We start from the raw sequence: 57,671 nt of genomic DNA, 5'->3' as shown, positions 1-57,671 counted from the left end.
CGCCGACTCGGCCAACGGCCTGGACGACTCGCTGGGCAACGGCCCGTCCACCAGCAACAAGGTTTCCCCGGGCGACCTGCAAAAGATCATCGATGCGGCCAAGCAATTGGGCCTGACCCCGGGCACGTTCGGTGGCCCGACCGGGCTGACCTACGACGACAAGCGCTACCTCGGCAAGATCGACTGGAACATCACCAACAATCACCGCGCCAGCTTCACCTTCCAGCGCACCAAGGAGCTGCTGCCCGCGGTGGGCGGCAACAGCCCGAGCAGCGTGGGCCTGACCAGCTATACCTATACCAAGACGATCACCACCAACAACTATGTCGCCCATCTGTTCGACGACTGGTCCGACAGCTTCTCCACCGAAGCCAAGGTCGGCTTCCAGAAGTTCGTCCAGGACACCGCTGCGCCCTGGCAGCAGCCGGCGGTGAACGTGAACCTGTCGCCGACCGGCAAGGGCCCGTCGGTGAACCTGGGCGAGGAGCGCTTCCGCCACTACAACCACATCGATACCAAGAAGTTCAGCGTGTTCCTGGCCGGCACCTATTACGCCGGCGACCACGCGATCAAGGGCGGCATCGATTACCAGAGCAACAAGATCAACAACCTGTTCGGGCAGACCGAATTCGGCCAGTACAACTTCTGGGGCATCGACAACTTCGCCGCCGGCAACTACAACTCGTACATCCTGTTCCACCCGGCGCCCGGCTACACGCTCAACGACATCGCCGGCAAGTGGACGTACAGCCAGTACAGCCCGTTCCTGCAGGACACCTGGCAGGTCAACGAGCAGCTGTCGGTGCAATACGGCGTGCGCGTGGACATCCCGCATTCCAGCGCGCCGCCGGTCTACAACGCCGCGTTCGAACAGGCTTTCGGCTACCCGAACAACTACACGGTGGGCTCGCGCAACCGCGTGGTCGAGCCGCGCCTGTCCTTCAACTACCTGTTCGACAGCAGCTACAAGACCCAGCTGCGCGGCGGCGTCGGCCTGTTCCAGACCTCGCCGCCCACGGTGTGGATGACCAACCCGTACCAGAACAACGGCATCACCCTGCTCTCCTACAACACGTTCGATCCCTCGCAGGCGGCGTTCAGTCCGGATCCGTTCAACCAGAACATCCCGGCCGGCGGCGGCGCCGGCTCGATCGATACGATCGCCAGGGACTTCCGCCTGCCGACCGTGTGGAAAGCCAGCCTGGCGCTGGACCGCGAGCTGCCGTGGTGGGGGCTGACCGCGTCGGCCGAGTACCAGCACATCCAGGTACGCGACGGCATCCTCTACCAGGCGCTGAACTTCGGCGCACCCACCGGCGTGCTGCCGGACGGCCGCGAGCAGTTCTGGAAGACGCCGGGCGAGGCGCCGGTCTCGAAAGACGCGCTGGCCAACCAGAACCGCGCCTTCAGCACGCAGTCGACCCTGCTCACCAATACCCACAAGGGCAAGTCGGACAGCCTCACCCTGGCACTGAACAAGCCCTTCTCGGCGAGCTGGTTCGGCAACCTCAGCCTGACCTTCAACCACGCCACCGACGTCGACCCGGGCACCGACACGATCGCCTACAACGGCTACCAGCGCGTCGCCCGGCTGAACCCGAACTCCGACGTCGTGGCCACCTCCAACTACAACGTGGCCAAGGCGCTGAAGGCCTCGCTGACCTGGCAGCATGCGTTCTTCGGCGACTACCAGACGCAGGTGTCGGCGTTCTACAGCGGCCACACCGGCACGCCGTACACCTGGGTGTTCAGCAACGACGCCAACGGCGACAGCGTCTCCGGCTGGGATCCGGCCTACATCCCGGCGATCAACGACCCGAAGGTCGCCTACGCCGCCGGCACCAGCCAGCAGCTGATCGACCAGTTCCAGGCCTTCCTCTCCAGCGAGAAATACCTGAACGCCCATCGCGGGCAGATCGCCAACCGCAACGGCGCCCGCACCGCCTGGGTGAACGAGCTGGACATGAGCTTCTCGCAGGAGCTGCCCGGCATCTTCAAGGGCAACAAGGGCGAATTGCGCCTGGACGTGTACAACTTCCTCAACCTGCTCAACAAGGACTGGGGCCAGGTGCGCAACACCGGCATCTACCCGACCCGCAACCTCGCCAGCTACGCCGGCGTCAACGCGCAGGGCCAGTACGTGTATACGCTGCCGAAAGACAAGAATGGCAACTACCAGCCGCAGCAGCTGCAGGTCTACGACGGCGGCTTCTACGACCCCAGCCGCGTGGTATCGCGCTGGTCGGCGATGCTGACGCTGCGTTACACGTTCTGAGCGACCCGCCACACGCAGCACGAACCGCCGGCGCCTCGATGGCGCCGGCTTTTTATGCGGACCGCGGCGGAGCCGTGCCGCCTCCGGCGTAACCGACGGCCTATTGACTACAGATGTAGTCAAGGCGTACGTTGACTACATCTGTAGTCATTCGGGTCCCGGCCATGCGCAAACCCACCATCGGCGACCAGGAACTGGCGCTGCTGCAGCACATCGACGAATGCGGCACCGCCTCGGTCGGCGAAGTCGCGGCGAGCTTCGGCGAGCCGCGCGGGCTCGCCCGCTCCACCGTGTTGACCATGATGGAGCGCCTGCGCGGCAAGGGCTATCTCAAGCGCCGCCAGCTCAAGGGCATGTTCCGCTACAGCACCGCCACCGGCCCGGGCGAAGTGATGCGCAGCGCCGTGGGCAGCTTCGTCGAGAAGACGCTGAGCGGCTCGGTGTCGCCGTTCGTGGCCTGGCTGTCGGAGCGTGCCGAAGTCTCCGACACCGAACTGGCCGAGCTCGAGGCGCTGGTGACCCAGCTGCAATCGCGGCGCAAGGAGTCGTGAGATGGACGCACTCAACCATTTTTCGGACACCCTGCTGACGCGACTGGTCTGGACGTCCATCCAGGCCGCGCTGCTGATCGGCGCCGTCTGCCTGGCCGGCCGTCTGTGGCCGCGCCTGTCGGCGGCGATGCGCTGCATGCTGTGGTGGCTGGTCGGCGCCCAGCTGCTGCTCGGCCTGCTGTGGCACGCGCCGCTGGAACTTCCGCTGCTGTCGCCCGCACCGCTGGAAGTCCCCGCGCCGGTCACGCCGCCCGTGGCGTTCTTCGCCTCGCCGGCGACCGCCGACGCCGCGCTGCCGTCGATCGCTTCACCGGCCACGCCGGCGCCGTCCTGGCGCACCGGCATCGCCCTGTGGTGGCTGGCCGCCGTGCTGTTGCAGGCGCTGATCGCGCTGCGGCAAGGGCGGCAGGCACGCCGCGTGCTGCGCGAATCGCAGGCCTTGCGCGATGCCTCACTGCAAGCGCTGTGTACGCGGCAGGCGCGGCAACTCGGCTTGCACCGCTGTCCACGGCTGCGCGTCTCGAACGCGATCGTCTCGCCGCAGGTGACCGGCCTGTGGCGACCCACCGTGCTGCTGCCGACCGGCCACGCGCTCAGCGCCGACGAAGCGGCGATGGCGATCGCGCACGAGCTGGCCCACCTGCGCCGCGGCGACCTGTGGCTGGCGTGGGTACCGGCGCTCGCGCAGTGCCTGTTCTGCTTCCACCCGCTGGTGCGCTGGGCCATGCGCGAATACGCACTCAACCGCGAATCGGCCTGCGATGCGCAGGTCCTGCGGCAGGACCACGCCGCGCCACAGGACTACGGCCGCCTGCTGCTGCGCCTGGGCGTGGCGCAACCGATGCACGCCGGCCTCGCCGGCGCTTCCCCGTCGTTCCACAATCTCAAGAGGCGACTGACCATGCTGCAACAAACCGTGAACCAGCCGTCGTCGCGCGCACGCGGCTGGCTGCTCGTCGCACTGATCGCCCTCGTCGGCGTGCTGCCCTATCGTGTGACGGCGGCCGGCGCGGACAACACCCCCCCCACGCCGGCTTCCGCGCAGGCAAGCCTGCTGCCGCTGCCGCCGCCAGCCCCATCTACCCCTCCGGCCTTGCCAACCCCGCCGCTGCCCGCTCCTCCAGCCTTGCCAACCCCGCCGCTGCCCGCTCCTCCAGCCTTGCCAACCCCGCCTCCGCCGGCTCCTCCAGCCACACTACCCCCACCGCCGCCGCTGCCACCCGCCCCGCCGCACGACATCAGTGGTCTGCGCGTCCACCACGCCAACGTCGCCATCCATACCGACGCCAGCGAAGGCTTCGCGCTGTTCGACGGCGATGCGGCCATCGTCAACGGCAGCGACGTCGACCTTGCCGCCGCGAAGCGCCTGCAGCGGGACGGCAAGTCCACGCTGTGGTTTCGCCGTGGCGACAAGGCCTGGCTGATCGACGACCCGGCCTACGTGCAGCGCGCCAAGGCCGCCTACGCGCCGGTCGACGCCCTGGCCAGGCAGCAAGGCGAACTGGGCGGCCAGCAAGGCGCGCTCGGCGGCAAACAGGGAGCCTTGGGCGCGCAGCAGGGCGCGCTGGGCGCCAGGCAGGGGCAGCTCGCCGGCCAGCGCGCCATGCTGGCCAGCCGGCAAGCCACGCTCGCCGCGCAATCCAGCCAGCATGAACGCTCCGCGGAAACGCAGGCGAACCGCGCCAAGCTGGAAGCCAGCGAGCAGGAACTCGATCAGCAGCAGGAAAAGCTCAGTCAGCAACAGTCGGCACTGGGCCGGCAGCAGGCCGAACTGGGCAAGCAGCAGGAAGCGCTTGGCGCGCAACAGGAAGCACTGGGCAAGCGCCAGCAACAGGCCACCAGCCAAGCCAGTCAGCAGATCCGCAAACTGCTCGACGAAGCGAGCGCCAAGGGCGTCGCCAAGCCGACGAGCCTGCGCTGACCGGAACCTCGGAGCCTCACCCTCTGACCTCCAGCAAGACCGAACGCATCGCCTTGCTCCCTCCCCTGCTCGCAGGGGAGGCCGGGGTGGGGTCGCTCTTCATCAAGCCCAGGATCAAGAGCGTCACCCCCTCCTGCCCTCCCCCTGCTGCGCAGGGGGAGGAACCGGACGTGTTGCTTCTACTTCCATCCCGCAAGCGAAGAGGAACACAGACAGCGGTATCTCACATAACTCACAACCACTCAGCGCCAGGGCCACGCCTTCAGCTGGTACTCGTGCGGCGGCGTATTGCCGGCCAGGTACTGCACGAAGTAGTCCCAGCGTCGGCGGGTGGCGTACGGGGTCGCCTCGGCGTAGCCGTGGTGGACGTTCGGGATCAGCAGCAGGTCGAAATCCTTGTTCGCCTTGATCAGCGCATCAGCTACCAGCAGGGTCTGGTAGGGCGGCACGTTGTCGTCCATCGTGCCGTGCACCAGCATCAACCGACCCTTCAGGTTCTTCGCGAAGCTCTGGTTGGCCTGGGCGTCGTAGTTGGTCTTGCCGTCCTTGTTGGTCACCAGCAGGCCCTGCCACTTCTCGGCCCAGTCGTCCTCGTAGTTGCGGTTGTCGTGGTTGCCGCTTTCGGCCCAGCCGACCTTGAAGAAGTCCGGGTAGTGGAACATCGCGGCCGCGGTGGCGTTGCCGCCGCCGGAGTGGCCCCAGATGCCCACGCGGTCGAGGTCGATCCATGGATACTGCTTGCCGAGTTCCTTCAGGCCGGCCACCTGGTCGGGCAGGGTGTTGTCCTCGACGTGCTCGAAGTAGGCGTCGTGGAACGCCTTGGAGCGCCACGGCGTGCCCATGCCGTCGATCGCCACCACGATGAAGCCCAGCTCGGCCATCGCCTGGTGGTCGGCGCGCGCGGCAGAGAAGCTGCGCCCGCGCACCGAACCGGTCTGCGGGCCCGGGTAGATGTAGTCGATGATCGGGTATTTCTTCGAGGGATCGAAGTGGGTCGGCTTGAACATCATGCCGTACAGGTCGGTCTTGCCGTCGCGCCCCTTCACCGTGAACGGGATCGGCGGCACCCAGCCGGCGGCCTTCAGGCGCGCGATGTCCGCGGTGGCCACGCTCGCCACCTTGCGGCCATCATCGGAAGCGCGCAGCACGGTGACCGGCGGCGTGGTCGGGGTGGAATACGCATCGACGAAGGCCCTGCCGTCCGGCGACAGCGTGACGGTGTGGTCGGCCGCTTCCGGCGTCAGCAGCACCGGCTTGCCGCCGTCCAGGCTGACCTTGAAGAACTGCTGGTAGTAGGGATTCACGCCCGCCGTGCGCCCGACGCCGCGGAACCACACGGTGCGCGTCTTCGGATCGACCTTCAGCAGCTCGGTGACGTTGCCCTCGCCCTTGGTGATCGCGCGCTTGAGCTTGCCGCTGGTGAGGTCGTACAGATACAGGTTGCCCCAGTTGTTGCGCTCGCTGAACCAGATCGCCTCGTTGGTCTCCGGCAGGTAGCGCCAGTTGACCGCGCCGTTGCCGCTCTCGTAGTACGTCGGCACCACTTCCTCGAACACCGTGCGCACCTTGCCGGTGTTCGCGTCGGCGATGCGGAACCATTCGTGCCTGTGGTCGCGCGAGGTGGAGACGAAGGCCAGGGTCTTGCCGTCGGCCGCCCACTTCACGTCGTCCCAGCCGCCGTCGGGGCCGCAGCTGACGTCGTCGCACAGGCTGGAGCGGTGCTGGTCCGGCGGCATCTGCAGGCGCGTGACCTTCTTCGCCGCCACGTCGACGATGACGCGCTCGATCATCGTCACGTCCTTGTCGCCGACCAGCGGGTATTTCCATTTCTCCAGCTTCGGATGGCCGACGTTGGTGCTGACCAGGTACATCTCGCCGGTCTTGCGCTGGTCCTGCTGGAAGGTGGCGATCCGCTTCGAATCCGGCGACCACTCCACGATCGCGTTGTCGGTGTGCTTCCAGCCGGCGTTGTCGGTGGCGTAGCCGAAATTCTCCACCCCATCGGTGGTGAGCTGGGTCTCCGTGCCGCTGGCGACGTCGCGCAGCCACAGGTTCCAGTCGCGGATGAACGCCTCGCTCTGCTTGTCCGGCGACAGCGCGCCCGGCTCCTTGCCGGTCTTCACCAGCGCGGTACGGTCGACGCAGCTCGCCTCGACGGCGGCGAGGTCGCACACGTAGTGCTTGCCACGCACGGCGATATCGACCCGCCCGTCCGGCCTCGCCTCGTAGCCAGTCACCGGCAATTTCTTCGCATCGACCGGCTTGCCGCCGGCCTTGCCCAGCGCCACGGCCAGTTTCGCCTGGTCGAACAGCGGCGCGGTCTTGCCACTGGCCGCGTCCATCCGCACGAAATGATCGCCGGCGGCGTCATGGTCGACGTACCAGAAGTGACCGTCGTCCAGCCATTCGACCTTCGGCACCGCGTGGTCGACCAGCGGCACGGTGTTGTAGCTCATGAAGCGCTCCGCCCGCGCGTAGTCGTCGGCGCTCAGCGTGCGCGCCTGCGCCGCGACGCCGGCCGACAAGGCACCCATGACCAGCGCGCCGAGCACGCGCGAACTGCCGATTTTCGAACTCATGCTTCGTTCCCCTTGCGGAAGCGGATCTGTGCGGTTGCCGACCCTGGCGCGGACTCCCTCGAATGACCGATGCTAGCGCGGGCATGACCAATGGCACCCCTGCCATTGGTCCCGATCCGGCCCGTGCGCCGACGCATGGTCTGCCACGCCCTGCGCTTGACGCGCATGCGCCGGCCATCGCACGCTGCGCCCTCCGTGTTCCCGGAGTCGCACCATGCCGCAGCGCCTCAGAGTCATCGGCAACTACCTCTCGCCCTACGTACGCAAGGTGCTGGTGTGCCTGGAGCTGAAGGGGCTGGAGTACGAGGTCGACCCGATCGCGCCGTTCGTCGGCAACGACGAATTCACCCGGCTCAGCCCGCTGCGCCGCATCCCGGTGCTGATCGACGGCGGACTGGAGCTCAGCGACTCCTCGGTGATCTGCCAGTACCTGGAGGATCGGCAGCCCTCGCCCTCGCTCTACCCGCGCGACATCGCCGACCGCGCCCGCGCGCGCTGGCTGGAGGAATACGCCGACACGCGGCTGGCCGACGGGTTGATCTGGCGGCTGTTCCACCAGCTGGCGATCAAGCGCCACATCTTCGGCGAGGCGCCCAATGAGGCGGTGGTGCAGCATGCCCGCGAGGTGGAAATCCCCGCCGCGCTCGACTACCTGGAGCGGCAGCTGCCGGATGACGGCTTCGTGTTCGGCACGCTGTCGATCGCCGACATCAGCATCGCCAGTTTCTTCCGCACCGCCTCGTTCGTGCGCTACACGATCGACGCCGAACGCTGGCCGCTGACCGCCGCACTGGTGGCGCAAGTGCAGGCGCTGCCGGTGTTCCAGAAACTGGCCGGCTTCGAGGATTGCATGCTGCGCCTGCCGCTGGCCGAGCAGCGCGGCGCCCTGCTCACCGCCGGTGCCCCGCTGACCAGCGACACGCTCGGCACCAGCGCGCCGCGCCCCGGCCCGCCGCGCGCCTCGTAAGGCCACGCCACCTGCCGTGGACGCGCACCCTGTGCGCGATGGTTTCCGGTCATGTGACGATGAGCATCACGCACAGGGCGCGCTCCTACGCCGTCGTCAACTCCACCAGCCAGTCGACGAACACGCGCAGCCGCGCCGGCATCTGCCGCTGCTGCGGGTACAGGATGGTCATCGGCAACGACGGTGGCGGGTGCGCCGGCAGGATCTCGCGCAGCCGGCCGTTCTTCAGCGCATCGACGATGCGGTAACGCGGCATCTGCGCGATGCCCAGGCCGGCCTCGCAACAGCCGAGATAGGCATCCACGCCGCTGACGCTGACGCAGCCCGGCAGCGCGATCTCGCGCCGCTTGCGGCCGACCATGAACTCCAGGGGCTCCGCGCGGCGCGTGGTGGGCGACACCCAGTTCACTGCCAGGTGGCCGTCCCGCAGCGCGGCCAGCGCATCGGGCAGGCCATGCCGGCGCACGTAGGCGGCGCTGGCCACGGTCACCTGCTCCAGCATCGCCACGCGACGCCCGACCATGCCCGAATCGCCCAGCTCGCCGACGCGCAGCACGCAATCCACGCCCTCGCGTACCAGGTCGACGAAGCGGTCGCCGGTGCCGATGTCCAGCTGGATCTGCGGGAAGCGCGCGAAGAAATCGCGCAGCGCCGGGATCACCAGCAGGCGTGCCAGCGACACCGGCAGGTCGACGCGCAGGCGGCCCTTCGGCTGCACCCGCGCCTCGCGGAAATCCGTCTCGACCTCGTCCACGTCGGCCAGCAGGCGCAGGCAATGGCCGTAATAGGTCTCGCCGTCACGGGTGGCGCGCACGCGGCGGGTGGTCCGCTGCAGCAGCTGCGCGCCCAGCCGCGCCTCCAGCCGCTTGATCGCGTGGGTGACGGTGGCGCGCGGCAGGTTCAGGTCGTCCGCCGCGGCAGTGAAACTGCCCAGCTCGACGATCCGCGTGTACAGCCGCATGGCTTCGAGCCGGTCCATTGCGATTGTTGTCCCGGTTTGAATGGTCATGGCCATTATTGAGCATTTATCCGGCGATCGTCATGGCGCACCATGCGTCCACCCCATCTACCGGAGCGACTCGCATGCAGACCCGCACCCTCGGCAGCCACGGCCCCCGCGTCTCCGCCCTCGGCCTTGGCTGCATGGGCATGAGCGCGTTCTACGGCGCGCACGACGACGCCGAATCCATCGCCACCATCCACCACGCGCTGGAGCGCGGCCTCACCCTGCTCGACACCGCCGACATGTACGGCCCGCACACCAACGAGGTGCTGCTGGGCAAGGCGCTCAAGGGGCGGCGCGAGCAGGCTTTCGTGGCCACCAAGTTCGGCATCGTGCTCGACCCGAACGACCCGGCCGCGCGTGGCATCAACGGCCGCCCGGCCTACGTGCACGCCGCCTGCGACGCGAGCCTGAAGCGCCTCGGCATCGATACCATCGACCTGTACTACCAGCATCGCGTCGATCCGGGCGTGCCGATCGAGGAAACCGTCGGTGCGATGGCCGAACTGATTGCCGCCGGCAAGGTGCGCTACCTGGGCCTGAGCGAGGCCTCCGGCGCCACGCTGGAGCGCGCCTGCACGGTGCACCCGATCGCCGCGTTGCAAAGCGAGTTCTCGCTGTGGACGCGCGACCCGCAAACGAACGGCATGCTCGCCGCCTGCCGCAAGCTCGGCGTCAGCCTGGTCGCCTATTCGCCGCTGGGCCGCGGCTTCCTCACCGGTGCGATCCGCTCGCCGGACGATTTCGACGCCGACGACTACCGCCGCGGCAGCCCGCGCTTCATCGGCGACAACTTCGCCCGCAACCTGCAGCTGGTCGAACAGGTGAAGACGCTCGCCGCCGACAAGGGCTGTTCGCCCGCGCAGCTGGCGCTGGCCTGGGTGCTGGCGCAGGGCGACGACGTGCTGGCGATCCCCGGCACGCGCCGGCGCAGCCGGCTGGACGAGAACCTGGGCGCGCTCGACGTGCGGCTCGGCGCCGCCGAGTTGAAAGCGATCGACGCCGTGTTCCCGCCGGATGCGGCCAGCGGCAGCCGCTATGTCGAAGCGGGAATGCGGATGGTCAATGCGTAAGGCCGGGAATGGGGAATAGCGAACCGACAGAGCCGGGGCCCGCTCGCGGGTGATGCTCTTGCTTCTGCGGGTCCCAAATCCCGAATCCCCGCTCCAAAGGCATCGCCCGCGAGCGGGCTCCAGCAGGGGCGGCGGGGTAAACTTGGAGGATGAGCACCCCCGAACATTCCCCGCTCGGCAAGGACACCGTCTACGCCGACCGCTACGAGCCGCGCCTGCTGTTCCCGATCCCGCGCGCGGACAAGCGCGCCGAGCTCGGCATCGCCGAGTCGCTGCCGTTCCACGGCGTGGACATCTGGAACGCCTACGAATTGTCGTGGCTCGACCCGCGCGGCAAACCGCAGGTGGCGCTGGCCGAGTTCCGCGTGCCGGCGGCGTCGCCGCACATCATCGAATCGAAGTCGTTCAAGCTGTACTTGAACGGCTTCGCGCAGGAGCGCCTCGCCGATGCCGCCACGCTGGCCGCCACCCTGATGCGCGACCTGTCCGCGGCGGCCGGCGCGGTGGTCGGCGTACAGTTGCGCGAGGCGCGCACCGACGCGCTGCCGGTGGTCGATCTGGACGGCCATCTGCTCGACACGCAGGACATCGCGATCGACCACTACGGCCCACCGCAGGCCGATTTCCTGCAGGCCGACACCACCGCGGCGCCGGTGGCGGAGACCGTGCTCTCGCACCTGCTGCGCTCGAACTGCCCGGTCACCGGCCAGCCCGACTGGGGCAGCGTGCAGATCGCCTACCGCGGCGCGCCGATCGACCACGCCGGGCTGCTGCGCTACCTGGTCTCGTTCCGCACCCACAACGAATTCCACGAGCAGTGCGTGGAACGCATCTTCGTCGACCTGATGCAGCGCTGCGCGCCGCGGCAGCTCAGCGTGCATGCGCGCTACACCCGCCGCGGCGGGCTGGACATCAACCCGTTCCGCAGCAGCACGCCGGCCACGCCCGGCAATCTGCGCACGGTGCGCCAGTAGCGACCGAGGCGCGTGTCGGCACCGCGTGAAATCCGGCGCCGGCGGTTCCCTCCGGTAATCGCCGCTTCAGATCGACGGCGCTAGCCTCGGCAGCCTGAGTCCAGGCCATGGAACGGCATCTGCCACGTCATCGACACCGGAGTTCCCATGACACGATCCATGCATTCCCTCGCGCTGTACGGCGCCGTGCTGGGCAGCCTGCTGTGGCTCGGCGGCTGCGGCAAGCACGAGCCGGCGCCGGCGCCGGCCAGCACCGCGCCGGCGGCTGCCGCCTCCGCACCGGCAGGCAGCGCCACGCGGCCGCCTGCCGGCGCCGCCTCGGCCGCTGCGGCCCGCGCAGCAAGCGTCACCCCGGCGATCGCGCCGGTCACCGCGCCCGCTCCGCTCAGCGTGGCCAAGCTGACCCTGGGCAGCGCGGTGAACGCCGACCATCAGGTAATCCGCGCCAGCAACAGCTTCGCCACCAGCGACAAGATCCTCTACGCCAGCGTCGCCACCGAGGGCAGCAGCGGCGGCGCCACGCTCAACGCGAAGTGGAGCTACCTGGAAGGCCAGGGCCAGCTGGTCAGCAGCATCAGCCAGTCGATCGCCACCGACGGCCCGGCCATCACCACGTTCAAGGTGCAGAACCCCGACCTGTGGCCGGAAGGCAGGTACAAGGTCGAGATCTCGCTCGACGGCAAGCCGGTGGCGCAGCAGGATTTCGCGATCAAGAAGAGCTGACCTCGCCCGATCCGGCATGCACGAAGAGGCGCCCGCAAGGCGCCTCTTCGCGGTTCAGTGCCCGTCCAGCGCCTTGCGCCCGATCGCCGGAGCGTCGCCAGGTCCGGCTCGACGAAGTCGGCGCCGTCGGCGATCGCCTTCGCATACGAAGCCAGCGTGTGCTCCGGGCGCAGCGCGCTGGCACCGCGATGGCCGATCACCAGCACCCTGGCGGCAAGCGGTCTCTCGGCTGAAGAGGTGGCAACGGGCATGGAAATTCCAACCTGTGATAGCGACGCTCAGCAACTGGGGCGATTGTCGTCCATGGAGCGTTCTACGCCGCCCACTTCTGACCCCGGCTGGCGTATTCCATCATCACCTCGAGGACCCGGTCGCATTTCTGCTTGAACAACGCGCGGTCGTAACTGGATGGCAAGTCGGCATCCAGCACGGTCACCACTGCGTTGCGCACCGCCTCCTGGGTCTGACGATCCTTGAACCAATCCTGCACCAGCACCTTCGGGCTTTCCTCCAGAAGGCGGTGCAGCAGGTGGCGCGCGGCCAGCTTCACTTTCTGCGTTTCGTCCTTGCTGAGCCCGTCCTGCAGCAGCAGGTCGTACAGCTCCAGCTCGTCCTCGGTAAGCCCCTCGCGAAGATGTCGCTCGTCCTCGGCCTTCAGGTCGCGGGTAAATTTCAGCAACTCCTCGAAATACTGCTCATTCGACGAGCCGCCTGCGTTGTAGCTGTCGATGATCTGCTGCAGGCGCTGCGCGAAATCGGCGCGCGTGGCATTGGACTGCAGCATCCGCTCCAGCTTGCGGGCGATGAAGGCGCGCAGGTCGGCGATCTCGATGTTCTTGTATTCAGTGGCGGTGAACTCGGCGCGCAACTTGTCGAAGTCGATCCGGCTGAGGTCCCAGACCCGGCCCTTCTGCACGATCTGGTAGACCGGGCTGGCGCGATCGGCCTGCCAGCTTCCCGACTGGCGATCCACCACCACGCTCTGATCCAGCAACTCGCCGACGCGCCGGGCCACGTCATCGATGTCGGCCTCGCCGATGGCACTGTCGATCACCCCGCGAAGATACTGGAACACCGCCACCTGGCGCGTCACCGGCCGGCCCAGGATCTCCGGCTTGCTCGCCTCGTACAGCGCGCTGATGCTGTTCTCGTAGACGTTGAACGACCTGCGCCATTCGTCGTTGCCGAGCAGCGTGTCGGCGAAGCGGCCGAACTCGCCCACCTTCTCGAACACGTTCGCCTGCGCCAGCACGTTGTCCAGCTCGACGCCGCGTTCCGCGCAGAACGTCCGGCCCTGGGCAATCGCCTCGTCCAGCAACACGAACAGCTCATCCTTGGGCTGGACCGGCGGCCGCTCCTCGCCGCTGTCGCCCTGCGCGTAGTCTCTCAGCGCCCGCTTCATGTTGCGGAACACGTTGTAGTAATCGACGATCTCGCCGTTGCGCTTGGGCACGCCGCTGATCAGCCAGCTGGTCACGCGGTTCGCGCGTGCGATGGTCTGCATCAGGGTGTGATCCTTCATCGGCTTGTCCAGGTACAACGTGGACACCGTGGGCGCGTCGAAACCGGTCAGCCACATCGCGCAGACGAACACGAGCTGCAACGAATCGCCGGGATCCTTGAAGTTGTATTCAATGTCATGGCCGTTCGCGTCCAGCCGGCTCATGCGCGATCGATGCAGCTTGATGTCCAGCTTCTGCTTCGCGAACTTCTCCTCTTCGCCGGCCTCCTCGCTGACGATCACCGCCATTTCCACGCCGCGCATATATTCCAGCCGCTTCTTCAGCCGCGCCTTTTCCAGCTCGTCGGCCGAGCCGGCGATGCGCCCGACCAGCGCCTTGACCTCGTCCTTCCACAGCGCCTGCACCTTGTCGTGCATGCGCAGGGCGGTGAATTTGTCGAGCGAGATCGCCATCGCCTTGCCGAGATAGCCGCGACGCGGAAAGTGGCTGACGATGTCGCGCGCAATCGCCTCAAGCCGGTCGTCGCGCTTGATCACCTCCACTTCCCTGGCGAAGCGCTGCTCCAGCTTGGCCTGCTGCGCTTCGTCGAGGTTCTCGTCCTCCAGGATCTCGTAGAACTCCTCGCTCAGATCCTCGTTCTGGATCAGCACCTCGGGCACGCGCTTGCAGTAAAACAGCGGCACCGTGGCACCGTCGTCCATCGACTGCTGGAAGTTGTACTCGGACACGTAGCCGCCGAACCAGGTCGCGGTCTTGCGCTCGCGCCCCAGCAGCGGCGTGCCGGTAAACGCCAGGTAGTTCGCGTTGGGCAGGCCGGCGCGCATGTTCTCGGCCAGGCTGGCGTACTGGGTACGGTGCGCCTCGTCGATGATCACCACGATGTCGGCACGGTCCGACAGCAGCGGATACGCCGCGCCGGCGGCATAACGGAATTTCTGGATCAGGGTGAACACCAGCCGCTTGTTCTGGCCGAGGAACTGGCGCATCTCCGCGCTGTTCTTCGGCTGCGCCGCCTCGGCCTGGCTGACCGTCTCGGTGTTGAGGAAGTTGCGGTAGATCTGCCCGTCCAGGTCCTCGCGATCGGTCACCACCACGAAGGTGAAGTTGCCGGGCGTGCGCCGGAAGATCTTGCGCACGTAGAAGATCATCGAGAAGCTCTTGCCCGAACCCTGGGTGTGCCAGAACACGCCGAGCTTGCCGTCCAGCTCGGCGCGCCGGTCGAACCGCTCCAGCGCACGGTTGACGCCGATGAACTGGTGGTTCTGCGCAATGATCTTCTGTGTCTGCTTGTGGAACAGGATGAAGTTCTCAACGTAATCCAGCAGCCGTGCCGGCACGAACAAGCCGTCGATCACCCGCTCCAGGCTGGTGCCGTCCGCGCGGATCTGCTCGCGGTCGATCTTTTCCTTCTCGTCATCCGGACGCAGCCAGGTGAAGAAATGCTCCCACTCGGCGGTCAGGCTGCCCACGCGGGTGTCCAGCGCGTTGCTGAGCACGCAGAACGCGTTGCACAGGAACAACTGCGGAATCTCGTGGCGGTAGGTGGTGAGGTTGTCGGTATAGGCGCTCTTCAGCGCGACGTTGGAATTCTTCAGCTCGATGAATACCAGCGGCAGGCCGTTGACGTACAGCAGCACGTCCGGCCGGCGATAGCTGCCACGCTCGCCCTTGATCCACAGCTGCGACACCGCCAGGAAGTCGTTGCGCGCCGTGTCGCGGAAGTCGATCACCCGCAGCCGCTCGTACTGGCGGCGCCCCTGCGCATCGTCGAACTCCACCGCGATACCGTGGCACAGCAGGTCGTAGACCTCGCGGTTGGCCATCACTGCGGTCATCGCCGGTCGCCGGTCGCACAGCCGCTCCAGCGCCTCATCGAGGACGGACCCCGGCAACTCCGGATTCAGCCGCCGCGCCGCCGCACGCAAGCGATCGAGCAGGATCACCTCGCGCTTGTAGGCGCGGCCCGATCCATCCGCCAGCTGATCCCGTTCGGCGGTGTGGCAGTTCAGCACCGACCAGCCCGACGACGCGGTCAACCGGCCCAGCAAAGCCTGCTCGATCTGGTCTTCCGTTATCGGGTTCGGCATCGGCAAGCTTTCCTTGCAGCAGTTGTCAGTTGACGATAATGCGCTTGCGTCAACTAGGCGGCGCCTGATAGGGCGTGATTTTCCTCAGCGCGCCGCCGATGCTGTCCTGCGCGCACTCGATGTCGTAGCGCTGCTGCAGGTTCAGCCAGCTCTGCGCGTCATTGCCGAAATAGCGCGCCAGCCGCAGCGCGGTATCGGCGCTGATGCCGCGCCGCTCGCGCACGATCTCGTTGATACGTGCAGGCGTGACTTCGAGGGCGCGGGCCAGCGCGTTGGACGACAGCTCCAGCGGCAGCATGTATTCCTCGCGCAGGATCTCGCCGGGGTGGATGGGTGGCAGTTTGCGGGGCATGGCAAATCCTCAGTGATAATCGACGATCTCGACCAGGCCCGGGCCGTCGGCGGTCCACACGAAGCACAGCCGGAACTGGTCATTCACACGAATGCTGTGCTGACCCTTGCGATCGCCGGCCAAGGCTTCCAGTCGATTGCCGGGCGGCACCCGCAGATAGTCCAGCTGGGTCGCCGCATTCAACAGCTCCAGCTTGCGCCGCGCCGCCGCCTCGATCACCAGAAAGCGCCGCACCCGGCGTCGCTCGAACAGCGCCTGCGTATCCTTGCAGCGGAACGACTGGATGGTCATGGCTTATAGTGTATCGGAAAGCGATATGGCGCAAGCGCCGATGACTCGCGATGCCCCATGGCGCGCTACGCGCCAGCGGTCAGCCCGCCGGCATGCTGGGTGGGAACCGGATATCGAGCTCGTCCATGCGCAGTTTGCCGGAGATCAGGCGGGGGAGGAGCAGATCTCGCGAAGCTTCCAAGGGACCATTGGCTTTGGACAAGGTGTCGATTTGCTCGAAGATCGGTTCGATGATTGCACTGAACTGATCGCGCAAAATCTCAGGGGGCATCGTAATCCTCTGCCGGGTCACCAAGTCGGGCTTGAGATGCAGCACGTTGGTGCCGTTGGCAAACTCCTTGATGAAATCACCAAAGCCAGACAAGCGCAGATAGCTGTAGAGGAACGAAGCCGAAATCGTCTTGGGTACCAACTTGATGACATCCATGGAAATCACGGCTCCATGAACTCCAAAGTCCGGGACGCGAGCGGCGCGACCAATCACTTCACGGCCCTGTGTCATATCTGTGACCGCCATGACAATGTCGTTTTGACGAACCAATTGCTCAGGCTTGTGACGACCGGAAAACCGCTTCAGTCCATCAGCACGATACCCACCACCACGATTGAACGACTTCAGGGTGATGAAGGGAGCTTGCTTTGGATCATCAGACAGTTCTTCGCTTGTATAAGACTTTCCCCGCATATATCCAAAAAATTGAGATGCAAGCTCCGTTTCCCAACCGAGCGGCACGCCCTTCAAGAATTTTGCCTGCTGATAGCCGGGAAAGCGGAAGCGGACGAACCATTCGCGGTAGAGCTGTTCGGCCATCCGCTCCAGCAATGCAATCCGTCGCCGGTTGCTCTCGATCAGGTCGTCGTAGGCCGATAGCACCGCTGCGATCTTTTTCTGCACAGCGCAGTCGGGAATTCGGAAGCGGAAGCTCAGCAATTTCTCGACGCTGAGATTGTCTTGCGTCGTTCCCTGCGAGATCGCCCGGATTCTCTGCTTGTACGTGTCCAGGCAGTATTTGACGTACTTCGCGTCGGATTTTTTGGGATCGGCTGTAAACCCGATGATGCTGTCCGGAAAGCATGCCGGCATAGCCAGAATGGCCGTATCAGCGATGTTTGCCGCAATCGTGATACACAATGTGCCCGGTGGCCAAAGCTTGCTCTGGGCTAGCCCTTTCTCGTTGTACGTCTGGTCGAACTCGCGCAAATAGAAAGGCGCGGCTTTCACGTCACCAGTCTGGACAAAAGGGTATGCCCCGCCGTAAAGCTGCGGGTCGTTTCGGGGTCGATGCCTCGATTTCCCACGTGCGACTGATCCAACTTCGGTCAGTTGCTTGAACTCATTTTTGCGCAACACCGAACTCACGCCATATCCACGATGGATTTGAGGTTGCTGCTGATGAGATCTTCCAACGTGCGGGTATCCTCATTCAACTTTGCAAACTCTTCGTTCATTGCCAGCAGCTCAGCGACAAACTCCTCTTCAGTCTTCCCATCCTCCTCGATCACCACGCCCGCATAGCGCCCGGGGTTGAGCGAATATTCCTGCTCGGCCACCTCGGCCGGCGTCGCCAGCTTGCACAGACCGGTGACGTCTTCGTATTCGGCATTCGGAAAACGCTCCTGTAGCCAGCGCACATGGCCGAACCAGTACTCGGCACGGCGCACTTCCGCGTGCAGCGCATCTAACGCGACCTTGAGTGCGCGGATGTCGCGGTCCGTGCCTCCGCGCCGACCTTCGGCCTGGGCAGCATCGGCCAGCTTCTTCTCGTGCGCCCGCACGCGCTTGTCGAGCTGCTTCAAGTCAGCATGCAGCGCGACGAAAAACGGATCGCAGTGCTCGCGCAACCCGAGTTGCGCGCGGTTGCTGGCTTCGGTGGAGGTGCTGGCCTCGGCCTTCGCCCGGTACTTGGCGTAACGCGCCAGCAACGGCTTCAGCGCGGCCCATTCGGCCTGCATCGCGGCTACCGCCTGTTGGCCTTCGGCATCATCCAACACCGCCAGCAGCTGTTCGGCCAGCGGCGCGATCTGCGCATGGCTTTCGGCCAGTGCGGCGAAGCCGGCGGCGAAGTAGTCGTCCACCGCCTCGATGAACTCGTGCCGGTCGCCCAGATGCAGCTGGCTGATCAGCGCCAGGTTGCGTACCTGCTCGTCGCTGAACTCGCGGTGGGCGCGGTCGATCTGGGTGAACACGTTGCGCGCATCGATGAACAGGATGCGGTCGTCGTCCTTGGCCTTGTCGAAGAACCACAACGTGGCCGGCAGGGTGACGGTGTAGAACATGTTGGACGGCAGGGTCAGCATGCCGTAGATCAGGTTGGCCTCGATCAACGCCTTGCGAATGTCCGCCTCGGAATGACGCGCGTCGCTGGCCGAGTTGGCCATCACCAGCGCGGCGCGGCCCTGTTCGTTGAGCGAGGTGGCGAACAGGTTGATCCACAGATAGTTGCCGTTGGGCACGGTCTGCTTGCCCTCGTCCGCCTTCTTCACCTTGGTCTTGTTGCGCGGGATGCCGTAGGTGTTGAAGCGGCGGTCGCCCTCCACGCTGCCCAGCGACACGTCGTCGACATTGAACGGCGGATTGGCCAGCACGTAGTCGAATGCGCCGAAGCTGTCGTGCGGATCTTCGTAATAGGTGTTGGCCTGCTTGATCTCGCCGCGCAGGCCGTTGACGGCCAGGTTCATCTTGGCCAGCTTGACCGTTTCAAGCGTCTTTTCCTGGCCGTAGACGTAGATGTCCGCGCCGCCCTCGGCGGTGTCGCGACGCTGCTGCTCGATGAAATGCGCGGACTGCACGAACATGCCGCCGGAGCCGCAGGCGGGGTCGTACACCGTGCCGCCATGCGGCTGGATGATGCCGACCATCAGCCGCACCACCGAGCGCGGGGTGAAGAACTCGCCGCCGCCCTGCCCTTCGGACATGGCGAACTCGCCGAGGAAGTATTCGTAGATCTGGCCGAACATGTCGCCATCGGCGTCGGCCGGGATGTCGGCGAAATTCTTCAGCAGCTGGCGCGGGATGCCGCGGTTCTGCTCGGAGCGGGTGAGGCGAAAGTATTCGTCCTGCGGCAGCACGCCGGCCAGCTCGGGTTTGTACTGCTCGATCGCCTGCATCGCCAGCTTGATCGCCCGGGCGATGTCCTGGTCGTCCGGCAGGTTGAGCAGGTAGTCGTAGCGGGCGTGCTCGGGCAGGTAGAAGCCGCATTGCTCGATGGCGATGGCCGCCAGCTCGCGTTCGGCACGCTTGCCCTTGTGCTTGCCGTATTCGGCGAGGATCGCCGCTTCATGCTTGTGGTAATTGTTGTCGGCGAACTTCAGGAAAATCAGCCCGAGCACCGGCGTGGAGTACTCGCTGGCCTTCAGGTCAGAGTTGGCACGCAGGCTGTCGGCCGAACGCCACAGGTCGGCTTCGAGTTTTTTGAGCTGCTCTTTGGTCATCGTCGCTTCTTGGGCTGGGTGATGCGCCTGGGCGCTTGCGCCACGGGCATGGTCAAGGCGGCTCCATTCTCGACGCGAGAGGCACGTGGTGGAAACCGCCCGATGCCACCCATTCTCCGCGATCACGGAAGAACTGTCGCTTGTCGGCCATCTACGGTGGATCGGACGACATGGCCTTGCACGCCGCGCACGCGTATCCCGCATGCCCCTGATGAAGCCCGCGACGAATATCCACTGATTCGGAGGATGCACTTCCGGCGAGGAAGTGGCGAAAATGGTGCGCCCGGCGGGATTCGAACCCACGACCCCTGCCTTCGGAGGGCAGTACTCTATCCAGCTGAGCTACGGGCGCATGCATGGCCGCGCGCGGGGCTGTGGCCGGAGGCCGGCACCGCGGGGAACGCAGTATAGCCGAGTTGCCGCCGCGGAGTGGACGGGCCGCCGCCGCCGGCGGAAACGCGAGCGGCCCTCCCGAACGGTGCCGGGAGGGCCGCTACAGGCGTGCCTCAGCGTGCCTTGAGCAGCGCGGTCAGCGTGTCGGGCTTGCTGGTGTCGCGTACCAGGTGCGGGTATTTCAGGCCGTCGTGGTAGTCGATGCGGATGGTCTTGTACTCGTCGAAGTTCTTCACCAGCAGCTCGATCGGCTGGCTCTTGTCCTTCGCCGCGGCGGTCACCGCCTCCCTGAGCGCGTCGGCGTCATAGTCGCGACCATTGACGGCGATCACCGTCATGCTCGGCGACAGGCCGGCCTTGAACGCGGGGCCGTCCCACAGCACGTCGCCGATGCTGCCGCCCTTGCCGATGGAAACGCCCAGCGAATAGGTGAGGTCGGCGCTATGCCGGCGCGCCTCGATCGCCTTCACCGCCTCGGACGGCTTGTCGGTGTAGACCAGCTTCCAGCCGTGCGACTCGATGCCGCCGATCAGCGGGCCATGGCCATCGAGGCGCGTGCGCAGGTACTTCGCCCAGTCATACGGCGCGATGTCGTTGAGCGTCTTGACCACGTCCTCGAAGGTGTAGGTGTTGACGTCCCACTTGCCGTTCTCCATGCCGAAGAACGCCTTGCCGAAATCGTCGAGGGTCTTCTTGCCGCCGCTCAGCGCACGCAGCTGGCCGTCGACGTCGAGCCAGATCATCTGGCCGGCCGAGTAATAGTCCTCGCTGGCCTGGTAGTTGCGGTACGGCAACGGGCGACGCTGCGCGATGATCGGGTCGTTGGTGGTGTCCTGCACGTTGCGGAAGCTGGCCAGGCCGGGACGGCCCTTGTCGTAGGTGGCCGCGGTGAAGGCCCACATGTCGTGCGCCTGCTCGGTGTCCCACAGGCCCGAACGCGCGGCCATCACCTGGCCCCAGAACTGGGTCTGGCCTTCGTAGACCCACAGCAGCGTGTCGCTCATCGGCACGTTGAAGTTCGGCGTGGCGAGATCCGCGCCGCGGCGATACTTGCCGTCCCAGGAATGGTTGAACTCGTGCGAGAACAGGTCGCGGGCCAGCGCATTCTTCTTCCACTCGGTGAAGAAGTCGGCCGAGGTGCCGTCCTCGCTGGAGCGGTGATGCTCCAGGCCATTGCCGCTCATCTTGTCGCTGAGCGAGACGAGGAAGTCGTAGTGGTCGTAGTGGTGCGCGCCGTACATCTTGTACATCTGCTGGACCAGGTTGCGGAACGGCTTGATCTGCTCCGGCTTGATCTCCAGGTACTTCGCGTCATCGGCCACGATGCTCATGTGCACCGGCGTCTTCGCGCCCGGATCCAGATCGATGCGCTTGAAGTACTTGCCGGCGTAGATCGGCGAATCGACCAGGTCGTCGTAATTGATCGGCTTGAAGTTCAGCGTGTCGCCGTCCTTCGAGGCCACTTCCAGCGCGGTGCCGGCCTGCCAGCCGGCGGGCAGCTTCACGCTGGCTTCGGTGTTGATCCCGCGGGCGAAGTAGCCGGCCGGATACATCGTCACCGAGTTCCACTGCAGGTTGAGCATCTCCGGCGTCATCACCACGCGGCCCTGGCGCTGGTCCTGCGACGAGAGGAACTGGAACTCGACCTCCACGCCACTGGCACCCTGCGGCACGTCGACATGGAACGCGTAGACGTTCAGCGGGTCGCGCGTCCACGGCAGCACCTGGCCGTTCGCCTTCACCACCAGTCCGGCCATCTTGTCGATCGTGCCGTTCGGCGCATGGTTGCCGGGCAGCCACTGCGGATACAGCAGGGTCAACGGACCGGCCTGCGCCGGGATCACCTGGTGCACGCGGAAGATGCGGTGGGCCAGATCGGTGGCGTCCACCTTGATCTTCAAGGTGCCGTGGTACGGCACATCCTGCGGCGTCGGGACATCGGCAAGCGCGGCGAAACTGGCCAGGCCGAGGGCGGTGGCGGCGAGGGCGGTGGCGAGGCGGGTGGCTTTCAATGCGTTCTCCGGGTGGGCAAGGGGAAGCCTGCGGGGCGGACTGATCCGCGGCGAGGGCCGCCGGCAGGCCCGGGAATCCATGCCGCAGAAGTTGCCGCGGCAGGCAACCGAAGCGCCGATGCTAGACCGGCCATGCCGGACTTCACCCCTGCCGAAGGTCACGAGCATGGCTCGCGCATGAACCCGTTCCAGCCGATGGCCCGGATCTGGCATCCATCTTGCTCGGCTTGGGTCGAGCCTCCCGGCTCTCCACCCGAAAGAACCCGCATGCACGCCTTGTTCAAGCATCTCCGGCAAGCCGACGACACGGAGCAACGCCGCGAGTACAGCCATTATCTGGCGCAGCAGATGGGGCCGATGATCCACGCCCTGATGCTGGTGGGTGCGCTGGCCTATCTGGTGGCGGTCACCGCCAGCACCCTGGTGCGCCACTCGCCGTTGCCGCTGTGGCTGCGCCTCGCGCCGCTGGCGCCGCTGCTGCTGGTGGCCGCGTCGACCCGGCACGTGCGGCAGCCGCGCCTGCTCAGCGCGCTGACCCTGCTGTGCGTCCTGCTGCTGGAGATCGGCATCAACCTCAACGGCATGGACGACATGCACCGGCAGTCCGTGGTGTTGCCCGGGCTGCTGCTGCCGGTGGCGTCGTCGGTGGTCTGGCTGGGCCGCTGGGATTTCGTCGCCGCCATGCTGCTGTGCGCGCTGGGGCCGCTGCCGATGCTGCTGTTCGGCAGCGCCGACAGCGCGCAGGTCTTCCAGTACCTGGTCTACATGGCGATCGCGATCGCGCTGTCGACGGTGCTGCGCGCGTTCATGGCGCGCACCCTGTTCGAGCAGTTCCGGCTGGAACGCCAGCTGCGCGAGCAGGCCAACACCGACGGCCTCACCGGCCTGCTGGTGCGCAACCGCTTCCTGGAGCTGGCGCAACTCGCGCTGGGCGATATCCATCGCCGGCAGCAGCCGGCGTGCGTGCTTTACCTGGACGCCGACCACTTCAAGCCGCTCAACGACGACCACGGCCACGCCGCGGGGGATGCGGCGCTGATCGCGCTGGCCACGGCGATGCGCCGGCAGATGCGGCAGGGCGACCTGATCGGCCGCATCGGCGGCGAGGAGTTCGCGATGTTGCTGCCCGGCCTCGACCTGCAGCAGGCCGGCGCACGCGCCGAGCAACTGCGTGAGTCGATGCACGAGATCCGGCGCCCGGACGGCCCGTTGACCGTGAGCATCGGCGTGGCCGCATGCGGCCACGCCGACGAAGCCATCGAAACCCTGCTGGCCCGCGCCGACCAGGCGATGCGCCAGGCCAAGCGCGACGGCCGCGACCGGGTCGTCAGCGCCTGACGACGGCCGGGTTCAGCCTCCGGCCGCCGCCAGCTTGCTGCGGCGGATGCCGTAGACGAAGTAGATCACGCAGCCCAGCGCCATCCAGACGATGAAGCGCTCGTAGGTGATCCACGGCAGGCCGTAGATCAGCGCGACGGAGAACACGATGCCGAGCGGCGCGGTGAACCACACCGCCGGGGTCCTGAAGTTGCGCTGCAGGTCCGGCCGACGCACGCGCAGCAGCATGATCGAGGCGCAGATGATGATGAAGGCGCTGAGCGTGCCGATGTTGACCAGTTCGGCCACCTCGCCGATCGGCAGCAGGCCGGCGACCAGCGCGGTAAACACGCCGAGAATCAGGGTCGGCCGCGCCGGCGTGCCGAAGCGAGGACTCACTTTCGCGAACCAGCCCGGCAGCAGGCCGTCGCGGGCCAGCGCGAACCAGATCCGCGCCGCGCCCAGCATGAAGGCGAACAGCACGCTGGTGACGCCGATCACCGCGGCAGCCGCAATGGTGATGCTGAGCCAGTGCAGGCCGATCGACTCGAACGCATCGGACACCGAGGCTTCGCCGCCCAGCGTGCTGTAGTGGGCGATGCCGGTGAGCACCAGCGACACCGCGATGTACAGCACCATCGCGATCGCCAGCGACAGCAGCACCGCGCGCGGCAGGTCGCGCTGCGGGTTCCTCGACTCCTCCGCCGCGGTGGTCAGCGTGTCGTAGCCGAACACCGCGAAGAACACCACGCTGGCGCCGGTCAGCACGCCCTGCCAGCCGAAGTGGCCGATGCCGGTGGTGGCGTCGACCACGCGCGCCGGGATGTACGGGTGCCAGTTCGCGGTGTCGATGTAGAACACGCCGACCAGCACCACCAGCAGCACGCCGACCACCTTGATCGCCACCACCAGCGTGTTGAAGCGCGCGCCCCACTCGGTGCGCACGGTCAGCAGCACGGCGACCGCCAGCGACACCGCCGCCGCGATCACGTTGAAGCGGTGGCTGTCGCCGGGCCCGGCGATCGGGTGGCTACCGTGCAGTCCGAACAGCTGCTGCAGGTAGTACTCCATGGTCTGCGCGCTCATGCTCTGCTGCGCCCACTCCGGCAGGTGCACGCCGGCCGAGGCCAGCAGCACCTGCACGTAGCCGGACCAGCCGATCGCCACCACTGCGACCACCAGCGCGTATTCCAGCAAGAGGTCCCAGCCGATGATCCAGGCGGCGAACTCGCCCAGCACCGCGTAGCCGTAGGTATAGGCGCTGCCGGTGACCGGGATCAGCCCGGCGAACTCGGCGTAGCACAGCGCGGCGCAGGCGCTGCCGATGCCGGCGATGAGGAAGCTGATCGCCACCGCGGGGCCGGCGTTCATCGCCGCCTGCTGGCCGGCCAGCACGAAGATGCCCACGCCGATGATGCCGCCGATGCCGATCGCGGTGAGCTGCCACAGGCCCAGCACGCGGCGGAAATCGCCACGCGTGCCGGCTTCCGCCTGCAACTGCTCGACCGTCTTGTGGCGCACCAGCTTGCCGAAGAATCCCATCGCCCGCCCCCGAATTGGCAAACGGCGATCATAGCGAATGCGCATGCGGGCACACAGCGCGGTGCAGCACGGTCGTCGCCGAAGGTTCGCGCAAACCCGTAGGGCGGGCACGGCCCGCCGCTTCTGCCAAAGCCGACAGCCGGCGGGCGGTGCCCGCCCTACCGCAATGAAGCGGTTGCAGATTCAGAGGGAACGGCGGCCACGCCCGCGCGGGCCGATGACGGGCGCAGCCACGGCAGTGCGACGGCGCTCAGTCCGAACACCAGCGCGATCGCCAGCGCCACGCGGCCGTCCAGCTGCGCGACGCCGAACCAGCGCCCGCTGGCCAGCGGCACCGCGGCGGTGGCGATCACGCGCAGGCCTTCCGCCCACCACGCCCAGCGGCGGCCTTCCATCAGTGCGCCGAGCACGCACAAGCCGGCCACCTGCCAGGCCGCGTAGAGCAGCAGCTCCGGTAGGGCGGCGCGTCCGGCCAGGCCGAGGAACTGGGTGACCATGCCCAGCAGCAGGGCGAATTGCAGCAGCACGTAGAGCTTCAGCGACCGCGGCAACGGCGGGTCGTAGCGCTCGGTGGGCAGCGCGAACGCCGGCTTCGGGAAGCGCGCCGCCACGTCGGCGGGACGCCAGCCCGGCGGCTTGAACCACACCAGGAACTTGTCGCGCCAGCGCCGCGCATGCCACGCATCCTGCGCGGTCCGCCAGTACACCTCGGCGTTCGCCCATAGCGGATTCCAGCTGCGCAGCGGCGAGCGGGTGCCGTACACCGGCGGGTCGGCGGCGTCCTCTTCGACGAAGCTGCCGAACAGGCGGTCCCATACGATCAGGATGCCGCCGTAGTTGCGGTCGAGGTAGTGCTCGTTCACCGCGTGGTGCGCACGATGGTTGGACGGCGAGCAGAACACGCGGTCGAACCAGCCGAGCCGGCCGATCTGCTCGGTGTGCACCCAGAACTGGTACAAGAGGTCGATCAGCGCCACCACCACGAACACCTCGACCGGCACGCCGAGGATCGCCAGCGGCAGGTAGAAGATCCAGCCCAGCAGCGCGCCGCTGCCGGTCTGGCGCAGCGCGGTGGAGAGGTTGTAGCGCTCGCTCTGGTGGTGCACCACGTGGGCCGCCCACAGGAGGTTCGTCTCGTGGCCCTTGCGGTGCAGCCAGTAGTAGCAGAAGTCGTAGCCCAGCAAGGCGCCGGCCCACACCAGCAGGTTGTCCGCCGGCAGCCTGAGCAGCGCCAGATGCTCGGCGCACCAGGCATAGATGCCGATGGTCAGCAGCTTGCTGAACACCGCCACCAGCTGCGAGATCACGCCGAGGCCGATGCTGTTGATCGCGTCGTTGCTGGCGTAGGCGTCGCGCCCGCGCAGCCTGGCCACCAGCAGCTCGATGCCGATCAACAGAAAGAACACCGGCGTGGCCCAGGTGATGATGAGTTCCTGCGTGTTCATGCCGCCTCGTTTTCGGCGGTGACGCCCTGCACCGAACGGGCGATCCACCACATGGCCAGATAATACGCCGCCAGCACCCACAGGCTGGCCCACGGCAACGGGCCGCGGAAGCGGTCCCACGCCAGCACGCTGTCGCTGAGCATGAATACCAGCGCGCCGCGCGCGGCCAACCCAGCCGCGGCCTCACCTTGCCGCGTTCGTGCCCGCGCCCACGCCTGCCCGCCCATGGTGGCCAGCACCGCCACGTAGACCAGCACCGGCACGCGCAACGGCGCGCCGATGGCGCCCCACAGCAGTACGAGATTCGCCGCTCCGTAGGCGAGGCAGGCCGCGAGCGGCCACGCCGGCGCCGCGAAGCGGCTGTCGCCGAGGAAGGCCGCGATGAAGCAGGCATGCGCGAGCAGGAAGGCCAGCAGCCCCGGCACGAACAGGTCGCCCGGCAACATCAGCAACACGTCGCCGAGCAGCGAAGCGGCGATGCCGGCCAGCACCCGGCGCCGGTAGCGCGGCGATACCGCCGGCCGCGCGCGCCAGGCCAGCACGAAGACCAGCGCGGTGGCCAGCGGCTTGGCGAGCCAGTGCAGCCACAGCCAGCCATGGCCGGCATGACCTGCCGCCAGCAGCGCGCCGGCAATGGCCGCGACCGCCGCGACTGCGGTGGCGAAGCCGAGCCGGCGCACGCCGGCGGACAGCGGAGGGCGGGAAACCAGCGCGACCATGCAGGGCACCGTGGACGATACCCGGCCGATCATAGCCGGGCGCCGCCATCGCGGGGGATGGCGACGCCCGGTGCATCACCGACGGGCGCTCAGAAACGCACGGTGGCGGTCAGCATCGCCGCGCGCGGCGCACCGACCTGCAGGGTGGCGAACTCGCCGGTCGGATCGGTCGCGGTGAAGCCGTTGGAGCCGATCGTGCCGTAGTAGTGCTTGCCGGCGAGGTTGGTGACGTTGAGCGCCAGCTTCAGGTCCTCGGCCACGCCGAGCTTGCCGAAGTCGTACGCGGCGGCGGCGTTGAACAGCCAGTACGACGGCACCGCGGCGTCGTTGACGTAGGTGTAGTAGCGCTTGCCGGTGTAGTTGGCGGACAGGCGCAGGTCCCACGCGCCCGGCGTCCAGGCGATCTCCGAGGAGAACAGCTGCTTCGGGCTGTCGACCACGGTCCTGCCCTTCGTCGCCACCACGGTGGTGCCGTTGAGGTAGTCGCTGTCGTAGCGCGAGCGGTTGTACGACAGCGCGTTGTACCAGCGCAGGTCGCCGGCCGGCTTCAGGATGAAGGTCAGCTCGGCGCCGCGGCTGGTCACCGAACCGACGTTCGCATAGGCAGACGGGCAACCCTGGATGCCTGACGAGCACTGCTGGATCGCCAGCAGGCGGTGGTCGAACTTCACGTCGTACAGCGCCAGCGAGCCTTCGAACAGCTCCTCGGCATGGCGCCAGCCGGCCTCGACGGTGCGCGACTGCTCCGGCCTGAGCTTGCCGCTGACCACGTCGAACGCGGCCTGGGTGGTGGCGAACGGCCCGCTCACACCGGCCTGGAACGCGGCGATGTTCTGCGCATAGGAAGCGAACAGTTCATCCTGTCCACCCAGCTTGTAGCTGGCGCCGAGCTGCGGCAGCAGCGACTTGTCCGCGGTCAGCTCGCCGTTGGCGTAGCTGCCCACCACGGCGTGCGTGCGGGTGCGCGTCTGCGGGCTCTTGACGCCCACGTCGACGTGCAGCCTGCCGTCGAGCAGGGTGATGCTGTCCTGCAGGTACAGCTGGTGCGTCTCGGTCTCGTAGCGCTGGTAGAACTTGCGGATGTCCGGGTTGTGCAGGAAGTACTGGTCGTCCACCGGGCCGGCGATGAAATAGAAGTTGCGCTGCACCGTGTGGTGGCTGTTCTCGTACCAGAAGCCGCCTTCGAGGTGGTGGTTGCCGAGGTCCCAGCCCAGCGAGGCGATCGTGCCCCAGCGGTCGATGCCGTACTCGGTGGTGCGGATCGAGATCGGCGTCTCCTGCGGCGTGCCCGGGAACGAGGCCTGGTACGGCGTGAACCAGTGACCCTGGCCGCGGTTGCTGTGGTAGTAGCCGGTGGTCTTCAGGCGCACGCCCTCGGCCAGGCCGAAGTCGCCGAACAGGCCGGCCAGGCTGTCGTCACGCAGGCCGCGGCCGGCGTAGTACGCGTCGTCCGGGTTGTTGACGCCACCGCTGTAGATGCCCTTCGCCGCGTTCACCGCACGCGTCCAGTCCGGCGCGTAGTTGTCCCAGTTCCAGCCCAGCCGCCGCTGCATGTCCAGCGACAGGTCCTGGTAGTCGGTCTCGTTGCGGCTGGAAGTGTTCAGCAGCGCGGCCAGGTGGTTGTCGCCGAAGTCGTACACTGCCTTGCCGTTGAACTGCTGCTGCTTCTGCGCGCCGTCGCCCTTCCACTTGTCGCTGTCGGCATAGGCGCCGGAGAGGTACATCGCGAAGCCCTGGTGGTCGCCGGTGTCCAGCCGCGCATAGGTGCGCAGCGCGCTGTCGCTGCCCACGCTCTGCGCCAGCGTCACGCCGTAGTTGCTCGCCGGGTCGGTCGAGTAGAACTGCACGGTGCCGCCGAGGTTGCCGGTGGAGGCGGTGCCCAGCGCGCCGATGCCCGCGGCCAGCTCGGCCCCGCCGAGGTTCTCGGCGATCAGCGCGCGGCTGATGTGCAGGCCGTTGTTGTTGCCGTAGCTCATGTCGCCCAGCGGGATGCCGTCCAGCGTGAAGCCGAGCCGGGTCTGGTTGAAGCCGCGCAGGCTGATGCGGGTGGACCACTCGTAGTTGCCGAACGCATCGGCCGATTCGAAATGCACGCCCGGCAGCTTCGCCAGCAGCTTCAGCGGGCTGGAGCCCGGCGGCAGCAGCTTCACGTCCTGCACGGTGATGCGCTGCACCTGGCGCGTCTCACCCTGCCCGATCACCGACACCGACTCCAGCGTGCGGGCCGTGTCGGCGGTGGGCGCCGGCGTTGCCGGCGCGTCGTTGTCGCCCGGTGCAGCAAGCGCCGTGCCATGCAGCACGGCGAACAGCGTCACGGCCAGGGCGGTCCTGCGGAAGGAGATCTTGTCGACGGACATGCGCGTGCATCCTTAGCGCAGCCTCCCGCGTCACGGGAAGCTACGACATCTAATGTGTGGAAGAGGAGTACGGCCGCCCCCAGCGACCGTGCGCACCAGCATGGCAGTGCTTTGTGTAGGTGGCCTTACAGCCGCATGTCATCTTCCGGATGGACGTCCATGCGGTCGCCGCGATGGCGGCGACGCTGCGCTCAGCGCCGGTCCAGCGCCTTGCGTCCGATCGCCGGATCGTCGGTGAAGAACGCATCGATGCCGGCGTCGAGATAGGCGCGGATCTCGGCGATCGAGCCGGCCTCGTTGAAGGTCTTCGGGTCGCTGCCTTGCCGGAAGTTCTTCGCCTGGAACTGGTTCTCCGGGCGGAATGTGTAGGGGTGCAGCTCCAGCTTCGCCGCGTGCGCGTCGTGCACCAGCGGGGTCGGCCGGCCGAGCGTGCCGTCGCCGGCCAGCGGGATGATTGCGCGGATGTTCGGGCCGATCGCATCGGCGTAGCCGGCGATCTCGTGCAGGCCGGCCGGCGTCGTCATCCCGCCGTAGGTCAGCCGGCCGCCGGCGGCGGCCACGTCGTACGGTTGCTGGTCGACGTCGTCGATCAGCTGCAGCAGGCGGATGTTGCGGTGGTCGCGGCCGAGCTTGCCGCGCAGGTATTTGAGGTTGGCGATCTCGAACGACTGGATCTCCACCGGCGCCGTGCGCGTGTACGCGTGCGCGGCGAGGATCGCCAGCACGCGGTCCTCCATCGGCAGGCCGGCCTTCTGGAAATACGTGCCGTGCTTGATTTCGGGAATGATGCCGATCACCCGTCCCTGCGTGGCCGACTCGGCGGCGACGAAGTCGATGATCTCGTCCAGCGTGGGAATCTGGAACTGGCCGTCATACGCGGTGCCGCGCAACTCCGGCAGGCGTTCGCGCGCGCGCAACGTCTTCAGTTCGGCGAGGGTGAAGTCCTCGGTGAACCAGCCGGTGACCGGCTGGCCGTCGATGGTCCTGGTGGTCTTGCGCGCGGCGAATTCCGGATGCCGGGCGACATCGGTGGTGCCGCCGATCTCGTTTTCATGGCGTGCCACCGGCACGCCGTCCCGCGTCATCACCAGGTCGGGCTCGATGAAGTCGGCGCCGTCGGCGATCGCCTTGCCGTAGGAGGCCAGCGTGTGCTCCGGCCGCAGCGCGCTGGCGCCGCGGTGGCCGATCACCAGCACCCTGGCGGCCAGCGGCGCCTCGGCTCCCATGGCGTTGGACATGCCGGCGAATCCGATCAGGAGGACGGCCAAGCATAGGCGTTTCGGCAGCGAAGGTTGCGGCATGCGTGCGGCTCCGGTGGATCGGCGTGGTGCCCGGCCCGGCGACGCGGGCGAGACACCGACTCTGCCGGCCGCATGTGTAACGGTCTTTACAGCGGTGTGGCGGCCACGCCGGCGCCGAGCTTCCGCCACTGCTGCCAGTCCGGCCGGTCCACCGGCACGCCGTCGGCGTTGCAGCTGCCGAGCCGGCACAGCTCGGCGCGCAGCCGCGGCGTGTGCTGCACCATCACGTGGAAGATCACGTTCTGCTCCAGCTCGCCGTGGAACGCGGCGGCGCCGGGACCGGTGGCGAAGATCGCCACGTCCTCGCCGCCATGCGTCTCGGCCTTCAGTGGCACGGTCGCTTCCTGCATATAGTCGGGGTCGGTGGTGTCGACCTTGCGCAGGTCGGGGCGGCCCTTGCCGATCGCGTCGTACTCGCGCGGGTTGTGCGGGTAGCGCTTGCTGCCCTCCGGCTGCCGTTCGCTGGCGCCGGTGTTGCCCGGACCGTTGGCGAAGCCGAGCGTGGTGTACGGCAGGCCGGTGGCGTCGCGCGCCATGCCCGGCGCGCTTTCGTCGTCGTAGCTGTCGGTGTGGCCCACGACCTTGCCCAGGATCGGGTTGCCGCGGCGCGGGTAGCCGGCGAAGGTCATGGTGTGGCTGTGGTCGGCGGTGACCACGATCAGCGTCTCGGCCGGGTCGGTGTGCAGCAGCGCGGCCTGTACCGCGTCGGCGAAGGCGATCGTCTCGTCCAGCGCGCGATACGCGTTGCCGGCGTGCAGCGCATGGTCGATGCGGCCGCCCTCGACCATCAGGAAGAAGCCGTTCGGGTTGCGCTTCAGCACTTCGATCGCGCTGGCCGTCATCTCGGCCAGGCTGGGTTCGCCGGCCTTGTCGTGAGGGCGCTCGTGCTCGTAGTTCATGTGCGAGGGCTCGAACAGGCCGAGCAGGCGCGGCGTGCGCGCCAAGTCCAGCGCCTTCAGCTGTGCCTCGTTCCACACGTACTTGCCGTCGGGATGCCGGGACGTCCATTCGCCGATCAGGTCGCGGCCGTCGAGGCGCTGGCCCACGCTGGTCGGGTATTCCGGGTCGTCCGCACCGGCCGGCATGAATTCGGTGCGGCCGCCGCCCATCGCCACGGTGAGGCCGCCGGCGACCGGGAAGTCGATCAGCTGCGCGGCGAAATCCTTGCAGCCGGCGGCCTTCGCCGCCTCGCTCAGGTCGGCGTCCACCTCCCAGTTGCGCTCGGGCAGGTGGCCGTAGGTGGCCGCCGGGGTGGCGTGGGTGATCCGCGTGGTGGTGATCGCGCCGGTGGCCATGCCGGCCGAGGCCGCCAGCTCCAGCGCGGTGACCAGTTCCTGGCCGCGGCTGCCGGCGCAGCCCTGCCGCTTCGGCACCTGCGACACGCCGATGTAGCCAGCGCGGGTCTTCACCCCGGTCATGATCGCGGTCATGGTGCCGGCCGAGTCGGGCGTCTGCTGGTCGGTCTCGTAGGTGCGGCTCAGTGCGCTGAACGGAAACTTCTCGAAGCTCAACCGGTAGCTCTCGCCATCCGTGCCGGCGCGCTCGCCGGCCAGCACATGCGCGGCGGCGATGGTGGGGATGCTCATGCCGTCGCCGAGGAACACGATCGCGTTCTTCGCGCGCTGGCCGTTCGCGTTCGCCTGCGCGGAAGCCAGCGCGGCCTGCGCCGCGCCGCTGCGGAACCACCACGACGCCGTCTCGCCCTGCGGCCGCTGGATCGCCGGCACCGCGATCGCGGCCGTCGACGTCGACGGCGCGGACAACGGCTGGCTGGCGCAGGCGCCGAGCAGGGACAGGCAGCTGCCCAGCAGGGCCGGACGGAGGCAGGACAGGGAACGGGGCATGCGGATCTTCTTCATGGGCGTCGCGTGAACAGCCACGCGAATCGCCCGCGATCCTAATCATGGCATGCGAACTTTCCGTGGCACCGGCGTGACCGGAGCCGACGCGCCATCGGCGCCGTACATCCTGCGATACGCCTCGCCCAGCTGCGCCTCCGCCCCGCCGTCCCGGTGCGCCTGCTCGAACACCTCGTTGATCTGCCGCTCGGCCGCGTGGAGGTGGCGCAGGAAGCTCCGGGTGCCATCCGACAGGCTGCTCTCGGCCATCCGCCGTTCCAGGACCGGGTCGGACGTTTCACCGGATTTTGGCTTGCGCTTGCTCATGCCGGATTGCAAGCAAGACACCTGCCATGGCTGTCCTCAGCTCGCCGGCACGCGCTCCATGCCTGCCGCGGCGGTCCGCCCCGCTGCCCGACCGCGGCGCAAACTGCCACTGCCGGTCGCCCATGGCAGGGCCGCGTCGCCGCCCCTTCACTGGTAGACGTGCAGCCGCCCGATCGTCCACGCGTGGTAGGACGCCAGCAGGCCGGGCACCGCGCAGTCGTCGTAGCGGCCCTCGCAGCGCTCGCGCAGTCCGCTCGACGCGGCGAAGTACGCGTCGGTCGGCACGCCGGCGGCCTCGAGCACCATGCTGGGCAGGAACGCAATGTCGAGCAGCGGGTACTGCGGCAGCGAAGGCCCGGCGAAGTTGCTTTTCAGCATGTAGTAGGTGAGGTAGTCGCGGTACGGCTGCAGCGCGGGCGGCAGTCGCCGCGGCAGGTCGCGGATCAGCCCGTTGAAGGAAGGCTGGTGGTCGCCGAAGTGCAGCAGCACGGTCGGCTGCGGGCGGTCGAGGAAGGCGCGCTCCAGCGCGCGCATGGCCAGGTCGGAGGCGTGCAGGCGTGCGAGGTAGGTGTCGAAGTTCAGCGCTGCATTCGCCGGCAGCCCGCGCAGCAGGTTGCGGTACGGACGCGGCAGCGTCGCCATCGGCTGGTGGTCGTGCGGGCCGTGCTGGTTCAGCGTCAGGATCATCAGGAACACCGGCTGCCCCGGTTTCTTCAACTTGTCGTAGAGGCGCCCGGCCGCCGCGAACATCTGCGCATCGCTCTCTTCCCATTCCTCCAGGCCCAGCTCGTCGGCGCCGTACAGGTGGTCGAAGCCGTAGGCCTGGTAGGCGTTGCGGCCGTTGATGAAGTCGGCGCTGGTCGGGTAGACGCCGATGGTGAGGTAGCCGAGCCGGCGCAGCTGCAGCGCCAGCGCGTCGCGCACGTTCGGCGCCAGCACGTACGGCGCGTACATGCCGCCGGGACCGAAGATGTCCTGCGGCATGCCGGTCAGCGCGGCGAACTCGCTGACCCAGGTCCCGCCGCCGAAGGTGTGCACGCGCAGCATGCCGTGCGCGCGGGTGCGCGCGTCGGGGCGGAACATCGCGACCCGGCACGCCGACACGTTGCAGGCGTCGTAGATCGACGGGTCGAAGGTGCTTTCCTCCAGCACCTGCACGATGTCCGGATACGGCGACATGCTGCCGGGCGCACCCTGCGCGGTGGCGCCCCAGTCCTGCTCGGCCACCGCGTCGTCGGCCATCGCCGGCAGTTCCACGTCGGCGTCGTGCAGGTTGACGAAGAAGTTGGTCAGCTGCGCGTCGTCGGACATCTTCTGCCACGCGTTGCGCGAGTGCACCCGCGCGAACGGCCCGCTGGGCAGCATGCACAGCCACAGCGCCAGCGCGCACGACGCGACGCCGCCGAGGCGCACGCCGGCGACACGCCGCGACCGCAGCCGCTCCAGCACGCGCCAGTCCCAGCACCACACCAGATACAGCAGCGGCGGCAGCAGCACGCCCAGGCCGATCCCCACCGTGTACAGGTGCGGATAATGGCGCAGCGTGTCGAGCAGGCTGCTGCGCACGTAGTAGATGAAGTCCGACGGCATCAGCTGCGAGTCGAGGTAGCGCAGCTTCAGCACCGCCACCGACTTCAGCAGCAGGAACAGCCCGCCGCCGACCAGCAGCGCCGTGGCGAACCGGCCGAACGCGAACAGCAGCATGCCGGACGTGCACAGCATCAGCCCGGCGATGAAGCCGCGCTGCAGCGGCTGCGGTTCCTGCCAGGCGGTGAGCGCGACACAACCGGCGAAGAAAGCCAGCGCGCTCAGCACCACCATACCTGCCCGCGTGGGGCGCAACGACATTCGACGCATGGCTGGAAAGTCCCCCCGTAGGACCGGTGTCACCGGAATGCCATCTTACGGTCTTGCCGCGGCAACGAAACGGCGCCGCGGGCAGGCCGTTCCACTGGCGTTGGGCTTGGCGTGGCGGATGGGGCGAAGGCCGCCCCCGGCGGCGACGAGCAAGCATCCGGTCACCCCGATCTGCTAGCTTTCGCGATCTGAGAGGTTGTGGCTTTTTCAACCTCTCAGACCGGCCACGAATGGCCGGACATGAAGCAGTCACGCCAGTGACTGGTTCATGTGAGCGAGTCCGGGCGGTACCGGACTCGCGACAGAAGACAGCCACAGGAAGTGGTTTCCTTCTCAAGCCCCCAACCCGCACGTCCCACGGAACCGCCATGTCGCTTCGCCTGACCCCGTTCACCGCCCCGCTGCTGCTCACCCTCGGCGCCGCCCTGCTCGCCGCCTGCTCCAGCCTGCCCTGGGCCGCCGGCAAGACGCCCGACGGCGCGCGCGCGAGCGTGGCGATCCTGGAAACCACCGACGTGCATGCGAACGTGCTCAGCTACGACTATTACAAGCTGAAGCCGGACCCCTCGCTCGGCTACGAGCGCACCGCCACGCTGATCCGCCGTGCCCGCGCCGAATTCCCCAACACCTTCCTGTTCGACAGCGGCGACACCATCCAGGGCAGCGTGCTGGCCGACTACCAGGCACTGGTGAAACCGGTGACCTGCGCGCAGGAGCTGGCCGTCTACCAGGCGATGGACGCGATGGGCTACGACGGCGGCACCGCCGGCAACCACGAGTTCAACTACGGCCTGCGCTTCCTGTCGCAGGTCACCGGCACCCCGATGAACGTGGACGGCGGCCACAGCGAGCGCTGCGCCGGCCCGCACTTCCCGCTGGTGCTGGCCAACGTCTACAGCGCGCGCGACGGCAAGCCGATCTTCAAGCCGTGGACGGTGGTGACCAGGCAGATCGAGGCGTACACGGCCGACGGCAGCAAGCTCAGCGTGCCGCTGAAGGTCGGCATCATCGGCTTCACCCCGCCGCCGATCATGGCCTGGGACAAGCAGAACCTGGAAGGCAAGGTCACCGTCAGCGGCGTGGTCGAGGCCGCGCAGAAGTACCTGCCGGAACTCGAGGCGCAGCATCCCGACCTGATCGTGGCGATCCTGCACGGCGGCCTGAATACCGCGCCGTACACCCCGGACATGGAAAACGCCGGCTGGTACCTGGCCGGCGTGCCCGGCATCGACGCGCTGCTGCTCGGCCACTCGCACGCCGAATTCCCCGGCCCGCGCTACGCCGGCCTGAAGGAGGTCGACGCCCAGCGCGGCCTGGTGCGCGGCGTGCCCGCGGTGATGGCGGACTTCTTCGGCAAGGACCTGGGCGTGATCCGGCTGGTACTGGACCGCAAGGACGGTCGCTGGGTGGTCGACCACGCAGAAAGCCGCAGCGAGGTGCGGCGCATTTGCGGCAAGCCGGGCGGCCCGAACAAGTCGGGCCCGCAAGCTGTCGGGTGCGTGCCGGCCGACCCGGCGATCGCGCCGCGGGTGCAGCTGGCGCACGAGGCCGCGATCGCCTACGTCAACACGCCGATCGGCGAAAGCTCCGTCCACATGAGCAGCCACTTCGCCGACGAGGGCAACATGACCGCGCTGGCGCCGGTCAACGCGGCCCAGGCCGACTACGTGCGCAGCGAACTGCCGCGCTCGCACCCCGAGCTGGCCGGCGTGCCGGTGCTGTCCGCCGCCGCCGCGTTCCGCACCGGCTTCGGCGGCCCCGACGACTACACCGACGTCGCGCCCGGCCCGCTCACCCTGCGCAGCGCCGCCGACCTGTACTTCTACCCGAACACGCTGACCGCGGTGAAGACCGACGGCACCGGCCTGAAAGCCTGGCTGGAAAAATCCGCCGAACGCTTCAACCGGATCGACCCGGCGAAGGCCGGCGAACAGGCACTGATCAACAGCCGCTTCACCGGCTACAACTTCGACCAGATCCAGGGCGGCATCCACTACGTCATCGACGTCTCGAAGCCGGTCGGCCAGCGCATCACCGCGCTGAGCTTCCAGGGCAAGCCAGTCGAACCGGCGCAGCCGTTCATCGTGGTCACCAACAACTACCGCGCCAGCGGCGGCGGCCACTTCCCCGGCCTCGACGGCGGCAACATCGTGCTGGCCGCCCCCGACGGCACCCGCGAAATCCTGGCCAGATGGCTGGAAAGCCACCAGCGGATCGGCACGAAGGACCTCGAACCGACCTCATGGCAGTTCGCCCCGCTGAAGACCCGCGGCCCGGTCGTGTTCACCGACGCCAGCGGCAAGCAGGCCGTGGCACGCGAGGCCGGCCTCGACAACATCCGCCAACTGAAAGACCACGGCGACGGCACGGCGACTTACGCAATCGACCTGTCGCGCTGAGAGGTGGCATCAGGAGGAATGGCAACGTCCGCTTTCGGCCCAGGCTGTGTGAAAACTCAAGATCGGTTCTGACGAGCACAAATATCGACCGTTTTTTGCCGTCTATGGCGAAATCCGAGTGTCTGGACATCTGCTCACTGCTCAGAATGCGACTCTCGCGAGCAACGCAAATAGTTTTCACACAGCCTGGACCCAAAGCGGACATCGCTCTTTCCATTTTTTCCCGAGGGTTAGGGAGAGTCGGCGCTCAATGAGCAAGAAGATCGCACTACTGTTAGTTTGCGCTCTGGTAGCGGTGGAGCCCGGTGCGAACGCCGATCCAGCTCTTCCAGCGGGCGTTTACCCAACTTTGTCGGCATATATGGGAAAAACGCTGAGCAGACTGCCAGAGGGATACATCTGTGCAATCTCCCCAGGCAATCACGATGTGAAGGGCTGTAGGGGATCAAGCTTGTCCAGAGTCGTAGACATGGGCCGGACATTTGGAATGTTCTACACGTCGTCCGCTCTATCCGAGTCCGGCTTTCTTTTTATTGCCGAGAAACATGGCGAGACGCTCTCCGTGAAGGAGTCCCGGCCATTCCATGTCGATGCAGGCGCCATGCGATATGGATGGGGTGTGGAAGATTTCGAAGCAGATTCAAGCGATTCCTTCCATTGGCAGACGACCTCCGGAAGCGCATCGATGCCGGACTCGGATGTGTACATATTTAAGCTAATTGACGGGCAATGGTTGCTGTCGGGTCATGATCACAGAACACTATCCAGATACTCCGATGGATCCATTGGCGACGGTAACAGCTACTCAATCAACTTTTTGACGCGCAAAGTTCGAATTGAATTTCGCCAAGACTGTAAACACGCAAAAGCGATTGAACGTCAGCTGGCGACACATCCTATCCCTTGGGCGTCCTTCGACCCTTCAGACCCTCTTCTGGATCCAGAGGCATATGGCGCGGTGTGGAACTAATGTAGGTACGCATCGTCGGTCAAGGATCGGAACTGGGTTCAGAGCGCGCTTTTCGGTGTGCGCAGCGGTTTAGAAAGCGCACTCCGATCCAAGTTTTGTAGGTCAATGTCTGCTTTTGGCCGAAGGCGGACTTGGTTATGATCGATCCGGCGGCAGGGTCTTCACTCACATTCGACGGGGTGGCACATGAGCATTAGAGCCAAACGGATGCTGATTTTGACTGTGATGCTTGCGACTGGAATGGGGCTCATGATTGCGATGGTTCATCGTTCGGCATCGGGATCGCTTATATCTTCTGGTGGACTTCTCGCAGGAGTATCTCTACTCCTAAACACTCATTTGTTTCTCAATAAGGTCGAGGACATTCCGGCCGCCGCGAAGTCGACTGGTTATGATCGTCGCAGCCATTTCTATTCTAGAGCGGCAGCCCTGCTTGTAGTTGCGGGCATTGTCATGGCCTTTATCGGTCACTAGCCTCCAGGCAAGCTGTGTATGTCCGCTTCTGGCCGGGAGCGGACTTGGGGTAACCAGTCTCGCATGGCGGGCGTAAGATCCGCCCTTATGGTTTCCAACCGCTCGCGGGGGGCTTATGGCTTACGAAGCTACACCAAGAAGGACGTCGACTCTGAGACCGCGAGTGCTTAGGGCGGGTGCATACGTCGGCCTACTGGTCTCCGGAGCGCTGGTATTTTTTCTGCCTTGGTTGCTCACTTCCCAGTTCTCGCTGAAGATAGCACCTGCGTGGGGCCTGGGTGACTTTGCATTTGCCTTTTGCGCGGCCGGCGCGTTGATTGGGATACTCATCGGTCGGCGCATGAAGCTGTGAGCATGCTTTAGCAACCTCAGCCTTCACGCATACACTTCCAGATGATTTTGTGTCTCCGCTTTCGACCCAAAGCGGATCACGCACGAGTTCTTTCAGTTCATCTGCTGGCCGCTTTTTTGGCTTCGGCGGGCACGTTTATCGAGTAAGTCACGGATGCGATCTTCCATCCGTCATTGGTAAGTACAGTCGACCAGATAATTCGGCCATGACCAATCTCTGCGTAATAGTCCCAGGAGACAGTCCCTACCTCACCATCGGTCTGGATGGATAGATTCTTGATCTGATCAGGGGGAGCTTGACCTCGCTATCCGCATCCTCTTTCGCGTTCGAGGACAATGTTCGTGGCACCTGCTGCCTGTTGGCGCCGGAAATCAACTCATACGACGCAGGAGCAAATGCGCCCACGAAAGGGACAGTTTCATTCAAAAAGTATCCAAATAGCTCCTTGCTCGACCACAGCCCTCGCCCTGAACCCGCCGCAGCGCCAGCGGCACCTCAGCGGATCAGCACGAACACCGTGACGATCGCCAGCAGCGCCAGCGGATACAGGCTGGCGCGGTCGAACAGGCGCGCGGCCTGGCGGCCGTCCAGCGTGCGCGTGAGCCCGATCGCCGGCGGCAGCAGCAAGCCGGCGCCGGCGGCGAGGATGGCGAGCTGGAACGGCCAGCCGCCCGCCAGCGGCGACAGGCGCGGCAGCAGCGCGCTGGCCAGCACGGTCAGGCCCAGGCTGATCGCCACCAGCACGCTGGCGGTGCGCAGGCCGAATACCAGCGGAATGGTGCGCGCGCCGATACGGCGGTCTTCCTCGATGTCGTTCCAGTCGGCCGGGATGTTCTGCCCGCCGATTTCCCACAGCATCAGCCAGACCAGCATCCCCAGCAGCCCCGACCACGGCGGCGCGGGGATCACCGCGAACACGGCGGCGACCGGGCCGGCCGACTTGACCAGGCCGCTGACCACGGTGCGCCACCAGGTGACCTTCAGCAGCTTGACGTAGAGCACCTCCAGCGCCGCCGCGGCGAACACGATCAGCAGGATCTTCGGGTTCAGCAGCCAGGTGCCGAGCACGGCCAGCGCGAACCAGCAGCCGAACCACGCCAGCGCGCCCTTCATGCTGATCAGGTTCTGCGCCAGCGGGTAGCGCATGGCGGACGCCTCCACCGCGTAGCCGGGGGTGATCCCGCCAGCGACCTTTTCCTGATCGTCCTTCACCCCGATCAGGTCGTTCAGCGCGTAGATGGCCGTATAGCCGGCCAGCGCGGTCGCCAGGCACAGCGCCAGTACCCGCCACGACGGGAAATGCCCCAGCCACAGCAGCGCGACGAAGCCGGGCATGGCGATGTCGAGCACGCCGTGGACGGAACGCGACAAGGCGAGGAAACGTCGCATGGAAGTCAGCCCTTCCTGGCGAAGCAGGCCATGTAGTTGATGTCGGCGCGGTCCGGCGCAACGCGGAAGCGGCGCGTCAGCGGGTTGTACATCAGGCTGTCCACCGCCTTGAACTCGAGCCCCGCCGCGCCGGCCCACGCGCGCATCTCCGCCGGCCGGATCAGCTTGCGGTAGTGGTGGGTGCCGCGTGGCAGCAGGCCGAGGATGTACTCGCCGGCCACGATGGCGAAGGCGAACGCCTTGAACGTGCGGTTGATGGTGGAGAAGAACGCCACGCCGCCCGGCTTGAGCAGGGCGGCGCAGGCGGCGATAACCTGCGCCGGCTGCGGCACGTGCTCGAGCATCTCCATGCAGGTGACCGCGTCGAAGCGGCCGGCTTCCTCGCGCGCGAGCGTTTCCGCATCGAGCTCGCGGTAATCGATGGCCAGCCCGCCGCGCTCGGCATGCTGGCGGGCGATGTCCAGCGACAATCGCGACAGGTCGATGCCGGTCACCTGTGCGCCGCTCCGGGCCAGCGCCTCGGCCAGGATGCCGCCGCCGCAGCCCACGTCGACGACGCGCGGCGCGCTCACGCCGATGCGGTCGGTGATGAAGCGCAGGCGCAGCTCGTTGATCGCGTGCAGCTGGCCCATCTTGCCGTGCGGGTCCCACCACAGCTGCGCGATGCGGTTGAAGTGGGCGATTTCCGCGGCATCAACGTTCGGCGATTCGGTCATGGTCTGTCGTGGTCCGGTCATGCAACGTCTGGATGGAAGCTTCGATTTCCGCGCGCGCGATGTCGTTGACGAACGTGCATTCGCCGACCGCCGCGGGCAGTGGCACGCGCTGCAGACCGTTGCGGTGTTCGACGCGATCGAGCAGCGATTGCCACATGAGTTCGGCGTCGAGCAGGGCGAGGTCGGGGGCGAGGCCGAGATGGTCGACCACGGCGAAGATCCGTTCGGCCGCGGCCGCGCCGAGCAGGCCTCGCCGCCGCGCGATCGCGGTCGACACCAGGATGTCCAGCAGCACCGCCTCGCCGTGCAGCAGGTCGTCCCCGTGGCGGGTTTCCAGGCCGTAGCTGAAGGTGTGGCCGAAGTCGACCTTGCGCGCCAGCTCTTCCTCGTGCAGGTTCGGCGCCAGCTCTTCGAGCATGCCGCCGATCGCGCGGTCGAGGATGTCGCCGCCGCGCGCGTCCTGGAACGCCGTCGCCAGCGAGGCCGCGCCGTGTTGCTCCAGCAGGCGGAACAGCGCGGCGTCCCTGATCACGGCCAGCTTGACGATCTCGCACAGGCCGTTGCGCAGGTGGCGCGGCGGCAAGGTGCGCAGCAGGCTGCGATCCAGCAGCACCCGGCGCGGCGGCTCGAAGTTGCCCAGGCGGTTCTTGTGGCCGTTGAAATTGATCCCGGTCTTGATTCCCACCGCGGCGTCGACGTAACCCATCAGCGTGGTCGGCACCTTGATGTGAGGCACGCTGCGGCGGTAGCTGGCCGCCGCGTAGCCGACCACGTCGGTCAGCACGCCGCCGCCGATGGCGATGACCGGCTCGTCGCGGCGATGGATCGGAAAGCCGTCCAGCTCGCGCAGCACCGAGAGCCAGGCCTCCAGCGTCTTGCCGCCCTCGCCGCCCGGCAGAGTGATGATGCGGGCATCGACCCGGTGCTGCGCGAAGTAGGCGCAGATGCGTGCGCCGTGATGCGCGTGCACGCAGGCGTCGACCACCACGAAACGGCGCCCGTCCTGCACGCGCCCCATCGACAGCAGCGCGTCGCTGCGCGGGTCGAACACGTCGGCCACGTTGAGCAGGTCGTACTCGATCCGGCGCGTGGCGCTGACCTGCCAGTGCGTGCCCGGCGCGGTGCTCATGCCACGTCCCGCCACGCCGAGCGCTGCGCCAGCACCTCGCGCGCGACGGCCTGGGCGCGGGCCAGGTCGTGGTGGCGCCAGTGGCCGCACTGGTCGACGCGCGCATACGGCACGGCGTCGGCCGCGAGCACGCCTTTCAGGATGGTTTCGAGCGCGTCCTCGATGACGGCACGCCGGCCTTCGCCGAGCAGGGTGAGATAGAAGCCGGTCTGGCAACCCATCACGCCGATGCCGACGAAATGCCGCGGCAACAGGCGCCCGTAGCCTTCGAGCAGGAAATGCTCGATCGAATGCAGTTCGGTGCTCGACAGGCAGGCGTCGGCGTTCGGCCGGCGCAGGCGCAGGTCGACGGTGTAGACGATGTCGCCCGCAGCTCCCGCATGGACGCCGCGCAGCTTGACGCTGGGCGCCTTCAGCCGGCGGTGGTCCAGTTCGCCGACGGTATCGCTCGACCAGCCCAGTGCCTCGAAGTCGATCATGGTGATTGCTCGGTGGAACGGCCGGGTGCGCTCATGCCGGCTGCGCGATCGCGGCCAGGTGGCGGTAGCTGTCGTCGAGGGCCTGCTGCCAGCCCTCGACGTGGTGGTAGAGCTCGACCGAGCCGAAGCCGTCGAAGCCGTGCGCGTTCAGCGCATCGAAACTCGCCGCCAGGTCCAGCGTGCCCTCGCCGGGAATCTCGTGGAAGTGCACGATGCCGGTGCGCGTGTTGGCGACCATCCGCTCGAACAGCGCCGGACCGCGCACGCCGCGCAGGTGGGCGACGATCGGCCAGGCCCGTTCGAGCACGTCGAAGCTCAGCCCCGGCACCGAGATCAGGTAGGTGAAGATCTCGTCGTCCAGCGGCGAAGCACCGGCGTACAGGCTGCCGTAATCGACCATGCCTGCCGGCCGGTCGATGCCGGCCTGCGCCAGCAGGGCGTCGATGCGCCGGCGCCGCGCCGGGTCGGGCGCGCGGTCGGCGAAGTACAGCGGATGGCGGCGATCCACCAGCAGGTAGTCCGCCGTCTCGGGAAAATAGACCAGGGTGCTGGCGGCATCCAGGTCGAAGCCCGCCACCGCATCGTCCCGCACGATCCTGAGGTTGCGGCCCTCGCGCGCATCGGAGATGTGCAGGTAGCGGGCGAACGGCGCCGCCTGCGCCAGCGCGCCGGTGTAGTCCGGTTCCGAGCAGTAGGCGTGGCAGATGTCGATGTGCAGCGCGAAGCGCGGCGAGCCGACCGCGCGGATCAGCGCCAGCCCCTGCGCCAGGGTCTCGATGTACATGCCGGGCTCGGGCTCGATCAGCAGCGTGATGTCCTCATCGTCGCGGATCTCGCGCAGGCATTCGCGGATGCTGTCGGCCAGCAGCTCGCCCGGATCGGCGGCCGCCTCGCGCACGTGCTCGTCGCGCAGGAAGCCGCTGCCGAAAGTGACCAGCTTCACGCCCAGCCGGCGGGCCACGCGGATGCCGCGCTTGACCAGGTCGATGCGGCGCTTGCGTCCGGCCACGTCCAGCGTCAGCAGCGACGGTTCGTGCGGCCGCGACGGGGTGAAGAAGTGCGAGGCGGTGGCTACGCAGGCCGGTACGATCCGCGCCGCGTCCAGCCGCGCGCGCACGGCATCGAGGTCGGCCTCGCCGAGGTTGAAGGGATTGAACTGGTCGCGGTGGAAGGACAGCTCGACCCCGGCGTAGCCGGCCCGGGCCACCGCGTCGATCGCCTCCAGAAACGGCAGATTGGTGAGGCCGAAGGTGCTGTAGCTGAGCTGGATCATGCCCGGAAGCCGTGGTGAGCAAGCGGTGGATGGATATCCCCCGCAGCGTGCGGGCGCGGCGCCACGCTTGCCATGACCCACGTCAAATCGCGCCCGCCGACGCCTGCGTACGGATGCCGCAGTGCGCTGCAGCCGGCGGCAAGAGCGCGCTGCCGGCGCGCTCGCACCGGTCACGGCAGGGCCACGGCGCCCCGCCGGGACGGAAGAAAGAGCAAGAGCGGACCCCGCCCCCCTGCGAGCAGGCAGGGAGTAACGCCGACGACGCCGAAACGCCGGCTGCTCAGTCGACCGGCGTGTTGCGGTAGGTGCCGACGTCGGCCGGTTGCACCGCAGCGGCCTGGTTCGACCACGACTGGCGGATGTAGCCGACCACCGCGGCGACGTCCTCGTCGTTCAGCTGCTGCGCGAACGGCGGCATCGAGTACGGCTGCGGGTTGCCGGCGGTGGCCGGGGCGAAGCCGCCGAGCAGCACGCTGCGGATCGCGTTGATGCCGGTCGGTTCGGTCACCGAGGTATTGCCGTCCAGCGGCGGGTAGGTGCCGGCCACGCCACGGCCGTCCTTGCCGTGGCAGTCGGCGCAGTGCTGCGCGTAGAGCTTGCCGCCCTGCGCGTGGCTGGCCGCCTGCACGAACGGAACCGCTGCCGCCGGCGCGCGCGGCGGCAGCGATTGCAGATAGACGGCCACCGCCTGCAGGTCGGCGTCGCGCAGGTGCTGGGTGCTCAGGCGCACCACGTCGGCCATCGGCCCGAACGCGGTGCCCTTGGCCGACTGGCCGGTCTTCAGCAGGTCGACGATGTCCTGCGCGCGCCAGCCGTCGAGGCCGCCGCCGGCCTGCGTGCTGAGGTCCGGCGCGTACCAGTCCAGCTGCGGGATCTGGCCGCCGGTGAGGTGGCGGTCCTGCTCGATGCCGCCCAGCGAATCGCGCGTGCTGTGGCATTCGTTGCAGTGGCCCAGGCCCTGCACCAGGTAGGCGCCGCGGTTCCACTGTTCGGACTTCGTCGGGTCGGGCCGGTACTCGCCCGGCTTGAAGTACAGCGCGCGCCACGCGACCAGGCTGCTGCGCACGTTGTAGGGAAACTCCAGCCCCAGCGCCGTGTCGGGCCGCTGCACCGGCGGCAGCGACTTCAGGTAGGCGAAGATCGCCAGCGCGTCGTCGCGGCTCACCTTGGTGAACGAGGTGTAGGAGAACACCGGGTACAGCAGTTCGCCCCGGCGGCCCTTGCCCTGATGCAATGCATTCCAGAAATCGTCGAAGCTCCACTGGCCGATGCCGGTGTCCGGATCGGGCGTGATGTTCGGCGCCGGCACGTCGCCGAACGGCGTGCCCAGCGAGCGGCCGCCGGCGTAGCGCTGGCCGTCGCGCGCGGTGTGGCAGGCAGCGCAATCGCCGGCCGTGGCCAGGTATTCGCCGCGCGCGATCAGCGCCGGGTCGCGCAGCGCGGCGGCATCCGCCTCGCGCTGCGCGGGCGAGGCGACCGGCTGGCCATGGCCGAGATACCACCAGCCCAGCACCGCCACCACCAGCAATGCCGGCACCCACCAGCCATGTCGCCGCCATGTCATCGATCCGCTCCGCTCTTGCCCATCACGCACCAGCCCGGCAACGGTTCGGTCTGCGCGCTGGCCGGTGCCGGATGCATGTCGGCCGGGGGCTCGTGGCTGGCCAGCCACGCCGACACGGCGGTGATGTCCGATTCGCGCATGCGATTGGCGACCACGCCCATGCAGTACGGCCCTTCGGCCGCGCGCTGGCGCGTGCGCCACGACACCAGCTGGGTGTCGAGATAGTCGTACGACAAGCCCATCAGGCCCGGCATCATCGGCTCCACGCCGGTGAGTCTGGCGCCGTGGCAGCTGATGCACGACGGTACGCCGCGGGTGGAGTCGCCGCGCAGCACCAGCTGCTCGCCGCGCCGCAGGGTGTCCGCGGACACCGCCGGCACCGGCAGTTTCCGGTACGGCACGTCCTGCTTCGCGAAGTAGCCGGCGATGTCGCGCAGGTACGCCGGGCCCAGCTGGCGCACCACGTATTCCATCGGTGCGTGCCGGCGCTGGCCGCTCTGGAAATATTCCAGCTGTTGCAGCAGATAACCCGCCGGCTTGCCGGCCAGGCGCGGGGTCGCCACGCTGTCCGCCGGACCCTCGCCGTGCGTGCCGTGGCAGCTGGTGCAGGCGGCCACGCGTTGCTGCATGGTGTCGGGTATCGCCGGGGCGGCGCCGGCCTGCGGCGGCGTGGCGGCCATCGGCGCATGGCCCATGCCGAGCGCAAGCAACGCAAAAGCCGCACGCAGCGCCTGTCTGCACAGCCGCCGGCGCAGTGAAACGAACCTGTTCATCCGGCGGATTGTAGGCCGGTCGACCGGCACCGGCCGGCGCCAACCGGCGTGCCGCGACAACCTGCCGCAGGTGCGGCGACCTGCGCCCGCCGCTTGAAAGTTGCAGATGCATCTGTTGACCGCAGTGCAACATCCGCCTTAAGGTCGAGCCCATGTCGCCGCTTTCCATGCCAGCACGCACGCACCTCGCCCCGGTCTTCGCCGGGCGTGCGCCGTTGCCGGCCGGCGGCGTCAACCGCCCCGCCACCACCACCACGACCACCATTACCACCCGGTCGGGGTGGGTGTCCGTGCGCGACTAGGTTCTTCACTACGCAACGGCCCCGCCCTCGACCGAGGCGGGCCGGTGCACTCCCCAAGCACACGCCGATCCGCCAGCGAGCACGGGCCTCACCAGGAGGTCATCGTGAACATCTGTGCGTCCCCACTTGCCGAGCTGCCGCCCGCATCCGGTTTCGCCGCGGCGGGCAGGCGGCGGCAGCGCGTGCTGGCCGTCGGCGTGATCGGCCCCGGCCGGGTCGGCAGTGCCTTGCTCGAACAGCTGCGCGCCGCGCAGCCGCGGCTGCTGCGCGACAGCGCGCTGGAACTGAAGCTCTGCGGCGTGGTGGCCAGCAAGCGCATGTGGCTGGACTGCGACGACGCCGAACTCAACAGTCGCCACGGCGGCGCGCAGATCTGGCGGCCGAACGACCTGGACACGTTCGCCGGGCACGTGCGCGGCAGCGATGGCCGGCATGCGCTGCTGATCGACTGCAGCGCGAACGACGAGGTGGCCGCACGCTACCCGCGCTGGCTGGCCGCCGGCCTGCACGTGGTGACCCCGAACAAGCTGGCCGGCAGCGGCCCGCTGTCGCGCTGGCAGGCGATCCGCACCGCCTGCGCCGGCGGCGCGCGCTTCCGCTACGAGGCCACCGTGTGCGCCGGCCTGCCGGTGGTGCAGACGCTGCGCGACCTGCTCGACACCGGCGACGATCTGCTCGCGGTCGACGGCATGTTCTCCGGCACGCTGGCCTGGCTGTGCAACCGCCACGACGGCCGCCAGCCGTTCTCCGCGCTGGTGCGCGAGGCGCATGCGCTGGGCTATACCGAGCCCGACCCGCGCGACGACCTGTCCGGGCTCGACGTGGCGCGCAAGCTGGTGATCCTGGCGCGCGAGGCCGGCCGGGCCCTGTCGCTGGAAGACGTCGACCTGCAAAGCCTGGTGCCGCCCGCACTGGCCGCGTTGCCGCTGGACGACTGCATGCGGCGGCTCGACGAACTCGATGCGCCGATGGCGGCGAAACTGGCCGAGGCGCGTGCCGAAGGCGGCGTGCTGCGCCACGTGGCGCAGCTGGACCGGCACGGCCGCGCCAGCGTACGGCTGCTGGTGCTGCCCGCCTCCCATGCGTTCGCGCACACCCGCCTCACCGACAACATCGTGCAGTTCAGCACCCGCCGCTACTGCGATAATCCGCTGATCGTGCAAGGCCCCGGCGCCGGCCCGGAGGTGACCGCCGCCGGCGTGTTCACCGACCTGCTGCGCATCGCCGAATCGCTGGAGGCGCGCGCATGAACTCCTCCCTGCTGGAACCCGTCATGGCCGCACCGCGCACTGCCAAACATCCACAAGTCGCCTGCGCGTTCGCGCCGGCCAGCGTCGGCAACGTCGGCGTCGGCTTCGACCTGCTCGGCCACAGCGTGGCCGGCGCCGGCGACCGCGCCGAAGTGCGCCGCATCGACGAGCCGGTGGTGCGCATTGCCGCCATCCGCGGCTGCGTCACCGACCTGCCCACCGACCCGCGCGCGAACACCGCCGGCACCGCGCTGCTTTCGCTGCGCAAGGCGCTCGGCTTGCGCCACGGGTTCGAGCTGACCCTGCACAAGGGCATCGCGCTGGGCTCGGGCATGGGCGGTTCGGCGGCCTCGTGCGTGGCCGCGCTGATCGCCGCCAACGCACTGCTGCCCAGGCCGCTGCCGCGCGAGGCGCTGTACGGCTTCGCGCTGGACGGCGAAGCGGTGGCCAGTGGCAGCCGCCACGGCGACAACCTCGGCTCGATGCTGCTCGGCGGCCTGGTGCTGGCCACCCACGAACGCCTGCTGCGCATCGAGGTGCCGGAGGCGTGGCACTGCGCGCTGGTGCATCCGCACGTGGTGCTGGAGACACGCACGGCGCGCGCGGCGCTGGCCGGCCACTACGCGCTGGGCGAGTTCGTGGCGCAGAGCGCGAACCTCGCCCTGGTGCTGGCCGGCTGCTGGCGCGGCGATGCTTCGCTGGTGCGCGAAGGCCTGAAGGACGTGCTGGTGGAACCGCGCCGCGCGCCACTGATCCCGAACTTTGCCCGCGTGAAGCAGGCCGCGCTCGACCACCGCGCGCTCGGCGCCAGCATCTCCGGCGCCGGCCCCAGCGTGTTCGGCTGGTACGACCACCGCGCCGACGCCGAGGCGGCCAGCATGGCGATGCGCGCCGCGTTCGCCGAGGGCGGGCTGGACAGCGACGCCTGGGTGTCGCCGATCGACGGACCCGCCGCCGCCTTGATCGCCTCGCTCGACGAGGCCTTGCCATGAACGCACGCCCTGCAGGAGCGCACCCTGTCCACAAGGGCCTTCCATCGGTCGTGCGCGATGCCTTTGCCGCACGCCAGGCAGAGCTCGCGCACAGGGTGCGCTCCCGCAGAGGTGGTGACCATGCGTGAACCACTGCGTTATCACAGCACGCGCAGCAGCACGGAAACCGTGCCGCTCGGCCAGGCGATCGCCGCCGGGCTGGCGCCGGACGGCGGCCTGTACGTGCCCGAAGCCCTGCCGCGACTCGACCCGGCCGCGTTCGATCCGCGCGGCAGGCTGGCCGACACTGCGGCCACCTTGCTGGCGCCGTTCTTCGCCGGCGACGTGCTGGCCGACGCACTGCCCGCGATCTGCGCCGAGGCGCTCAGCTTCGACACGCCGCTGCGCGCCCTGCCGGCGCATCCGCACGCGGCGATGCTGGAGCTGTTCCACGGTCCCACCTCGGCCTTCAAGGACATCGGCGCGCGCTTCCTCGCCGCCTGCCTGCGCCGGCTGCCGCGCCGCGATGCGCGGCCGCTGACCATCCTGGTCGCCACCTCCGGCGACACCGGCGCCGCGGTGGCCGCCGCGTTCCACCGCCAGCCGAACGTGCGCGTGGTGATCCTGTATCCGGACGGCCTGGTCTCGCCGCGCCAGGCACACCAGCTCGGCTGCTTCGGCGACAACGTGACCGCGCTGCGCGTGGCCGGCCGCTTCGACGACTGCCAGCGCATGGTCAAGGCCGCGCTCAACGACGCGGCACTGCAGGCGGATGCGCCGCTGTCCTCGGCCAACAGCATCAGCCTCGGCCGCCTGCTGCCGCAGATGAGCTACTACGCGCACGCCGCGCTGGGCTGGTGGCGCGAACACGGCACGCCGCTCAACTTCATCGTGCCCACCGGCAATCTCGGCAACGCGCTGGCCTGCCTGTGGGTGCGCGAACTGGGCCTGCCGGTCGGCGAGGTGCGGCTGGCCTGCAACGCGAACGCCACCCTGCCCGAGTTCTTCGCCGGCGCCGACTATCGCCCGCGCGAAGCCATCGCCACTCTCGCCAACGCAATGGACGTCGGCGCGCCCAGCAACTTCGAGCGGCTGCGCTGGACCTTCCCGAATGAATCCGCGTTGCGCCAGCTGCTGCAAGCGCACAGCGTGGACGACGCCACCATCCGCCACACCATCGCCGCTCACGCCCGCGAGCACGGCGAGCTGTTCTGTCCGCACACCGCCACCGCAATGCACCTGCTCGACCGCCTGCGCGCGGAGGGCGACACGGCGCCATGGGCGGTGGTCGCCACCGCGCATCCGGCCAAGTTCGAGAACGTGGTGGCGCCACTGCTCGACCACCCGCTCGCCGTGCCCCCCGCGCTGGCCGCGATGCTGGCACGCGGCGCCAGCGCCGAACCGCTGGCGGCCAGCGAGATCGCCCTGCGGAGCCGGCTGCTGCTCTCGTGAAATATTCCGCGTCTCGCCCGGCAAGAACGTCTGGACATCTGGACGTCCAAAGCAGGCCGATCGACGATTTCAAACGAAACTGTTGACGCCGCCGCACGAAGTGCCCTAAGGTCGGTCACATGTCGCAGCGCAGCAACCATTGCCGCATCGCCGAAATGAACCGTCTCGCGACGGTCGACGGCCTGCTGCAGCTCGGCGGCACGCTCCTTATTACCCTCGTACTCGTACTCCTTATTACCAACGGAGGTGCGGGCTGAGGGCATGTGTCCAGGTAGATAAGAAAACCTGAAAACACCCGAAGAACCCCGCACCCGGTAACGGATGCGGGGTTTTTTTGTGCCTTCGGCGCCGCCCACAGCGGAGCCATGATGAAAACCCCCGACCAGCACAGCAGCCCCGCCAGCGACGACGACGTAGTCGCCGGGCGCGTGCGCATCTTCGACACCAGCCTGCGCGACGGCGAGCAGGCGCCCGGCTTCTCGATGGACCGGCACGCCAAGCTGCGCATGGCGCAGCAGCTCGAGGCGCTCGGCGTGGACGTGCTCGAAGCGGGCTTCCCGCAGGCCTCGCCGGACGATTTTGCTGCAGTCGCGGAAATCGCCGGGGCGCTGAAAAGCACCACGGTGTGCGCGCTGGCACGCTGCCAGGACGGCGACATCGACAGCGCCGCCCGCGCGCTAGCGACGGCCCGCCATTCGCGCATCCACCTGTTCCTGTCGACCAGCCCGCTGCATCGCGAGCACAAGCTGGGCATGAGCAGGGCGCAGGTGCTGGACACCGCGGTGCGCGCGATCGAACGCGCCCGCGGGCTGTGCCACGAGGTGGAGTTCTCCGCCGAGGATGCCTTGCGTACCGAGCCCGAATTCCTCGCCGAGGTGTTCAGCGCCGCGGTCGCCGCCGGCGCCAGCACGCTGAACGCGCCGGACACGGTGGGCTACACCACGCCGACCGAGATCGCCGAACTGTTCGAGTATCTGCGCCGGCATGTCGTGGGCGCGGAGCGGGTGGTGTTCTCCAGCCACTGCCACGACGACCTGGGGCTCGCGGTGGCGAACAGCCTGGCCGCGGTGGGCGCCGGCGCGCGCCAGGTGGAATGCACCATCAACGGCATCGGCGAGCGCGCCGGCAACGCCGCGCTGGAGGAGGTGGTGATGGCGCTGAAGGTGCGCGCGCCGCACTTCGGCGTGGATACCCGCATCGACACCCGCCAGCTGTATCCCGCCTCGCGCCTGCTGACCGAGCTGACCGGCCAGGCGGTACCGCGCAACAAGGCGATCGTGGGCGCCAACGCGTTCGCGCACGAGTCGGGCATCCACCAGCACGGCATGCTGAGGCACCGCGGCACCTACGAGATCATGCGGCCGCAGGACGTCGGCATCGCCGAAACCCGCCTGGTGATGGGCAAGCACTCCGGCCGCGCCGCGCTGCGCCAGCGCCTGCAGGCGCTGGGCCACGCGCCGGACGACGCCGCGCTGGACGAGATCTTCGCGCGCTTCAAGACGCTGGCCGACCACGGCCGCGAGCTGCACGACGAGGACCTGGAAGCGCTGGCGCTGGGCCGCGACCCGCACGCCGGCGGCCCGTGGCGCCTGGTGCAGCTGCACGCCAGCTCGCACCTCGGCGGCAGCGCCTCGGCCTCGGTGAAGCTGGCCCACGACGACGGCCACGAGGTCGGCGAGGCGGCGATCGGCGACGGCCCGGTCGACGCGGTGCTGCGCGCGATCGAGCGCGCCACCGGCACGCCGCTGGCGCTCACCCGCTTCCAGATCGATGCGCTCGGCGAAGGCGCCGACGCCCTGGGCCACGCCCAGCTGAGCGCGCGCCACGCCGCGCGCGACTGGCGCGGCCACGGCAGCAGCACCGACATCGTCGAGGCCGCCGCGCTGGCCGCGCTGGTCATCGTCAACCGGATCGCGCAGCACCCGCCGCACGAGCAAGCCCCGTCCATTGAAGAGCGTGGTCAGGGAAGGCCGCTTGCCGATCCTCGCGCGCAGGGACGCCCGCACAAGGAGATCACCGCATGAACACCCCATTCCTGTGGCACAACGGTCGCATCAAGCCGTGGGCCGAGGCCAACGTCCACGTCAGCACGCACGCGCTGCATTACGGCTCCTCCGTGTTCGAGGGCGAGCGCGTGTACGCCACGCCGCGCGGCCCGGCCTACTTCCGCCTGGCCGACCACACCCGCCGCCTGTTCGAGTCGGCGCGCGTCTACGAGATCGAGGTCGGCTACAGCGAGGACGAGATCAACGCCGCCTGCCTGGAGCTGATCCGCGCCAACGCGATGCCGTCGGCCTACGTGCGGCCGATCGTGTTCCGCGGCGCCGGCGGGCTGGGCGTGCTGGCGAAGGACGGCGCGCCGGTGGAGGTGGCGATCATCGCGCTGAACTGGGGTGCGTACCTGGGCGAGGCGGCCGAGCGCGGCGCCGACATCTGCGTGTCGTCGTGGAACCGTCCCGCGCCGAACACCATCCCGAGCTGGGCCAAGGCCGGCGGCAACTATCTGTCCAGCCAGCTGATCGGGCTGGAGGCGCGCCGCAACGGCTACGACGAGGGCATCGCGCTGGGCCACGGCGGCCTGCTCAGCGAAGGCGCCGGTGAGAACCTGTTCCTGGTGAAGAACGGCCGGCTGCTCACGCCGCCGTCCAGCGCCGGCATCCTGGCCGGGATCACCCGCGACAGCGTGCTCGCGCTGGCCGCCGGCCTCGGCATCGCGGTGGAGGAGCGCGAGCTGCCGCGCGAGGCGCTGTACTCGGCCGACGAGGTGTTCATGACCGGCACCGCCGCCGAGATCACCCCGGTGCGTTCGGTCGACCGCAAGGCGGTCGGCAAGGGCACGCCCGGCCCGGTCACGCAGCAGCTGCGGCAGGCGTTCTTCGGATTGTTCGATGGCCGTACCGAGGATCGCCACGGCTGGCTGAGTGTCGTCAATGCGGTCGTCCCTGACCGCGAAGATCAAGAACCGGCCATCCATGGCCGGACTCCTCATCAACAGCCTGCCCCCATGGAGGCATCGGCATGAGTGCGCGGACCCTGTTCGAGAAAGTCTGGGACGCCCACGTGGTCGTCGCCGAAACCATCGACACGCCCGCGGTGCTCTACGTCGACCTGCACCTGGTGCACGAGGTCACCTCGCCGCAGGCGTTCAGCGAACTGCGCGAGCGTGGACTGAGCCTGCGCCGGCCCGACCGCATGCTGGCCACGCTGGATCATTCCACCCCGACCCTGCCGGCCAACGCCGACGGCAGCCGTCCGTACGCGAACGCCGAGGCGCAGGCGCAGGTGGCGCAGCTGGAAAGCAACTGCCGCGAGTTCGGCGTCGAGCTGCACGGCTGGAACAGCGCCGAGCGCGGCATCGTGCACGTGATCGGCCCGGAGCTGGGCGCGACGCAGCCGGGCATGACCATCGTCTGCGGCGACAGCCACACCTCCACCCACGGCGCGTTCGGCGCGCTGGCGTTCGGCATCGGCACCACCGAGGTCGGCCACGTGATGGCCACGCAATGCCTGCTGCAGCGCAAGCCGAGGACCATGGCGATCCACGTGGACGGCCAGCTGCCGCCGGGCGTGGGCGCGAAGGACCTGATCCTGCACATCATCGGCACGATCGGCGTCGATGGCGGTACCGGCCACGTGCTGGAGTACCGCGGCGCGGCGATCGAGGCGCTGTCGATGGACGAGCGCATGACCGTCTGCAACATGTCGATCGAGGCCGGCGCGCGCGCCGGCATGATCGCGCCGGACGAGACCACGTTCGCCTGGCTGGAAGGCCGCATGCGCGCACCGCAGGGCGCGCCGTGGGACGCGGCGGTGGCGAAGTGGCGCACGCTGAAGAGCGACGACGGCGCGCGCTACGACCGCGAGGTGCGCATCGACGCCGCCGCGGTGAAACCCACCGTCACCTACGGCACCCACCCCGGCATGGCGATCGCCATGGACGCGCCGGTGCCGGCGGCGACGAACGCGCAGGAACGCCGCGCACTCGACTACATGCAAAGCCGCCCCGGCCAGCCGATGCAGGGCACGCCGGTCGACGTGGTGTTCGTCGGCAGCTGCACCAACTCGCGCCTGTCCGACCTGCGCGAAGTGGCGCGCGTGCTGCGCGGCCGACGCGTCGCCGACGGCGTGCGCATGCTGGTGGTGCCCGGCTCCGAGGCGGTGCGCCGCGACGCGGAGCGCGAAGGCCTACACCGGGTGTTCCTTGCCGCCGGCGCCGAGTGGCGCGTGCCCGGCTGCTCGATGTGCATCGCGATGAACGGCGACCTGGCGCAGCCGGGCCAGCTCGTCGTCTCCACCTCCAACCGCAACTTCGAGGGCCGCCAGGGCAAGGGCGCGCGCACCGTGCTGGCCAGCCCGGCCACCGCCGCCGCGAGCGCCGTCGCCGGGCGCATCGCCGACCCGCGCGAGTACCTGGCGGAGGTGGCGGCATGAAAGCCGACCGATTCGCTGGCCGCCCTCCCCTGCTGGCAGGGGAGGGCCGGGGTGGGGTCGCTCTTGCCCCCAGCTCCAGAGCTTTACCCCCTCCCAACCTCCCCCTGCACGCAGGGGGAGGAGCAAGGCGCGCTTCGTTGCACTTCCCTGCGAGCACCCGCCCCTCACCTCAATCCTCTCCCCATAGGGGAGAGGAGGCCAACGCAAGAAGCGAGGAATTTCATTGATGCACCCCATCACCCGCCTCCACTCGCGCACCGCCGTACTGGCCGACGAGAACATCGACACCGACCGCATCATCCCGGCGCGCTTCCTCACCACCACCACCCGCGACGGGCTGGGCAGGCTGTGTTTCCACGACTGGCGCTACCAGCCCGACGGCAGCGACAACCCCGTCTTCCCGCTGAACCGGCCGGAAGCGCGCGGCTGCGCGATCCTCGTCGCCGGAAACAACTTCGGCTGCGGCTCCTCGCGCGAGCACGCGCCGTGGGCCTTGCTGGATTACGGCATCCAGGCGGTGCTGTGCAGCGAGATCGCGGACATCTTCCGCGGCAACGCGCTGAAGAACGGCCTGCTCGCCATCGTCATCGACGAGCGGGAGCACCGCTGGCTGCTCAGGCACCCCGGCATCGAGCTGGCGATCGACGTGCGCGAGCAGTACATCGCACTGCCCGACGGCGGCCGCATCCCGTTCCGCCTGGAACCGTTCGCGCTGCACTGCCTGCTCCACGGCGTCGACCAGCTCGGCTACCTGCTGCAGCAGGGTGAGGCCATCCATCGGTACGAACAACAGGAGCAAGCGGCATGAAGGCACGCATCGTTACCCTGCCCGGCGACGGCGTCGGCCCCGAGGTCACCGCCGCCGCGGTGGCCGTGTTGAAAACCGTGGCCGCGCGCTATGAGCACGTGTTCGCGTTCGAGCAGCAGCTGATCGGCGGCATCGCGATCGACGCCACCGGCGAACCGCTGCCGGCCGCCGCGCTGGCGGCGTGCCAGTCCGCCGATGCGGTGCTGCTGGGTGCCGTCGGCGGTCCGCAGTGGTCCGATCCGAACGCACTGGTGCGGCCCGAACAGGGCCTGCTGGCGCTGCGCGCCGCGCTCGGCGTGTACGCGAACCTGCGCCCGCTGCAGGTGCATCCGGCGCTGGCCAACCTGTCGCCGCTGAAGAACGACAAGCTGAAGCACGTCGACGTGCTGTTCGTGCGCGAGCTCACCGGCGGCGCCTATTTCGGCGCGAAGACGCGCAGCGCCGACGCCGCCACCGACGAGTGCAGATACACCGTGGTCGAGATCGAGCGCGTGGTGCGCCGTGCATTCGATCTGGCGCGCGACCGCCGTCATCACGTCACTTCGGTCGACAAGGCGAACGTGCTGGAAACCTCGCGGCTGTGGCGCAGCACGGTGCAGCGCATCGCCGCCGACTACCCCGACGTGAAGCTCGAACACCAGCTGGTCGACTCGATGGCGATGCTGCTGCTGACCCGGCCGAACCGCTACGACGTGGTGGTCACCGAGAACCTGTTCGGCGACATCCTCACCGACGAGGCCGCCGCGCTGGCCGGCTCGCTCGGCCTGCTGCCGTCGGCCTCGCTGGGCGACGGCCGGCGCGGGCTGTACGAGCCGATCCACGGCTCGGCGCCGGACATCGCCGGGCAGGGCGTGGCCAACCCGGTCGGCGCGATCCTCTCCGCCGCGCTGCTGCTGCGCCATTCGCTGGGCCTGGAAGCGGAGGCGGTCGCGGTGGAGTCGGCCGTCGAGCAGGTGCTGCGGCACGGCCCGCACAGCCGCGACATCGGCGGCAGCGCCGGCACCGACGAGGTGCGCGATGCGGTGATCGCCGCGATCGACGACCACGCCGACACCGCCGCTGCGTTCTTCGCCGGAGCGCGCGCATGCGGCTGATCCGGCCAGCTTTCCCCGGCGGGCACACGGACGTGTCCGCCCTTTTTGCCGCCCCCTGCGCGTCTTCGGCGCCGGACGGTTCGTGCCCGCCGCGATGGCGCCGACTCCCGTTCCGTCCCGCCACCTCCCTGGCGCGCAGGGGGCGCTCTTCTTCCTTTCGGTCAGCTCCACCGCAAGCACTCGCCCCTCATCCGCCCCTTCGGGGCACCTTCATTCGGGCCATCCCCGGCCCTCACCCTGCGGGCGGCTGGCGCCGTGCAAATCGGCTTTCCTGCCGATTTGTCCCCCCGTCAAGGGACTTTGTCCTTCGGAGCTTTCCCCATGCGCAGTGACCTGATCAAGAGCGGCCCGGACCGCGCCCCCGCTCGCGCTATGCTGCGCGCCACCGGCCTGGACGATGCGGCGCTGAAGAAGCCGCTGGTGGCGGTGGTGCACACCTGGTCGGACGTGTCGCCATGCAACCTCAACCTGCGCGAGCTGGCGCAGGCGGCGATGGCAGGCGTGCGCGCCGCCGGCGGCACGCCGGTGGAGTTCAACACCATCGCGGTCACCGACGGCATCGCCATGGGCACGCCGGGCATGCGCTATTCGCTGGTCAGCCGCGAGGTGATCACCGACTCGATCGAGGCGGCGGTGGAAGGCCACCTGTGCGACGCCATGGTGGTGCTGTGCGGCTGCGACAAGACCATTCCCGCCGCAGCGATGGCGATGGCGCGGCTGGACATCCCCGCGGTGGCGCTCTACGGCGGCACCATCGCGCACGGCCTGCACAGGAACCGGCCGATCACCATCCAGCAGGTGTTCGAGGCGGTGGGCGCGCACGGCGCCGGCACCATCGACGACGCCGAGCTGCGCCAGGTGGAGTGCGACGCCTGCGGCGGCGCCGGCGCCTGCGGCGGCCAGTTCACCGCCAACACCATGGCGATGGTGCTGACCACGCTGGGGCTGTCGCCGATGGGGCTGAACGACATTCCCGCCACCCACCCGGACAAGCTCGCCGCCGCTCGCCGCTGCGGCGAGCTGGTGATGGATTGCCTGCGCGAGGG

At 68.2% G+C, this 57,671-nt stretch carries 44 protein-coding genes, 1 tRNA gene and 1 pseudogene (2 of these 46 only partly in view); 21 read left to right on the top strand and 25 right to left on the bottom strand.

All coding sequences use genetic code 11. The annotated features are described in order from the left end of the window. The 3 genes from RHOOR87_RS0102725 to RHOOR87_RS19560 all read left to right on the top strand — a co-directional run. Positions 1–2,275: the 3' portion of a TonB-dependent receptor gene (locus tag RHOOR87_RS0102725; RefSeq protein WP_027484160.1), read on the top strand. 971 nt of this gene lie to the left of the window's left edge; 2,275 of the gene's 3,246 nt are visible here — the last part of the coding sequence; its start codon lies beyond the left edge, outside the window; its stop codon occupies positions 2,273–2,275. A 164-nt stretch (positions 2,276–2,439) separates the two neighbouring features. Then, entirely contained in the window at positions 2,440–2,826 is a 387-nt protein-coding gene (locus RHOOR87_RS0102720; RefSeq protein WP_027484159.1) for a BlaI/MecI/CopY family transcriptional regulator, read from the top strand. 1 nt (position 2,827) lies between these two features. Beyond that, positions 2,828–4,747 carry a M56 family metallopeptidase gene (locus tag RHOOR87_RS19560; RefSeq protein ID WP_027484158.1) on the top strand — a complete coding sequence of 640 codons (1,920 nt, stop codon included), beginning with the start codon at positions 2,828–2,830 and terminating at the stop codon, positions 4,745–4,747. Between the two features lie 242 nt (positions 4,748–4,989). Here the strand turns inward: RHOOR87_RS19560 and RHOOR87_RS0102705 are convergent, their stop codons facing one another. After that, positions 4,990–7,326, bottom strand: coding sequence for a S9 family peptidase (locus RHOOR87_RS0102705; protein ID WP_027484157.1), 2,337 nt, complete (start codon positions 7,324–7,326; stop codon positions 4,990–4,992). Between the two features lie 214 nt (positions 7,327–7,540). Here RHOOR87_RS0102705 and RHOOR87_RS0102700 point away from each other — a divergent pair, with 214 nt between their 5' ends. After that, entirely contained in the window at positions 7,541–8,293 is a 753-nt protein-coding gene (locus tag RHOOR87_RS0102700) for a glutathione S-transferase family protein (protein ID WP_027484156.1), read from the top strand. A gap of 85 nt (positions 8,294–8,378) precedes the next feature. On the opposite strand, the gene RHOOR87_RS0102695 is transcribed toward RHOOR87_RS0102700, so the two are convergent. Further along, positions 8,379–9,272, bottom strand: a complete 894-nt coding sequence (locus RHOOR87_RS0102695) for a LysR family transcriptional regulator (protein WP_015448946.1) — start codon at positions 9,270–9,272, stop codon at positions 8,379–8,381. Positions 9,273–9,376: 104 nt separating this feature from the next. Between RHOOR87_RS0102695 and RHOOR87_RS0102690 the strand changes: the two genes are divergently transcribed. The 3 genes from RHOOR87_RS0102690 (at position 9,377) to RHOOR87_RS0102680 (ending at position 12,066) form a co-directional block, all read left to right on the top strand. Beyond that, on the top strand, positions 9,377–10,369 hold the full coding sequence (locus RHOOR87_RS0102690; RefSeq protein WP_015448947.1) for an aldo/keto reductase: 993 nt from the start codon (positions 9,377–9,379) through the stop codon (positions 10,367–10,369). Positions 10,370–10,518: 149 nt separating this feature from the next. Beyond that, entirely contained in the window at positions 10,519–11,343 is an 825-nt protein-coding gene (gene queF / locus RHOOR87_RS0102685; protein WP_007513627.1) for an NADPH-dependent 7-cyano-7-deazaguanine reductase QueF, read from the top strand. A gap of 147 nt (positions 11,344–11,490) precedes the next feature. Then, positions 11,491–12,066, top strand: a complete 576-nt coding sequence (locus tag RHOOR87_RS0102680) for a hypothetical protein (protein WP_027484155.1) — start codon at positions 11,491–11,493, stop codon at positions 12,064–12,066. Positions 12,067–12,152: 86 nt separating this feature from the next. On the opposite strand, the pseudogene RHOOR87_RS19715 reads toward RHOOR87_RS0102680, so the two are convergent. The 8 genes and pseudogenes from RHOOR87_RS19715 to RHOOR87_RS0102645 form a co-directional block, all read right to left on the bottom strand. Further along, a pseudogene (locus RHOOR87_RS19715) lies at positions 12,153–12,317 on the bottom strand (glycerophosphodiester phosphodiesterase family protein); the annotation flags it as partial. 62 nt (positions 12,318–12,379) lie between these two features. Then, complete coding sequence (locus RHOOR87_RS0102675; protein WP_027484154.1) at positions 12,380–15,616, bottom strand: type I restriction endonuclease subunit R; 3,237 nt, start codon at positions 15,614–15,616, stop codon at positions 12,380–12,382. A 49-nt stretch (positions 15,617–15,665) separates the two neighbouring features. Next, positions 15,666–15,968 (bottom strand): HigA family addiction module antitoxin, encoded by a 303-nt coding sequence (locus RHOOR87_RS0102670; RefSeq protein ID WP_027484153.1) that lies wholly within the window; start codon positions 15,966–15,968, stop codon positions 15,666–15,668. Between the two features lie 9 nt (positions 15,969–15,977). After that, on the bottom strand, positions 15,978–16,259 hold the full coding sequence (locus RHOOR87_RS0102665) for a type II toxin-antitoxin system RelE/ParE family toxin (protein WP_007512781.1): 282 nt from the start codon (positions 16,257–16,259) through the stop codon (positions 15,978–15,980). Between the two features lie 79 nt (positions 16,260–16,338). Further along, a complete protein-coding gene (locus RHOOR87_RS0102660; protein ID WP_051357919.1) occupies positions 16,339–17,619 on the bottom strand; it encodes a restriction endonuclease subunit S in 1,281 nt (426 codons plus the stop codon). Then, a complete protein-coding gene (locus tag RHOOR87_RS0102655; RefSeq protein ID WP_027484151.1) occupies positions 17,616–19,691 on the bottom strand; it encodes a class I SAM-dependent DNA methyltransferase in 2,076 nt (691 codons plus the stop codon). The genes RHOOR87_RS0102660 and RHOOR87_RS0102655 overlap by 4 nt, the downstream gene beginning before the upstream one ends. 275 nt (positions 19,692–19,966) lie before the next feature. Next, positions 19,967–20,043, bottom strand: a tRNA-Arg gene (locus RHOOR87_RS0102650). A 154-nt stretch (positions 20,044–20,197) separates the two neighbouring features. Further along, positions 20,198–22,096 carry a M61 family metallopeptidase gene (locus tag RHOOR87_RS0102645; protein ID WP_027484150.1) on the bottom strand — a complete coding sequence of 633 codons (1,899 nt, stop codon included), beginning with the start codon at positions 22,094–22,096 and terminating at the stop codon, positions 20,198–20,200. 267 nt (positions 22,097–22,363) lie between these two features. On the opposite strand from RHOOR87_RS0102645, the gene RHOOR87_RS0102640 reads away from it, so the two are divergent. Then, the gene (locus RHOOR87_RS0102640; RefSeq protein ID WP_027484149.1) at positions 22,364–23,434 is read left to right on the top strand and encodes a GGDEF domain-containing protein; all 1,071 of its coding nucleotides are present in this window, start codon (positions 22,364–22,366) and stop codon (positions 23,432–23,434) included. 12 nt (positions 23,435–23,446) lie between these two features. Here the strand turns inward: RHOOR87_RS0102640 and RHOOR87_RS0102635 are convergent, their stop codons facing one another. The 8 genes from RHOOR87_RS0102635 to RHOOR87_RS0102600 all read right to left on the bottom strand — a co-directional run bounded on the left by RHOOR87_RS0102635 (position 23,447) and on the right by RHOOR87_RS0102600 (position 34,799). Beyond that, positions 23,447–24,955 (bottom strand): amino acid permease, encoded by a 1,509-nt coding sequence (locus RHOOR87_RS0102635; RefSeq protein WP_027484148.1) that lies wholly within the window; start codon positions 24,953–24,955, stop codon positions 23,447–23,449. 158 nt (positions 24,956–25,113) lie between these two features. Continuing rightward, the gene (locus RHOOR87_RS0102630) at positions 25,114–26,400 is read right to left on the bottom strand and encodes a sterol desaturase family protein (RefSeq protein WP_027484147.1); all 1,287 of its coding nucleotides are present in this window, start codon (positions 26,398–26,400) and stop codon (positions 25,114–25,116) included. Then, positions 26,397–27,119: a lysoplasmalogenase gene (locus RHOOR87_RS0102625; protein WP_231381703.1), complete on the bottom strand. Its 723-nt coding sequence runs from the start codon at positions 27,117–27,119 to the stop codon at positions 26,397–26,399. Before RHOOR87_RS0102625 ends, RHOOR87_RS0102630 begins: the two co-directional genes overlap by 4 nt. Before the next feature lie 89 nt (positions 27,120–27,208). Further along, the gene (locus RHOOR87_RS0102620) at positions 27,209–29,476 is read right to left on the bottom strand and encodes a TonB-dependent receptor (RefSeq protein WP_027484145.1); all 2,268 of its coding nucleotides are present in this window, start codon (positions 29,474–29,476) and stop codon (positions 27,209–27,211) included. Between the two features lie 191 nt (positions 29,477–29,667). After that, positions 29,668–30,777, bottom strand: a complete 1,110-nt coding sequence (locus tag RHOOR87_RS0102615; protein ID WP_027484144.1) for a glycerophosphodiester phosphodiesterase — start codon at positions 30,775–30,777, stop codon at positions 29,668–29,670. A gap of 86 nt (positions 30,778–30,863) precedes the next feature. Beyond that, positions 30,864–32,621, bottom strand: a complete 1,758-nt coding sequence (locus RHOOR87_RS0102610; RefSeq protein WP_081699981.1) for an alkaline phosphatase — start codon at positions 32,619–32,621, stop codon at positions 30,864–30,866. A gap of 57 nt (positions 32,622–32,678) precedes the next feature. After that, a complete protein-coding gene (locus tag RHOOR87_RS0102605) occupies positions 32,679–32,942 on the bottom strand; it encodes a hypothetical protein (protein WP_027484142.1) in 264 nt (87 codons plus the stop codon). Positions 32,943–33,089: 147 nt separating this feature from the next. Further along, positions 33,090–34,799: a sulfatase-like hydrolase/transferase gene (locus RHOOR87_RS0102600; protein ID WP_051357918.1), complete on the bottom strand. Its 1,710-nt coding sequence runs from the start codon at positions 34,797–34,799 to the stop codon at positions 33,090–33,092. 368 nt (positions 34,800–35,167) lie between these two features. Between RHOOR87_RS0102600 and RHOOR87_RS0102595 the strand changes: the two genes are divergently transcribed. The 3 genes from RHOOR87_RS0102595 (at position 35,168) to RHOOR87_RS20200 (ending at position 38,642) form a co-directional block, all read left to right on the top strand. Then, positions 35,168–37,198 carry a bifunctional 2',3'-cyclic-nucleotide 2'-phosphodiesterase/3'-nucleotidase gene (locus RHOOR87_RS0102595; protein WP_027484140.1) on the top strand — a complete coding sequence of 677 codons (2,031 nt, stop codon included), beginning with the start codon at positions 35,168–35,170 and terminating at the stop codon, positions 37,196–37,198. A 250-nt stretch (positions 37,199–37,448) separates the two neighbouring features. Further along, positions 37,449–38,168: a hypothetical protein gene (locus RHOOR87_RS20205; protein ID WP_155950902.1), complete on the top strand. Its 720-nt coding sequence runs from the start codon at positions 37,449–37,451 to the stop codon at positions 38,166–38,168. A 186-nt stretch (positions 38,169–38,354) separates the two neighbouring features. Beyond that, positions 38,355–38,642 (top strand): hypothetical protein, encoded by a 288-nt coding sequence (locus tag RHOOR87_RS20200; protein WP_155950901.1) that lies wholly within the window; start codon positions 38,355–38,357, stop codon positions 38,640–38,642. A gap of 847 nt (positions 38,643–39,489) precedes the next feature. Here the strand turns inward: RHOOR87_RS20200 and RHOOR87_RS0102590 are convergent. The 7 genes from RHOOR87_RS0102590 to RHOOR87_RS0102560 all read right to left on the bottom strand — a co-directional run bounded on the left by RHOOR87_RS0102590 (position 39,490) and on the right by RHOOR87_RS0102560 (position 46,317). After that, on the bottom strand, positions 39,490–40,383 hold the full coding sequence (locus RHOOR87_RS0102590; RefSeq protein ID WP_027484139.1) for a UbiA prenyltransferase family protein: 894 nt from the start codon (positions 40,381–40,383) through the stop codon (positions 39,490–39,492). Positions 40,384–40,388: 5 nt separating this feature from the next. Continuing rightward, positions 40,389–41,099 carry a bifunctional 2-polyprenyl-6-hydroxyphenol methylase/3-demethylubiquinol 3-O-methyltransferase UbiG gene (gene ubiG / locus RHOOR87_RS0102585; protein WP_015448966.1) on the bottom strand — a complete coding sequence of 237 codons (711 nt, stop codon included), beginning with the start codon at positions 41,097–41,099 and terminating at the stop codon, positions 40,389–40,391. Beyond that, complete coding sequence (locus tag RHOOR87_RS0102580; RefSeq protein ID WP_027484138.1) at positions 41,077–42,228, bottom strand: sedoheptulose 7-phosphate cyclase; 1,152 nt, start codon at positions 42,226–42,228, stop codon at positions 41,077–41,079. Before RHOOR87_RS0102580 ends, ubiG begins: the two co-directional genes overlap by 23 nt. Further along, positions 42,225–42,707, bottom strand: coding sequence for an S-ribosylhomocysteine lyase (locus tag RHOOR87_RS0102575; protein WP_015448968.1), 483 nt, complete (start codon positions 42,705–42,707; stop codon positions 42,225–42,227). Before RHOOR87_RS0102575 ends, RHOOR87_RS0102580 begins: the two co-directional genes overlap by 4 nt. A gap of 31 nt (positions 42,708–42,738) precedes the next feature. Then, positions 42,739–43,980, bottom strand: coding sequence for a sugar phosphate isomerase/epimerase family protein (locus RHOOR87_RS0102570; protein WP_015448969.1), 1,242 nt, complete (start codon positions 43,978–43,980; stop codon positions 42,739–42,741). A 280-nt stretch (positions 43,981–44,260) separates the two neighbouring features. Continuing rightward, a complete protein-coding gene (locus RHOOR87_RS0102565) occupies positions 44,261–45,544 on the bottom strand; it encodes a cytochrome c (RefSeq protein WP_027484137.1) in 1,284 nt (427 codons plus the stop codon). Then, complete coding sequence (locus tag RHOOR87_RS0102560; protein ID WP_027484136.1) at positions 45,541–46,317, bottom strand: c-type cytochrome; 777 nt, start codon at positions 46,315–46,317, stop codon at positions 45,541–45,543. The genes RHOOR87_RS0102565 and RHOOR87_RS0102560 overlap by 4 nt, the downstream gene beginning before the upstream one ends. A 406-nt stretch (positions 46,318–46,723) precedes the next feature. Between RHOOR87_RS0102560 and RHOOR87_RS0102555 the strand changes: the two genes are divergently transcribed. From RHOOR87_RS0102555 to RHOOR87_RS0102510, 10 genes are all read left to right on the top strand, one after another. Continuing rightward, the gene (locus RHOOR87_RS0102555; RefSeq protein WP_027484135.1) at positions 46,724–47,869 is read left to right on the top strand and encodes a homoserine dehydrogenase; all 1,146 of its coding nucleotides are present in this window, start codon (positions 46,724–46,726) and stop codon (positions 47,867–47,869) included. Beyond that, positions 47,866–48,861: a homoserine kinase gene (locus RHOOR87_RS0102550; RefSeq protein ID WP_007513608.1), complete on the top strand. Its 996-nt coding sequence runs from the start codon at positions 47,866–47,868 to the stop codon at positions 48,859–48,861. Before RHOOR87_RS0102555 ends, RHOOR87_RS0102550 begins: the two co-directional genes overlap by 4 nt. A 120-nt stretch (positions 48,862–48,981) precedes the next feature. Beyond that, positions 48,982–50,292: a threonine synthase gene (gene thrC / locus RHOOR87_RS0102545; protein ID WP_027484134.1), complete on the top strand. Its 1,311-nt coding sequence runs from the start codon at positions 48,982–48,984 to the stop codon at positions 50,290–50,292. Positions 50,293–50,411: 119 nt separating this feature from the next. Continuing rightward, positions 50,412–50,549, top strand: a complete 138-nt coding sequence (locus RHOOR87_RS20195; RefSeq protein ID WP_015448976.1) for a hypothetical protein — start codon at positions 50,412–50,414, stop codon at positions 50,547–50,549. Between the two features lie 108 nt (positions 50,550–50,657). Continuing rightward, positions 50,658–52,316, top strand: a complete 1,659-nt coding sequence (locus tag RHOOR87_RS0102535) for a 2-isopropylmalate synthase (RefSeq protein ID WP_027484133.1) — start codon at positions 50,658–50,660, stop codon at positions 52,314–52,316. Beyond that, positions 52,313–53,314 (top strand): branched-chain amino acid transaminase, encoded by a 1,002-nt coding sequence (locus RHOOR87_RS0102530; protein WP_027484132.1) that lies wholly within the window; start codon positions 52,313–52,315, stop codon positions 53,312–53,314. Before RHOOR87_RS0102535 ends, RHOOR87_RS0102530 begins: the two co-directional genes overlap by 4 nt. Beyond that, positions 53,311–54,723 carry a 3-isopropylmalate dehydratase large subunit gene (leuC, locus tag RHOOR87_RS0102525; RefSeq protein WP_027484131.1) on the top strand — a complete coding sequence of 471 codons (1,413 nt, stop codon included), beginning with the start codon at positions 53,311–53,313 and terminating at the stop codon, positions 54,721–54,723. Before RHOOR87_RS0102530 ends, leuC begins: the two co-directional genes overlap by 4 nt. Positions 54,724–54,949: 226 nt before the next feature. After that, the gene (leuD, locus tag RHOOR87_RS0102520) at positions 54,950–55,531 is read left to right on the top strand and encodes a 3-isopropylmalate dehydratase small subunit (protein ID WP_027484130.1); all 582 of its coding nucleotides are present in this window, start codon (positions 54,950–54,952) and stop codon (positions 55,529–55,531) included. Continuing rightward, positions 55,528–56,625, top strand: a complete 1,098-nt coding sequence (gene leuB, locus RHOOR87_RS0102515) for a 3-isopropylmalate dehydrogenase (protein ID WP_027484129.1) — start codon at positions 55,528–55,530, stop codon at positions 56,623–56,625. The genes leuD and leuB overlap by 4 nt, the downstream gene beginning before the upstream one ends. Before the next feature lie 321 nt (positions 56,626–56,946). Further along, positions 56,947–57,671: the 5' portion of a dihydroxy-acid dehydratase gene (locus tag RHOOR87_RS0102510; protein ID WP_027484128.1), read on the top strand. 991 nt of this gene lie beyond the right edge of the window; the window shows 725 of its 1,716 coding nt (coding positions 1–725); it begins with the start codon at positions 56,947–56,949; its stop codon lies beyond the right edge, outside the window.

The organism is Rhodanobacter sp. OR87, assembly GCF_000473345.1.
Lineage (GTDB): Bacteria > Pseudomonadota > Gammaproteobacteria > Xanthomonadales > Rhodanobacteraceae > Rhodanobacter > Rhodanobacter denitrificans.
This window is presented reverse-complemented; position numbering and strand designations above follow the sequence as displayed.

Bases quoted from the DNA above. Each gene is read 5' to 3' on its own strand.
- RHOOR87_RS0102720 (WP_027484159.1), top strand. From the start codon at position 2,440: ATGCGCAAACCCACCATCGGCGACCAGGAACTGGCGCTGCTGCAGCAC.
- RHOOR87_RS19560 (WP_027484158.1), top strand. From the start codon at position 2,828: ATGGACGCACTCAACCATTTTTCGGACACCCTGCTGACGCGACTGGTC.
- RHOOR87_RS0102705 (WP_027484157.1), bottom strand. From the start codon at position 7,326: ATGAGTTCGAAAATCGGCAGTTCGCGCGTGCTCGGCGCGCTGGTCATG.
- RHOOR87_RS0102700 (WP_027484156.1), top strand. From the start codon at position 7,541: ATGCCGCAGCGCCTCAGAGTCATCGGCAACTACCTCTCGCCCTACGTA.
- RHOOR87_RS0102695 (WP_015448946.1), bottom strand. From the start codon at position 9,272: ATGGACCGGCTCGAAGCCATGCGGCTGTACACGCGGATCGTCGAGCTG.
- RHOOR87_RS0102690 (WP_015448947.1), top strand. From the start codon at position 9,377: ATGCAGACCCGCACCCTCGGCAGCCACGGCCCCCGCGTCTCCGCCCTC.
- queF (WP_007513627.1), top strand. From the start codon at position 10,519: ATGAGCACCCCCGAACATTCCCCGCTCGGCAAGGACACCGTCTACGCC.
- RHOOR87_RS0102680 (WP_027484155.1), top strand. From the start codon at position 11,491: ATGACACGATCCATGCATTCCCTCGCGCTGTACGGCGCCGTGCTGGGC.
- RHOOR87_RS0102675 (WP_027484154.1), bottom strand. From the start codon at position 15,616: ATGCCGAACCCGATAACGGAAGACCAGATCGAGCAGGCTTTGCTGGGC.
- RHOOR87_RS0102670 (WP_027484153.1), bottom strand. From the start codon at position 15,968: ATGCCCCGCAAACTGCCACCCATCCACCCCGGCGAGATCCTGCGCGAG.
- RHOOR87_RS0102665 (WP_007512781.1), bottom strand. From the start codon at position 16,259: ATGACCATCCAGTCGTTCCGCTGCAAGGATACGCAGGCGCTGTTCGAG.
- RHOOR87_RS0102655 (WP_027484151.1), bottom strand. From the start codon at position 19,691: ATGACCAAAGAGCAGCTCAAAAAACTCGAAGCCGACCTGTGGCGTTCG.
- RHOOR87_RS0102640 (WP_027484149.1), top strand. From the start codon at position 22,364: ATGCACGCCTTGTTCAAGCATCTCCGGCAAGCCGACGACACGGAGCAA.
- RHOOR87_RS0102635 (WP_027484148.1), bottom strand. From the start codon at position 24,955: ATGGGATTCTTCGGCAAGCTGGTGCGCCACAAGACGGTCGAGCAGTTG.
- RHOOR87_RS0102630 (WP_027484147.1), bottom strand. From the start codon at position 26,400: ATGAACACGCAGGAACTCATCATCACCTGGGCCACGCCGGTGTTCTTT.
- RHOOR87_RS0102625 (WP_231381703.1), bottom strand. From the start codon at position 27,119: ATGGTCGCGCTGGTTTCCCGCCCTCCGCTGTCCGCCGGCGTGCGCCGG.
- RHOOR87_RS0102620 (WP_027484145.1), bottom strand. From the start codon at position 29,476: ATGTCCGTCGACAAGATCTCCTTCCGCAGGACCGCCCTGGCCGTGACG.
- RHOOR87_RS0102615 (WP_027484144.1), bottom strand. From the start codon at position 30,777: ATGCCGCAACCTTCGCTGCCGAAACGCCTATGCTTGGCCGTCCTCCTG.
- RHOOR87_RS0102610 (WP_081699981.1), bottom strand. From the start codon at position 32,621: ATGCCCCGTTCCCTGTCCTGCCTCCGTCCGGCCCTGCTGGGCAGCTGC.
- RHOOR87_RS0102605 (WP_027484142.1), bottom strand. From the start codon at position 32,942: ATGAGCAAGCGCAAGCCAAAATCCGGTGAAACGTCCGACCCGGTCCTG.
- RHOOR87_RS0102600 (WP_051357918.1), bottom strand. From the start codon at position 34,799: ATGCGTCGAATGTCGTTGCGCCCCACGCGGGCAGGTATGGTGGTGCTG.
- RHOOR87_RS0102595 (WP_027484140.1), top strand. From the start codon at position 35,168: ATGTCGCTTCGCCTGACCCCGTTCACCGCCCCGCTGCTGCTCACCCTC.
- RHOOR87_RS20205 (WP_155950902.1), top strand. From the start codon at position 37,449: ATGAGCAAGAAGATCGCACTACTGTTAGTTTGCGCTCTGGTAGCGGTG.
- RHOOR87_RS20200 (WP_155950901.1), top strand. From the start codon at position 38,355: ATGAGCATTAGAGCCAAACGGATGCTGATTTTGACTGTGATGCTTGCG.
- RHOOR87_RS0102590 (WP_027484139.1), bottom strand. From the start codon at position 40,383: ATGCGACGTTTCCTCGCCTTGTCGCGTTCCGTCCACGGCGTGCTCGAC.
- ubiG (WP_015448966.1), bottom strand. From the start codon at position 41,099: ATGACCGAATCGCCGAACGTTGATGCCGCGGAAATCGCCCACTTCAAC.
- RHOOR87_RS0102580 (WP_027484138.1), bottom strand. From the start codon at position 42,228: ATGAGCACCGCGCCGGGCACGCACTGGCAGGTCAGCGCCACGCGCCGG.
- RHOOR87_RS0102575 (WP_015448968.1), bottom strand. From the start codon at position 42,707: ATGATCGACTTCGAGGCACTGGGCTGGTCGAGCGATACCGTCGGCGAA.
- RHOOR87_RS0102570 (WP_015448969.1), bottom strand. From the start codon at position 43,980: ATGATCCAGCTCAGCTACAGCACCTTCGGCCTCACCAATCTGCCGTTT.
- RHOOR87_RS0102565 (WP_027484137.1), bottom strand. From the start codon at position 45,544: ATGACATGGCGGCGACATGGCTGGTGGGTGCCGGCATTGCTGGTGGTG.
- RHOOR87_RS0102560 (WP_027484136.1), bottom strand. From the start codon at position 46,317: ATGAACAGGTTCGTTTCACTGCGCCGGCGGCTGTGCAGACAGGCGCTG.
- RHOOR87_RS0102550 (WP_007513608.1), top strand. From the start codon at position 47,866: ATGAACTCCTCCCTGCTGGAACCCGTCATGGCCGCACCGCGCACTGCC.
- thrC (WP_027484134.1), top strand. From the start codon at position 48,982: ATGCGTGAACCACTGCGTTATCACAGCACGCGCAGCAGCACGGAAACC.
- RHOOR87_RS20195 (WP_015448976.1), top strand. From the start codon at position 50,412: ATGTCGCAGCGCAGCAACCATTGCCGCATCGCCGAAATGAACCGTCTC.
- RHOOR87_RS0102535 (WP_027484133.1), top strand. From the start codon at position 50,658: ATGATGAAAACCCCCGACCAGCACAGCAGCCCCGCCAGCGACGACGAC.
- RHOOR87_RS0102530 (WP_027484132.1), top strand. From the start codon at position 52,313: ATGAACACCCCATTCCTGTGGCACAACGGTCGCATCAAGCCGTGGGCC.
- leuC (WP_027484131.1), top strand. From the start codon at position 53,311: ATGAGTGCGCGGACCCTGTTCGAGAAAGTCTGGGACGCCCACGTGGTC.
- leuD (WP_027484130.1), top strand. From the start codon at position 54,950: ATGCACCCCATCACCCGCCTCCACTCGCGCACCGCCGTACTGGCCGAC.
- leuB (WP_027484129.1), top strand. From the start codon at position 55,528: ATGAAGGCACGCATCGTTACCCTGCCCGGCGACGGCGTCGGCCCCGAG.